At 67.9% G+C, this 54,797-nt stretch carries 58 protein-coding genes and 1 riboswitch (1 of these 59 only partly in view); of the genes, 38 read left to right on the top strand and 20 right to left on the bottom strand.

Annotated elements, in window-relative coordinates; translation table 11 throughout:
• From DIE11_RS08540 to DIE11_RS08465, 16 genes are all read left to right on the top strand, one after another.
• Positions 1–131, top strand: partial view of an acyl-CoA dehydrogenase family protein gene (locus DIE11_RS08540; RefSeq protein WP_124622836.1) — the 3' portion only. The gene continues 1,039 nt to the left of window position 1, outside the view; 131 of the gene's 1,170 nt are visible here — the last part of the coding sequence; its start codon lies off the left edge, out of view; its stop codon occupies positions 129–131.
• Between the two features lie 35 nt (positions 132–166).
• The gene (locus DIE11_RS08535; protein ID WP_124622835.1) at positions 167–1,234 is read left to right on the top strand and encodes an acyl-CoA dehydrogenase family protein; all 1,068 of its coding nucleotides are present in this window, start codon (positions 167–169) and stop codon (positions 1,232–1,234) included.
• Complete coding sequence (locus tag DIE11_RS08530; RefSeq protein WP_124622833.1) at positions 1,234–2,385, top strand: acetyl-CoA C-acetyltransferase; 1,152 nt, start codon at positions 1,234–1,236, stop codon at positions 2,383–2,385. Before DIE11_RS08535 ends, DIE11_RS08530 begins: the two co-directional genes overlap by 1 nt.
• A gap of 41 nt (positions 2,386–2,426) precedes the next feature.
• Complete coding sequence (locus DIE11_RS08525) at positions 2,427–3,305, top strand: SDR family oxidoreductase (protein ID WP_124622831.1); 879 nt, start codon at positions 2,427–2,429, stop codon at positions 3,303–3,305.
• A 3-nt stretch (positions 3,306–3,308) separates the two neighbouring features.
• The gene (locus DIE11_RS08520) at positions 3,309–4,550 is read left to right on the top strand and encodes an acyl-CoA dehydrogenase family protein (RefSeq protein WP_124622829.1); all 1,242 of its coding nucleotides are present in this window, start codon (positions 3,309–3,311) and stop codon (positions 4,548–4,550) included.
• Entirely contained in the window at positions 4,547–5,749 is a 1,203-nt protein-coding gene (locus tag DIE11_RS08515; protein WP_124622827.1) for an acyl-CoA dehydrogenase family protein, read from the top strand. Before DIE11_RS08520 ends, DIE11_RS08515 begins: the two co-directional genes overlap by 4 nt.
• On the top strand, positions 5,746–6,546 hold the full coding sequence (locus DIE11_RS08510) for an SDR family oxidoreductase (protein WP_124622825.1): 801 nt from the start codon (positions 5,746–5,748) through the stop codon (positions 6,544–6,546). The genes DIE11_RS08515 and DIE11_RS08510 overlap by 4 nt, the downstream gene beginning before the upstream one ends.
• A complete protein-coding gene (locus tag DIE11_RS08505) occupies positions 6,546–7,031 on the top strand; it encodes a MaoC family dehydratase (protein ID WP_124623160.1) in 486 nt (161 codons plus the stop codon). Before DIE11_RS08510 ends, DIE11_RS08505 begins: the two co-directional genes overlap by 1 nt.
• A gap of 23 nt (positions 7,032–7,054) precedes the next feature.
• Entirely contained in the window at positions 7,055–8,260 is a 1,206-nt protein-coding gene (locus DIE11_RS08500; protein ID WP_124622824.1) for an acetyl-CoA C-acyltransferase, read from the top strand.
• A gap of 168 nt (positions 8,261–8,428) precedes the next feature.
• The gene (locus DIE11_RS08495) at positions 8,429–9,388 is read left to right on the top strand and encodes a hypothetical protein (protein ID WP_059600529.1); all 960 of its coding nucleotides are present in this window, start codon (positions 8,429–8,431) and stop codon (positions 9,386–9,388) included.
• Positions 9,389–9,490: 102 nt separating this feature from the next.
• Positions 9,491–11,962 carry an RND family transporter gene (locus tag DIE11_RS08490; protein WP_124622822.1) on the top strand — a complete coding sequence of 824 codons (2,472 nt, stop codon included), beginning with the start codon at positions 9,491–9,493 and terminating at the stop codon, positions 11,960–11,962.
• Positions 11,963–12,030: 68 nt separating this feature from the next.
• Complete coding sequence (locus tag DIE11_RS08485; RefSeq protein ID WP_124622820.1) at positions 12,031–13,110, top strand: Rieske 2Fe-2S domain-containing protein; 1,080 nt, start codon at positions 12,031–12,033, stop codon at positions 13,108–13,110.
• 308 nt (positions 13,111–13,418) lie between these two features.
• Complete coding sequence (locus DIE11_RS08480) at positions 13,419–13,622, top strand: cold-shock protein (RefSeq protein WP_006483056.1); 204 nt, start codon at positions 13,419–13,421, stop codon at positions 13,620–13,622.
• A 462-nt stretch (positions 13,623–14,084) separates the two neighbouring features.
• Positions 14,085–14,348 carry a translation initiation factor IF-1 gene (gene infA, locus DIE11_RS08475; protein WP_059600526.1) on the top strand — a complete coding sequence of 88 codons (264 nt, stop codon included), beginning with the start codon at positions 14,085–14,087 and terminating at the stop codon, positions 14,346–14,348.
• Between the two features lie 412 nt (positions 14,349–14,760).
• Complete coding sequence (locus DIE11_RS08470; protein ID WP_124622817.1) at positions 14,761–16,008, top strand: alkaline phosphatase family protein; 1,248 nt, start codon at positions 14,761–14,763, stop codon at positions 16,006–16,008.
• Positions 16,005–16,253 (top strand): hypothetical protein, encoded by a 249-nt coding sequence (locus DIE11_RS08465; RefSeq protein ID WP_124622815.1) that lies wholly within the window; start codon positions 16,005–16,007, stop codon positions 16,251–16,253. Before DIE11_RS08470 ends, DIE11_RS08465 begins: the two co-directional genes overlap by 4 nt.
• A 98-nt stretch (positions 16,254–16,351) precedes the next feature.
• Here the strand turns inward: DIE11_RS08465 and dmpG are convergent, their stop codons facing one another.
• The 6 genes from dmpG to DIE11_RS08435 all read right to left on the bottom strand — a co-directional run bounded on the left by dmpG (position 16,352) and on the right by DIE11_RS08435 (position 23,127).
• Positions 16,352–17,383, bottom strand: a complete 1,032-nt coding sequence (gene dmpG, locus DIE11_RS08460; protein ID WP_124622813.1) for a 4-hydroxy-2-oxovalerate aldolase — start codon at positions 17,381–17,383, stop codon at positions 16,352–16,354.
• A gap of 16 nt (positions 17,384–17,399) precedes the next feature.
• Positions 17,400–18,299, bottom strand: coding sequence for an acetaldehyde dehydrogenase (acetylating) (locus tag DIE11_RS08455; protein WP_124622811.1), 900 nt, complete (start codon positions 18,297–18,299; stop codon positions 17,400–17,402).
• A gap of 13 nt (positions 18,300–18,312) precedes the next feature.
• Positions 18,313–19,095 carry a 2-oxopent-4-enoate hydratase gene (dmpE, locus tag DIE11_RS08450; protein ID WP_124622809.1) on the bottom strand — a complete coding sequence of 261 codons (783 nt, stop codon included), beginning with the start codon at positions 19,093–19,095 and terminating at the stop codon, positions 18,313–18,315.
• A gap of 112 nt (positions 19,096–19,207) precedes the next feature.
• Positions 19,208–20,590 carry a DUF1329 domain-containing protein gene (locus tag DIE11_RS08445; protein WP_124622807.1) on the bottom strand — a complete coding sequence of 461 codons (1,383 nt, stop codon included), beginning with the start codon at positions 20,588–20,590 and terminating at the stop codon, positions 19,208–19,210.
• A gap of 41 nt (positions 20,591–20,631) precedes the next feature.
• Positions 20,632–22,197, bottom strand: a complete 1,566-nt coding sequence (locus DIE11_RS08440) for a DUF1302 domain-containing protein (RefSeq protein WP_124622805.1) — start codon at positions 22,195–22,197, stop codon at positions 20,632–20,634.
• A 150-nt stretch (positions 22,198–22,347) separates the two neighbouring features.
• A complete protein-coding gene (locus DIE11_RS08435; RefSeq protein ID WP_124622803.1) occupies positions 22,348–23,127 on the bottom strand; it encodes an SDR family oxidoreductase in 780 nt (259 codons plus the stop codon).
• A 138-nt stretch (positions 23,128–23,265) separates the two neighbouring features.
• Between DIE11_RS08435 and DIE11_RS08430 the strand changes: the two genes are divergently transcribed.
• The 7 genes from DIE11_RS08430 to DIE11_RS08400 all read left to right on the top strand — a co-directional run bounded on the left by DIE11_RS08430 (position 23,266) and on the right by DIE11_RS08400 (position 27,774).
• Positions 23,266–24,111 (top strand): alpha/beta fold hydrolase, encoded by an 846-nt coding sequence (locus DIE11_RS08430; protein WP_124622801.1) that lies wholly within the window; start codon positions 23,266–23,268, stop codon positions 24,109–24,111.
• A gap of 62 nt (positions 24,112–24,173) precedes the next feature.
• Entirely contained in the window at positions 24,174–24,962 is a 789-nt protein-coding gene (locus tag DIE11_RS08425; RefSeq protein WP_124622799.1) for an SDR family NAD(P)-dependent oxidoreductase, read from the top strand.
• 38 nt (positions 24,963–25,000) lie between these two features.
• On the top strand, positions 25,001–25,750 hold the full coding sequence (locus DIE11_RS08420; protein WP_059679432.1) for an electron transfer flavoprotein subunit beta/FixA family protein: 750 nt from the start codon (positions 25,001–25,003) through the stop codon (positions 25,748–25,750).
• A gap of 16 nt (positions 25,751–25,766) precedes the next feature.
• Positions 25,767–26,729 (top strand): electron transfer flavoprotein subunit alpha/FixB family protein, encoded by a 963-nt coding sequence (locus DIE11_RS08415; protein ID WP_124622798.1) that lies wholly within the window; start codon positions 25,767–25,769, stop codon positions 26,727–26,729.
• A 3-nt stretch (positions 26,730–26,732) separates the two neighbouring features.
• On the top strand, positions 26,733–27,263 hold the full coding sequence (locus tag DIE11_RS08410; protein ID WP_124622796.1) for a transferase hexapeptide repeat family protein: 531 nt from the start codon (positions 26,733–26,735) through the stop codon (positions 27,261–27,263).
• Between the two features lie 3 nt (positions 27,264–27,266).
• A complete protein-coding gene (locus DIE11_RS08405; protein WP_124622794.1) occupies positions 27,267–27,488 on the top strand; it encodes a hypothetical protein in 222 nt (73 codons plus the stop codon).
• A gap of 37 nt (positions 27,489–27,525) precedes the next feature.
• Positions 27,526–27,774, top strand: coding sequence for a hypothetical protein (locus tag DIE11_RS08400; protein WP_059600512.1), 249 nt, complete (start codon positions 27,526–27,528; stop codon positions 27,772–27,774).
• 23 nt (positions 27,775–27,797) lie between these two features.
• Here DIE11_RS08400 and DIE11_RS08395 read toward each other — a convergent pair whose 3' ends face one another.
• Positions 27,798–28,961: an MFS transporter gene (locus tag DIE11_RS08395; RefSeq protein WP_124622792.1), complete on the bottom strand. Its 1,164-nt coding sequence runs from the start codon at positions 28,959–28,961 to the stop codon at positions 27,798–27,800.
• 343 nt (positions 28,962–29,304) lie between these two features.
• Between DIE11_RS08395 and DIE11_RS08390 the strand changes: the two genes are divergently transcribed.
• The 3 genes from DIE11_RS08390 to DIE11_RS08380 are packed head-to-tail and all read left to right on the top strand — an operon-like array spanning position 29,305 to position 31,124.
• Complete coding sequence (locus DIE11_RS08390; RefSeq protein WP_124622789.1) at positions 29,305–29,949, top strand: DUF1326 domain-containing protein; 645 nt, start codon at positions 29,305–29,307, stop codon at positions 29,947–29,949.
• Entirely contained in the window at positions 29,946–30,737 is a 792-nt protein-coding gene (locus DIE11_RS08385; protein ID WP_059600510.1) for a DUF2182 domain-containing protein, read from the top strand. The genes DIE11_RS08390 and DIE11_RS08385 overlap by 4 nt, the downstream gene beginning before the upstream one ends.
• Before the next feature lie 39 nt (positions 30,738–30,776).
• The gene (locus DIE11_RS08380; protein ID WP_124622787.1) at positions 30,777–31,124 is read left to right on the top strand and encodes a copper-binding protein; all 348 of its coding nucleotides are present in this window, start codon (positions 30,777–30,779) and stop codon (positions 31,122–31,124) included.
• Positions 31,125–31,177: 53 nt separating this feature from the next.
• Here DIE11_RS08380 and DIE11_RS08375 read toward each other — a convergent pair whose 3' ends face one another.
• Together DIE11_RS08375 and DIE11_RS08370 are read right to left on the bottom strand one after the other, a co-directional pair.
• Entirely contained in the window at positions 31,178–31,588 is a 411-nt protein-coding gene (locus tag DIE11_RS08375; RefSeq protein WP_124622785.1) for a VOC family protein, read from the bottom strand.
• A 63-nt stretch (positions 31,589–31,651) separates the two neighbouring features.
• Positions 31,652–32,113: an Lrp/AsnC family transcriptional regulator gene (locus tag DIE11_RS08370; RefSeq protein WP_059510400.1), complete on the bottom strand. Its 462-nt coding sequence runs from the start codon at positions 32,111–32,113 to the stop codon at positions 31,652–31,654.
• Positions 32,114–32,227: 114 nt separating this feature from the next.
• Here DIE11_RS08370 and DIE11_RS08365 point away from each other — a divergent pair, with 114 nt between their 5' ends.
• Positions 32,228–32,863 carry a LysE family translocator gene (locus DIE11_RS08365; RefSeq protein ID WP_124622783.1) on the top strand — a complete coding sequence of 212 codons (636 nt, stop codon included), beginning with the start codon at positions 32,228–32,230 and terminating at the stop codon, positions 32,861–32,863.
• Positions 32,864–32,897: 34 nt separating this feature from the next.
• On the opposite strand, the gene DIE11_RS08360 is transcribed toward DIE11_RS08365, so the two are convergent.
• Positions 32,898–34,826, bottom strand: coding sequence for a TonB-dependent receptor domain-containing protein (locus DIE11_RS08360; protein WP_124622781.1), 1,929 nt, complete (start codon positions 34,824–34,826; stop codon positions 32,898–32,900).
• 318 nt (positions 34,827–35,144) lie between these two features.
• A riboswitch (cobalamin riboswitch) is annotated at positions 35,145–35,338 on the bottom strand.
• A gap of 108 nt (positions 35,339–35,446) precedes the next feature.
• Positions 35,447–36,490, bottom strand: coding sequence for an AraC family transcriptional regulator (locus tag DIE11_RS08355; RefSeq protein WP_124622779.1), 1,044 nt, complete (start codon positions 36,488–36,490; stop codon positions 35,447–35,449).
• A gap of 169 nt (positions 36,491–36,659) precedes the next feature.
• Here DIE11_RS08355 and DIE11_RS08350 point away from each other — a divergent pair, with 169 nt between their 5' ends.
• From DIE11_RS08350 to DIE11_RS08330, 5 genes are read left to right on the top strand one after another with little or no spacing between them, the layout of a single operon-like run.
• Entirely contained in the window at positions 36,660–37,004 is a 345-nt protein-coding gene (locus DIE11_RS08350; protein ID WP_059679445.1) for a hypothetical protein, read from the top strand.
• Entirely contained in the window at positions 36,994–37,626 is a 633-nt protein-coding gene (locus tag DIE11_RS08345) for a Dabb family protein (protein ID WP_124622777.1), read from the top strand. The genes DIE11_RS08350 and DIE11_RS08345 overlap by 11 nt, the downstream gene beginning before the upstream one ends.
• A 54-nt stretch (positions 37,627–37,680) precedes the next feature.
• Positions 37,681–38,673: an NADP-dependent oxidoreductase gene (locus DIE11_RS08340; protein WP_124622775.1), complete on the top strand. Its 993-nt coding sequence runs from the start codon at positions 37,681–37,683 to the stop codon at positions 38,671–38,673.
• Positions 38,674–38,716: 43 nt separating this feature from the next.
• Positions 38,717–39,592, top strand: a complete 876-nt coding sequence (locus tag DIE11_RS08335; RefSeq protein ID WP_124622774.1) for an SDR family NAD(P)-dependent oxidoreductase — start codon at positions 38,717–38,719, stop codon at positions 39,590–39,592.
• 1 nt (position 39,593) lies between these two features.
• Complete coding sequence (locus DIE11_RS08330; RefSeq protein WP_124622772.1) at positions 39,594–40,418, top strand: SDR family NAD(P)-dependent oxidoreductase; 825 nt, start codon at positions 39,594–39,596, stop codon at positions 40,416–40,418.
• A 46-nt stretch (positions 40,419–40,464) separates the two neighbouring features.
• Here DIE11_RS08330 and DIE11_RS08325 read toward each other — a convergent pair whose 3' ends face one another.
• The 4 genes from DIE11_RS08325 to DIE11_RS08310 form a co-directional block, all read right to left on the bottom strand.
• Positions 40,465–40,713, bottom strand: a complete 249-nt coding sequence (locus DIE11_RS08325; RefSeq protein WP_059600498.1) for a hypothetical protein — start codon at positions 40,711–40,713, stop codon at positions 40,465–40,467.
• 130 nt (positions 40,714–40,843) lie between these two features.
• The gene (locus DIE11_RS08320) at positions 40,844–41,818 is read right to left on the bottom strand and encodes a threo-3-hydroxy-L-aspartate ammonia-lyase (protein ID WP_059679721.1); all 975 of its coding nucleotides are present in this window, start codon (positions 41,816–41,818) and stop codon (positions 40,844–40,846) included.
• Between the two features lie 57 nt (positions 41,819–41,875).
• Complete coding sequence (locus DIE11_RS08315) at positions 41,876–42,514, bottom strand: transcriptional regulator (protein ID WP_124622770.1); 639 nt, start codon at positions 42,512–42,514, stop codon at positions 41,876–41,878.
• Entirely contained in the window at positions 42,511–43,032 is a 522-nt protein-coding gene (locus DIE11_RS08310) for a YbaK/prolyl-tRNA synthetase associated domain-containing protein (protein ID WP_124622769.1), read from the bottom strand. Before DIE11_RS08310 ends, DIE11_RS08315 begins: the two co-directional genes overlap by 4 nt.
• A gap of 411 nt (positions 43,033–43,443) precedes the next feature.
• On the opposite strand from DIE11_RS08310, the gene DIE11_RS08305 reads away from it, so the two are divergent.
• Positions 43,444–45,030 (top strand): isocitrate lyase, encoded by a 1,587-nt coding sequence (locus tag DIE11_RS08305; protein WP_124622767.1) that lies wholly within the window; start codon positions 43,444–43,446, stop codon positions 45,028–45,030.
• Positions 45,031–45,083: 53 nt separating this feature from the next.
• On the opposite strand, the gene DIE11_RS08300 is transcribed toward DIE11_RS08305, so the two are convergent.
• Together DIE11_RS08300 and DIE11_RS08295 are read right to left on the bottom strand one after the other, a co-directional pair.
• Positions 45,084–45,800, bottom strand: coding sequence for an EthD domain-containing protein (locus tag DIE11_RS08300; RefSeq protein WP_124622765.1), 717 nt, complete (start codon positions 45,798–45,800; stop codon positions 45,084–45,086).
• Positions 45,801–45,850: 50 nt separating this feature from the next.
• The gene (locus DIE11_RS08295; RefSeq protein ID WP_124622763.1) at positions 45,851–46,372 is read right to left on the bottom strand and encodes a nuclear transport factor 2 family protein; all 522 of its coding nucleotides are present in this window, start codon (positions 46,370–46,372) and stop codon (positions 45,851–45,853) included.
• A 210-nt stretch (positions 46,373–46,582) separates the two neighbouring features.
• On the opposite strand from DIE11_RS08295, the gene DIE11_RS08290 reads away from it, so the two are divergent.
• The 5 genes from DIE11_RS08290 to DIE11_RS08265 all read left to right on the top strand — a co-directional run bounded on the left by DIE11_RS08290 (position 46,583) and on the right by DIE11_RS08265 (position 52,031).
• The gene (locus DIE11_RS08290) at positions 46,583–47,083 is read left to right on the top strand and encodes a nuclear transport factor 2 family protein (RefSeq protein ID WP_059600491.1); all 501 of its coding nucleotides are present in this window, start codon (positions 46,583–46,585) and stop codon (positions 47,081–47,083) included.
• Positions 47,084–47,134: 51 nt separating this feature from the next.
• The gene (locus DIE11_RS08285) at positions 47,135–48,001 is read left to right on the top strand and encodes an SDR family NAD(P)-dependent oxidoreductase (RefSeq protein WP_124622762.1); all 867 of its coding nucleotides are present in this window, start codon (positions 47,135–47,137) and stop codon (positions 47,999–48,001) included.
• Between the two features lie 9 nt (positions 48,002–48,010).
• A complete protein-coding gene (locus DIE11_RS08280) occupies positions 48,011–48,766 on the top strand; it encodes an SDR family NAD(P)-dependent oxidoreductase (protein WP_124622760.1) in 756 nt (251 codons plus the stop codon).
• A gap of 97 nt (positions 48,767–48,863) precedes the next feature.
• Positions 48,864–49,640 carry a glucose 1-dehydrogenase gene (locus tag DIE11_RS08275; protein WP_124622758.1) on the top strand — a complete coding sequence of 259 codons (777 nt, stop codon included), beginning with the start codon at positions 48,864–48,866 and terminating at the stop codon, positions 49,638–49,640.
• Between the two features lie 525 nt (positions 49,641–50,165).
• Positions 50,166–52,031, top strand: a complete 1,866-nt coding sequence (locus tag DIE11_RS08265; RefSeq protein WP_124622756.1) for a phosphoenolpyruvate carboxykinase (GTP) — start codon at positions 50,166–50,168, stop codon at positions 52,029–52,031.
• 131 nt (positions 52,032–52,162) lie between these two features.
• Here DIE11_RS08265 and DIE11_RS08260 read toward each other — a convergent pair whose 3' ends face one another.
• The 3 genes from DIE11_RS08260 to DIE11_RS08250 form a co-directional block, all read right to left on the bottom strand.
• Positions 52,163–53,068 carry an NAD(P)-dependent oxidoreductase gene (locus tag DIE11_RS08260; protein WP_124622754.1) on the bottom strand — a complete coding sequence of 302 codons (906 nt, stop codon included), beginning with the start codon at positions 53,066–53,068 and terminating at the stop codon, positions 52,163–52,165.
• A 78-nt stretch (positions 53,069–53,146) separates the two neighbouring features.
• A complete protein-coding gene (locus DIE11_RS08255; RefSeq protein WP_221622452.1) occupies positions 53,147–53,980 on the bottom strand; it encodes an SDR family NAD(P)-dependent oxidoreductase in 834 nt (277 codons plus the stop codon).
• Positions 53,981–54,020: 40 nt separating this feature from the next.
• On the bottom strand, positions 54,021–54,779 hold the full coding sequence (locus DIE11_RS08250) for an SDR family oxidoreductase (protein WP_124622749.1): 759 nt from the start codon (positions 54,777–54,779) through the stop codon (positions 54,021–54,023).
• Between the last annotated feature and the right edge of the window lie 18 nt (positions 54,780–54,797).

The following is a 54,797-nucleotide window of genomic DNA, read 5'->3' as shown; positions in this document are numbered from 1 at the left end:
CGCAGCACGCGATGCTCGGTCACTGGCTCGACGGCTTCCTGTTCGCGCAGGCCGGCCCGATCTATGCGGGCACCAACGAGATCCAGCGCAACATCGTCGCCGAACGGATGCTCGGCATGCCGCGCGCGTAAGCGCGCAGGCGCCACCCTCACTGAACGGACATCGTATGGATTTCGTATTCGATGAAGACCAGGAAGCGCTCGCGGACAGCGTGAAGCGCCTGCTGATGACCGAGATGACCCCGGAGCTGATCCGCGAGCTGTGGGCCACGCCGACGGGCCGCTCCGACGCGCTGTGGTCGCTGTTCGCGTCGCAGGGGCTGACCGCCGTGTCGGTGCCCGAGACGCACGGCGGTCTCGGCCTGACCGAAGTGGAATGGGCGTTGCTCGCCCAGACCTACGGTTATTTCGGCAGCCCGGAGCCGTTGCTCGACACCGCGCTCGTGTCGGCCGGCGTGCTCGCGCGACTGCCCGCCGCGGACTGGCGCGACGCGCTGCTGCGCGACATCGCCGAAGGGCGCGCGCGTGTCGCGCTCGTGCATCCGGTGAACCCGTATGCGGCCGACGTGCACGTCGCGCAAACGCTGCTGTGCGAGCACCGCGGCGAGCTGCACCGCGTGGATCCCGCGCAGTGCGCGTGGCGCCCGGTCGACAGCGTCGACCCGTCGCGGCGCCTGTTCACGCTCGACTGGGAGCCGTCCGCGGCCACGCGCATCGCGAGCGCCGACGAAGCCGCGCCGCTGCTCGATCGCGCGCTCGACCACGGCGCGTTTGCGGTCGCGGCGCAGCTGCTCGGCCTCACGCAGCGCGTGCTCGACGTCGCGATCGACTACAGCGCGCAGCGCAAGCAGTTCGGCAAGGCGATCGGCTCGTACCAGGCGCTCAAGCATCTGCTCGCCGACGTCGCGATTCGCTATGAGTTCGCGCGGCCGGTGGTGGCGCGGGCGGCCCAGGCGATCGCCGACGATCATCCGCAGCGCGCGGTGCTGGTGTCGCACGCGAAGCTCGCGGCGACCGCCGCCGCGCAACTGGCCGCGCGCCACACGATGCAGGTGCACGGCGCGATCGGCTATACGTGGGAGCTCGACCTGCAGATCTTCATGAAGCGGATCTGGGCGCTCTCCGGCAGCTGGGGCGACAACGCATTCCACAAGGCCCGCGTGGCCGACGCGATCGTCGGCCGCGCATTGCCGATCGGCCCCGCGCAGACCTTCGACTTCGAGGAAACCCACTGATGAAACAAGCCTATATCGTCGACGCGCTGCGCACGCCGACCGGCCGCCGCAAGGGCGGGCTCGCGCACGTGCATGCGGCGGACCTCGGCGGCTTCGTGCTGAAGACGCTCGTCGAACGCAACGCGATTCCGGCCGACGAATACGACGACGTGGTATTCGGCTGCGTCGACACGATCGGCCCGCTCGCCGGCAACATCGCGCGCACCTGCTGGCTCGCGGCCGGGCTGCCGCTGCAGGTGCCGGGCGTGACGGTCGACCGCCAGTGCGGCTCGTCGCAACAGGCCGTGCATTTTGCCGCGCAGGCCGTGATGAGCGGCGTGCAGGACGTGGTGGTCGCGGGCGGCGTGCAGACGATGACGCAGATCCCGATCTCGTCCGCGATGACGAGCGCGGCGCCACTCGGCTTCAACGACCCGTTCTCGGGCAGCACCGGCTGGCGCGCGCGCTTCGGCGACGCGCCGGTGTCGCAGTTCGTCGCGGCACAGCGGATCGCCGATCACTGGAACCTGTCGCGCGACGCGATGGAGCGCTACGCGCTGGAAAGCCACCGCCGCGCGGTGGCGGCGATCGAGGCCGGCCATTTCAAGCGGGAAATCGTGCCGCTCGAAGGCGTGATGCACGACGAAACGCCGCGACCCGACACGTCGCTGGAAAAGATGGCGACGCTCGAACCGCTGATGCCGGGCGGCTCGCTGACGGCCGCCGTCGCGAGCCAGACCTGCGATGCGGCCGCCGCGTTGCTGATCGTGTCGGAGGACGCGCTGAAGCGCTACGGGCTCACGCCGCGCGCGCGCATTCACCACCTGAGCGTGCTCGGCGACGATCCGCTGTGGATGCTCACCGCGCCGATCCCGGCGACCAAGGCCGCGTTGAAGAAGAGCGGGCTCGACTGGTCGCGGATCGACGTTGTCGAAATGAACGAGGCGTTCGCGTCGGTCGCGCAGGCGTGGCTCGCCGACACGCGCTTCCCGCACGAGAAGACCAACCCGAACGGCGGCGGCATCGCGCTCGGTCACCCGCTCGGCGCGACCGGCGCACGGCTGATGACGACACTGCTGCACGAACTGGAACGTATCGGCGGCCGTTACGGATTGCAGACGATGTGCGAAGGCGGTGGCCTCGCGAACGTCACGATCATCGAGCGCCTGTGAGCGCGGCACTTTCACGATCTCTCGATCCAGGAGGCACAAGCATGGGAATCTGTAACGGACGCACCGCCATCATCACCGGCGCCGGCGGCGGGCTCGGGCGCGAATACGCGCTCGCGTTCGCAGCCGAAGGCGCGGCGGTCGTCGTCAACGACATCCGCCACGAGGCCGCGCAAGCCGTGTGCGACGAGATCGCACGACGCGGCGGCCGCGCGCTCGCGAATGCCGACGACATCACCACGATGGATACCGCGCAGCAGATCGTCGATGCCGCGCGCGAAGCGTTCGGCGACGTGCACGTGCTGGTCAACAACGCGGGCATCTGCCGCGACAAGATGTTCACCAGCATGACCGAAACCGACTGGGATGACGTGATGCGCGTGCATCTGCGCGGCCACTTCTGCTTGTCGAACGTGCTGGCGCGCGTGTGGCGCGACGCCGCGAAGGCCGGCAATCCGGTCGACGCGCGCATCGTCAACACGAGTTCCGGCGCCGGGCTGCAAGGGTCGATCGGTCAGTCGAACTATGGCGCGGCGAAGGCCGGCATCGCGGCGCTCACGCTGATGCAGGCGGTCGAGCTGCAGCGGTACGGCGTGCGCGTGAACGCGCTCGCGCCGGCCGCGCGCACGTCGATGACCGAAGGCGTGTTCGCCGACATGATGAAGAAGCCCGAGGACGGCGGCTTCGACTACTTCGATCCGGCCAACGTCGCGCCGCTCGTCGTGTGGCTCGGCAGCCCGCTGTCGGCCGACGTGACGGGCCAGGTGTTCGAGGTCGCAGGCGGGATGATCGCGGTCGCCGAAGGCTGGCGCACCGGCCCGAGCGTCGACCGTGGCGCGCGCTGGGCGCCGGCCGAGGTCGGCCCGGCGGTCGCGCGGCTGCTCGCCGACGCGCGTCCCGCGCAGCGTGTGTACGGGAGCTGAGGCATGGATCTGGCGCTCACCGACGAACAGGCGATGATCCGCGACGCGGCGGCCGACGTGCTCGCCGAACGCAGCGCGTCCGCCGACGTGCGCCGCGCGCTCGAGCAATCGGCCGGCCGCGACGACACGCTGTGGGCCGCGCTCGCAGGCGAGCTCGGCTGGAACGCGCTGTCGCTGCCGGAGGCGGCAGGCGGGATGGGGCTCGGCGCGGTCGAACAGACCCTGTTGATGGAACAGCTCGGCCGGCGCGTCGCGTGCGTGCCGTATTTTTCGACCGCGTGCCTGGCTGCGACCGCGCTGGCGAGCTGCCCCGACTCGCCGCACGCGACCGGCTGGCTCGCGAAGATCGCCGAAGGTGCATGCAGCGCGACGCTGGCGTTGCCGTTCGAGCTTCCGGCCGGTGCCGGGCATTTGCCGGTCGTCGCGGAAGAAGCCGCGGGCGGCTATGCGCTGTCCGGCACGATCGCACAGGTGATCGACGGCGCGCGCGCCGATCTGCTGCTGATTCCCGCACGGATCGCGAACGAAGGGCAGTCGATCGGCCTGTTCGCGATCGACGTCGCGACGGCGCCCGGCCTGAGCATCACGCCGCTCGACACGCTCGACGCGACGCGGCCGATCGCGCGCATCGTCCTCGACGAAATCCGTGTGAACCGCGACGCGTTGTTCGCCGTCGGCGCCGTTGCCTCGCAGGTGCTCGAGCGCGCCGGTTGGTTCGCGGCGCTCGCGCTGGCCGCCGAGCAGCTCGGCGGCGCACAGCAATGCCTCGACCTGACGCTCGACTACACAGGCCAGCGCGTGCAGTTCGGCCGCGCGATCGCGTCGTTCCAGGCCGTCAAGCATCGCTGCGCGCAGATGATGGTGCTGATTGAATCCGCACGCTCGGCCGTGCTCGGCGCGGCGCACGCGTGGGATGCGGAAGCGGGCGGGGCGGTGCCGGGCGCGATGGTGCGCGGCGACGTCGCGGCCGCGAAAGCCGCCGCGAACGACGCGTATGCGTTCTGCGCGCAGGAAGCGATCCAGTTGCACGGCGGTGTCGGCTTCACGTGGGAATACGACCCGCATCTCTACTTCAAGCGCGCGCAGGCGTCGCTCGCGCAGTTCGGCAGCACGCCGCAACTGCTCGAATGGCTCGCATGCCACGCGATCGACGGCGACACGTCGCGGCGCGAGGCGGCACCGACATCGGCACAGGCGTCGATGGCCACGCGTGCGTCCGCCGCGCGCACGGGAGCACTCCAATGAACAGCGAAACGCGCGAACAGCAATTGCGGCACGAAGTCGCCGACTGGGTGCAGTCGCACCTGACCGGCGAATTCGCGTGCCTGAAATTTCGCGGCGGCCCGGGCGACGAGGAAGCATTTCCGGAACTGCGCAAGGCGTGGGAACGGGAACTGGCGCGCGGTGGCTGGACCGGCCTCGGCTGGCCGACCGACGCGGGCGGCCGTGGCTTCACGGTCGCCGAGCAGGTGATCTTCCACGAGGAATATGCGCGCGCCGGCGGCCCCGGCCGGATGGGCCATATCGGCGAAGGGCTGCTCGGGCCGACGCTCGTCGCGTGCGGCACCGACGACCAGCGCGCGCGCTTTCTGCCCGGCATTCTCGCCGGCACGCAGTTCTGGTGCCAAGGCTACTCGGAGCCGGGCGCGGGCTCCGATCTCGCGAACGTGCGCACGCGTGCCGAGCAGGACACCGACGGCACCTGGCGCGTGTACGGCCAGAAGGTGTGGACGTCGCTCGCGCACGATTCCGACTGGATCTTCGTGCTCGCGCGCACCGATCCGGCATCGAAGGGCAACAAGGGGCTGTCGTTCCTGCTGATGCCGCTCGACCAGCCGGGCATCGAGATCCGCCCGATCAGGCAGCTCAACGGCGGCGCCGAATTCAACGAAGTGTTTTTCGACGGTGCGCGCGCGCAAGCACGCGACCTGGTCGGCGCGCCCGGCGACGGCTGGCGGATCGCCATGACGCTGCTCGGCTTCGAGCGCGGGATGTCGACGCTCGGCCAGCAGATGCAGTTCGTTCGCGAGCTCGAATGGGTGATCGACGCCGCGCGGGAATCGGGCGCCGATCGCGACCCGGTGCTGCGCCAGCGGATCGGCCGCGCGTGGGCCGGGCTGCGCGTGATGCGCTACAACGCGCTGCGGATGCTGTCCGGCGCGGACGATGCGAACGGCGGCGCCACCGCACCGCTGCGCCGCGAGGCGCTGATCTACAAGTACTTCTGGTCGAACTGGCACCGCGACCTCGGCCAGCTCGCGATGGACGCGCTCGGGCCGCGCGCGAACGTGATCGATCCGGCCGACGAGAAGCTCACCCATCTGCAGCGCGTATTCCTGTTCTCCCGTGCGGACACGATCTACGCCGGCACCAACGAAATCCAGCTCAACATCATGGCCGAGCGCGGGCTCGGCATGCCCAGAGAACCACGAGGCACAGCATGACCGAACCCCAGATCCAGAAAGCGCCGGCCTACGTGCCGGGCCACCAGCTGCTCGCCGGCAAATCGGTGCTGATCACGGCCGCCGCCGGCGCCGGCATCGGCTTCGCGGCCGCGCGCCGCTGCGCGGAGGAAGGCTGCCGCGCGCTGTTCATCTCCGACATCCACGAGAAGCGCCTCGAACAGGCAGTGGAGACGCTGCGCGCCGAAACGGGGCTGCGGCAGGTCTACGGCCGCCTGTGCAACGTCGCGGTCGAGGACGACGTGCAGGCCCTCGTGGCGGATGCACAGGACAAGCTCGACGGCGTCGACGTACTGATCAACAACGCCGGGCTCGGCGGCGCCAAACGCATCGTCGAAATGGACGATGCCGAATGGTCGCGGGTGATCGACATTAGCCTTACCGGGACGTTCCGGATGATGCGCGCGATGCTGCCGCACATGCAGGCCCGCGGCCGCGGCGCGATCGTCAACAACGCATCGGTGCTCGGCTGGCGTGCGCAGGCGGAACAGGCGCACTACGCGGCGGCGAAGGCGGGCGTGATGGCGCTCACGCGCTGCGCGGCGCTCGAGGCGTCGCCTTACGGGGTGCGCATCAACGCGGTCGCGCCGAGCATCGCGATGCACGATTTTCTGAAGAAGTCGGCCCCGGCCGACTTGCTGAATCAACTGGCGTCGCGCGAAGCCTTCGGGCGCGCCGCCGAAGTCTGGGAGGTCGCGAACGTGATGGTGTTCCTTGCAAGCGATTACGCGTCGTACATGACGGGCGAAGTGCTGTCGGTCAGCAGCCAGCACGCATGATGGAGACGACCCTCGACCCCGTGCGCGCGACGCCCCGCGTGTTCGCGCATCCCGATGAACTCGCGGCGGCCGTCGGCTGCACGCTCGGCGCGAGCGCGTGGCTCGCGATCGACCAGATCCGCATCGACGGCTTCGCCGACGCGACGGGCGACCATCAGTGGGTGCACGTCGACCCGGTGCGGGCGAAGGACGGCCCGTTCGGCGCGTGCATCGCGCACGGCTACCTGACGCTGTCGCTCGTCAACCATTTCCTGCCGCAGATCGTGCGCATCGACGGCGCGCGGCTCGGCGTCAACTACGGCTGCGACAGGATCCGTTTCCCGGCGCCGGTGAAGGTCGACGTGCGCGTGCGGGGCGTCGGCGAACTGCTGCGCGTCGAGCCGCTCGACGGCGGCGTGCAGGCGTGGATCCGCGTGACCGTCGAGATCGAAGGCGAAGGCAAGCCCGGCTGCGTTGCCGACACGATCAGCCGTTACTACTTCTAGTTCCAGATTCAGAGAGCCAGCTCATGGAAGACGCAGTCATCGTTTCCGTCGCACGCACGCCGATCGGCAAGGCGTTTCGCGGCCTGTTCAACGACACCGAGGCGCCCGCGCTGGGCGGCCACGTCGTGCGCACCGCGCTCGAACGCGCGGGCGTCGCGCCGGCCGACGTCGATGACGTGCTGATCGGCTGCGCCGCGCAGCAGGGTACGCAGGGCTACAACATCGGCCGCCTGTCGGCCGCGGCGGCGGGGCTGCCGGCGTCGGTGCCCGGCATGGCGATCGACCGGATGTGTTCGTCGGGCCTGATGTCGATCGCGAGCGCCGCGCGCAGCATCGGCGCGGGCGACGCGCGGATCGTCGTCGCAGGCGGCGTCGAATCGATCTCGCTCACGCAGAACAAGCACAAGAACGGCTACCGCGCGCGTTCGCAGGCCGTGCTCGACCACCAGCCGGCCGCGTACATGGCGATGATGGAAACCGCCGAGATCGTGTCGCGCCGCTACGGGATCTCGCGTGCGGCGCAGGACGAATTCGCGCTGCAGAGCCATCAGCGCACCGCTGACGCGCAGGCGGCCGGCCGCTTCGACGCGGAAATCGCGCCGCTCGACGTGACGCGCGCGCTGTTCGACAAGGAAGGCCACCTGACCGGTCACGAGGCCGTGCGCGCGGCGCGCGACGAAGGCGTGCGTGCCGATACGACGGCCGAGCGGCTCGCGGGGCTCAAGCCGTCGTGGAGCGGCGGCAAGGTCGTGGAGCAGGGCGAGTTCGTGACGGCCGGCAACGCGTCGCAGCTGTCGGACGGCGCGGCGGCGGTGGTCGTGATGTCGCGCGCCGAAGCCGCGCGTCGCGGGCTCGCGCCGCTCGGCACGTTCCGCGGGCTGGCCGTGGCCGGCTGCGAGCCGGACGAGATGGGCATCGGCCCGGTGTTCGCGATCCCGAAGCTGCTGGCGCGCTTCGGGATGACCGTGCGCGACGTCGGGCTGTGGGAGCTGAACGAGGCCTTCGCGTGCCAGGCGCTGTATTGCCGCGACACGCTCGGCATTCCCGACGAGCGGCTGAACGTCGACGGCGGTGCGATCGCGCTCGGCCACCCGTTCGGGATGTCGGGCACGCGGATGACGATGCACGCGCTGCTCGAAGGCGCGCGCCGCGGCGTGCGGCATGCGGTCGTGACGATGTGCATCGGCGGCGGGATGGGTGCCGCCGCGCTGTTCGAGGTCGGCGCGTAACGGCATTCGACGCAGCCGCACCGGCTGCCGGACCGGCAGCCCGGAACGGCTGCCATCCATTCGGAACCATGCGAGGCCGCGGCAACGACCGACGGCCCGGAGACTTGCAGCGGCAGGGCGAGCGCGTCGGCGCGGGCCCGGGCCGCTTGCCAGGACAGGAGACAACCGATGAAACGTACCTTGCCAGGACTCACGATGTCGGCGCTTGTGCTCGGCGCCGCGCTGTTCGCGTTCTCGCCGCGACCGCTGCCGGCGTTCCCGGTCACCGCGATCCATGCGGACCGCTTGCAGATCAACGGGCTCGCCCGCGCCGGCACGCGCATCGTCGCGGTCGGCGAGCGCGGCGTGATTCTGCTGAGCGACGATGCGGGCCGTCGCTGGCGGCCGGCCTCGGTCACGCCCGATCAGGGCTCGACGCTCACGCAGGTGAGCTTCATCACGCCGACGCTCGGCATCGCGGTCGGCCACGACGGCCGGATCGTGCGCAGCGACGACGCGGGCGTGCACTGGCGCGAGGTCCACAGCGACCACGCGCGTTCCGATCCGCTGTTGTCCGTCTGGGGCAGCGCGAACGGCCCGCTGTTCGCGGCCGGCAGTTTCGGCCAGCTGCTGCGCTCGGACGATGCCGGACTCACGTGGCAGCCGCTGAAGACGCCGGCGGGCGACCGCCACCTGAACGCGATCGTCGGCGACAGCCACGGCAACCTGCTGATCGCGGGCGAGAGCGGCACGCTGCTGCGCTCGACCGACAACGGCGCAACCTGGGACACACTCCCGTCGCCGTACGCAGGCTCGCTGTTCGGCGCGCTGATGCTCGCGAACGGCGACTGGGTCGCGTACGGCATGCGCGGCAACGTGCTGCGCAGCACCGATCGCGGCGCGACCTGGACGCACGTCGACAGCCGCGTGCCGGTGTCGTACTTCGGCGCGACCCAGCTTGCCGACGGCGAACTCGTGCTGGTCGGCCAGGGCGGCGCGATCGTCGCGTCGCGCGACGGCGGCCTGACCTTCGACGTGCGCAAGCTCGGCGGCGTGCAGAGCCTCGCGGCCGTGCTCGACATGGGCTCCGGCGCGCTGCTGCTCGGCGGCGAGGCCGGCGTCGCGCCGCTCGCCGCGTCGCCGTCCTGATGCGCGACGGCGGCGCTTGCCGTCGCCCGCATCCGTTCGCCTCGCCGAGCCGACCCGTTTCGCCCGCATCGTCCGTCCCGTCCGTTCCGACCCGAGAAATCCATGAACGACCTGTCACGCCCCACCGAAGCCGTTCCCGCATCGCGCCTCGCCGCGTTCGTCGAGCGCTGCGCCGACACGATCATCCGGCAGCGCCGGCTGCTGATGCTGCTGTGCGTCGCGGTGACGCTCGCGCTCGGCTTGTCCGCGACGCGCCTGAAGCTCGATCCGGGCTTCAACAAGATGATCCCGATGCAGCACCCGTACATGCAGGTGTTCGAGCGCTACGCGGGCGCGTTCCCCGGCGCGAACACGATCCTCGTCAGCCTGCGCTGGAAGGGCGACGGCGACATCTACAACCAGACGTTCATGGACGCGCTGCGCCACGCGACCGACGACGTGTTCTTCATCCCCGGCGTGAACCGCTCGCGCGTGTTCTCGCTGTTCACGCCGAACGTCCACTACACGGAAGTGACCGAAGCCGGCTTTCGCGGCGACGTGGTCGTGCCCGGCCAGTTCTCGAGCGCGAACCCGGACGATCTCGCGAAGGTGCGCCGCAACGTCGCACGCTCCGGGCAGATCGGCCGGCTGGTCGGCAACGACCTGAAGTCGGCGCTGATCCGCGCGGAACTGCGCGAGACCGATCCGGCCTCCGGCAAGCGGCTCGACTACAGCGCGGTCGCGCGCCAGCTCGAGGAAATCCGTGCGCGCTACGCGAAGCAGGGCATCGACGTCAACATCATCGGCTTCGCGAAGCTGGTGGGCGACGTCGAGGCCGGGATCGCCGGCGTGATGGCGTTCTTCGCGCTGGCGTTCCTCGTGACGGCCGCGCTGCTGTTCGCCTATACGCGCTCGCTGAAAACCACCGTGCTCGCGCTCGTCGTCGCGCTGCTGCCGGTCGTCTGGCTGCTCGGCGCGCTGCCGCTGCTCGGGCTCGGCATCGACCCGATGTCGATCCTCGTGCCGTTCCTGATCTTCTCGATCGGCGTGTCGCATGCGGTGCAGATGACCAACGCGTGGAAGCAGGCGCTGGTGCGCGGCGCGTCGTCGGTCGAAGCCGCGCGCGACGCGTTTCGCAAGCTGTTCGTGCCGGGCACGGTCGCGCTGCTGACCAACGCGCTCGGCTTCATGGTGATCATGCGGATCCGGATCGACATCGTGCGCGAGCTCGGCATCACCGCGTGCCTCGGCGTGCTGCTCATGATCGTCACCAACAAGGTGTTCCTGCCGATCCTGCTGTCGTACACGCGCCTCGAGCGCGGCACGCTCGCGCGCGCCCAGCGCACGGCCGCCGCGGGCGGCAGCGGGAAGTGGTCGCGCTTCGCGGTGTTCGCGCGGCCGGCGCCGGCGCTCGGCGTGTTCGCCGTGGCGCTCGCGCTGCTCGCATACGGCACGCTCGAGTCGCGCAAGCTGGAGATCGGCGACATCGGCACCGGTGCGCCGGAGCTGCGCGCGAACTCGCGCTACAACATCGACAACGCCGCCATCACGCACCAGTACAACATCGGTGTCGACGTGCTGTCGGTGATCGTCGAGACGACCGGTTTCGACGACGCGTGCCTGCACTACCCGGTGATGAGCGCGATCGAGAAGTTCGAGATGAACATGCGCGGTGTGGCCGGCGTGCAGTCGGTCACGAGCGTGTCGTCGCAGGGCAAGGTGTTCATCGCCGCGTTCAACGAAGGCAACCCGCGCTGGGCCGCGCTGCCGCGCTCCAGCGACGGGCTCACGCAGGGCGCCAATGCGTTCGATCCCGACAACGGGATGAACACCGCGAACTGCAAGGCGATCCAGGTGCTGATCTACACGCAGAACCACGAAGGCACGACCATCGCGCACATCGTCGACGAGATCAAGCGCTTCGCGGCCGAGAACCCCACGCCGAACGTCGCGTTCCGGCTCGCGGGCGGCAACGTCGGCGTGATGGCGGCGACCAACGAGGCGGTCGGTGACGCGGAGATCGCGATGCTGCTGTCGATCTTCGGCGCGATCGCGCTGCTGTGCGCGGTCACGTTCCGCTCGTGGCGCGCGGTGCTGTGCATCATCGTGCCGCTCACGCTGGTGTCGATCCTGTGCAACGCGGTGATGGCGCGGCTCGGCATCGGGCTGAAGGTCGCGACGCTGCCGGTGATCACGCTCGGCGTCGGGGTCGGCGTCGACTACGGGATCTACCTGTACGAACGCCTGCAGCACGACATCCGCCACGGCGCGACGCTGCCGGACGCATTCGCCGACGCGATGCGCCAGCGCGGCACCGCGGCGCTGTTCACGGCCGTCACGATGTTCATCGGCGTCGGCACCTGGGCGTTCTCCGCGCTGAAATTCCAGGTCGACATGGGCGTGCTGCTCGCGTTCATGTTCCTCGTGAACCTGTTCGGCGCGGTGTTCCTGCTGCCCGCGCTGGCCGCATGGCTCGGCGTCGAGCGCGCCGAGCGCCGCGTGTCGCACGAGCCGCAGCCGGCATCGCCGCAGGCCGCGCCGACACCCGCGCTCAAGCCGACACGCACGCTCGAACCCGGCAATCCGGTGCGCTGAGCGACGCAACCCCCGTTACCCGGTGCGCGGCGGGCCGCCGCGCGTCCCACCAAGAGGAGTCAACCCACATGTCCGCACGCCCTTACAAGATCGAAGCCCAGCCGCTCGCGCAGCGCTATGCGCGCGGCTGGCACTGCCTCGGGCTCGCCCGCGACTACAAGGACGGCAAGCCGCATACGCTGAACGTCTTCGGCCGCAAGCTCGCCGCGTTCGCCGATTCGACCGGCAAGATCAACGTCGTCGACGCGTATTGCCCGCACATGGGCGCCGACCTGAGCCTCGGCAAGGTCGAAGGCGATAACCTCGTGTGCCCGTTCCACGGCTGGGCGTGGAACGGCGAAGGGCAGTGCGCGTCGATCCCGTACTGCAAGCGGATTCCGCCGAAGGCGCGCATCGGCGCGTGGCCGACCTGCGAGGAAAACAACCTGCTGTTCGTGTGGAACGACCCGGAAGGCAACGCGCCGCCGCCGGAAGTCGCGATTCCGCGCCTCGACGTGTGCTTCTCCGACGAATGGTCGGACTGGGTCGTCGACAAGATGGTGATCCAGGCGAATTGCCGCGAGCTGGTCGACAACATCTCGGACGTCGCGCACTTCGCGACCGTGCACCGCGCGCCGATCGACTATTTCGCGAACCTGTTCGAGGATCACAAGGCGACGCAGCTGATGGTCGGCCGCAGCGAGAAGCTCGGCGGCGACAGCCTGACGGCGTTGTCGACGTATTTCGGGCCGGCCGTGCACATCACGCAGATGACGGGGCAAAGCGGCGGGCAGCCGATCCATTCGGTGTTGCTGAACTGCCACGTGCCGATCGACATGAACAGCTTCGAGCTGCGCTACGGCGTGATCGTGAAGAAGGTGGCCGGCCTGAGCGACGCGCAGAACATGGAGATCGCGAACGCATACGTGAAGGAAGCGCAGCGCGCGTTCTACGAGGACGTCGACATCTGGCACAGCAAGACGCGCATCGACAACCCGCTGCTGTGCGAAGGCGACGGGCCGCTGTACCAGATGCGCGACTGGTATTCGCAGTTCTACCTGGACGCGGCCGACGTGCGGCCGTCGAGCGTCGCGCGCAAGACGTTCGAGATGAATATCCGCGACGGCGCGACGCCGCCGGCGCTGCATCACGTGTTCGAACCGCGGTGACGGGCAGTAACAGGGTGAACGGGGGCGAACGCGGCGAAAATAGGGGCTGCATCGTTTCGCCTCCAGATCGCCGCGCACCCCCGCCAGGCAAGGCGCGCGCGCTGCCGCGCGCCTGCATCGCATCGAAAGAGCTTGACGGATCGGTCTGCACCGCGTAGTGTCCGAGACCGAAGTCTTCAAGAAGTTCGATTGCTCATCATTGGCCGCACGCGGTGCGGCAGTCGTTGGTCTCTCCCTCTTTTGATTCTTTCTGTGCCTGTCACGGGCGCATGTTCATCGTTCGTATCAATCGTATTAAGGAAGTATTTGTGGATACCGGTACCGTCAAGTGGTTCAACGAAACCAAGGGCTTTGGTTTCATCTCCCCGGACAACGGCGGCGACGATCTGTTCGCCCATTTCTCGGAAATTCGCGGCACGGGCTTCAAGACCCTGGCCGAAGGCCAGAAGGTCAGCTTCGAAGTGAAGCGTGGCCCGAAGGGTCTGCAAGCGTCGAACATCACGCCGCAGTAAGCCGCGTCGGCACCGGCCGTCGAATGGCGGCCGCTGCCGGACGAATTTCGCGCGGATGCCGGCCCGAGCCGGCGTCCTGCGCGTTTCGACGCACACGACCGATGCATCGCGGAATTCACGATGCATCGGTCGTGTGCTTCTCTCATCCATCGCAGGTCCGTACGACGTGCGATCCAACGCCCTCGCGAAGCGCTCGCCGCGTCGCCAGCGGCCCATGCTGCAACCCGAGTAGACCGTCGCCATGCCGCACACGGCGCGGTCCCGACTTTGCGCGGTGCCGATTGCACCGCCGCCACCGACCGCCCGACCGCCGCATTGCGCCGGGCTCCGATTGCAAGACGGGCGCGTCGTCCGTCTGAACGAATTGATCCCCGGCATCCCGCCGGCCGCCGTCCCGTTGAGGGGCACGGCGCCGGTGAGCTCGCCGCGGCCGCGGTCATCACCTTGTCTGGAGGAATTGGTTTGGCAAAAGAAGAACTGCTGGAACTGGACGGAATCGTCGACGAAGTGCTGCCGGACAGCAAATACCGTGTCACGCTGGAAAACGGCGTCGTGGTCGGCGCGTATGCGTCGGGCCGCATGCGCAAGAACCACATCCGCATTCTCGCGGGCGATCGCGTGACGCTGGAACTGTCGATGTACGACCTGACCAAGGGCCGCATCAACTTCCGCCACAAGGACGCGAATTCGACGCGTCCGCAGCGCCCCGGGCAACCGCGTCGCTAAAGCAGTAGCGATCGGGCAGCGCAACGCCGCACCGATCGAAACCCGTCCGGCCCGTTGATGCGGCCGGGCACACCGGATGGACGGCGCGGCTCGCGCCGTTCGGCGGTCGTCAGCGGCGGGGCAGTGCCGCGGCGGCCGAGGCCGCATTCTCTCCGGTCGAATCGCCCGATTCGGCTCGCTTTTCCCGCACGCGTCGATTCGCCGCGCATCGCTTCTCCACCCACGCCGGTCGTCGGCTGAATGCCCGTGTCTTGCCGCGCGCCGTGCCCGGCTTTACGCGCAGGCCGGCGTAGCCGTACACTCGTCTGCAATTCGCGGCCCGCGCACGCTGCAGCGCCTTTCCTTTCAGTTGCTTTCAGTGCCGCCGCGATCGTGCCAGCAGGACTTTCGTCGCGCGACGCCAGGAGGCGCCATGAGTGCAGACGCAGCCCCCGCAGCTCCGTCGGTTCAGGACCGCATCCGGCACGTGTTCGTGCTGATGCTCGAGAACCGTTCGTTCGATCATCTGTTCGCGCTGTCGGGCTATCCCGACATCGTTGCCGCATCACCGGGTAACAGCAACGCGTACGGCGATGCGGTCTACCCGTTCGGCGGCGGCGCACCCGACCGGATGCCGACCGATCCGTGCCACGAATTCACCGACGTGCTCGAACAGCTTTGCGGCACGGGCGTGCCGTTCGTCAAAGGGCGACCTTATCCGAGCATCAACAATTCGGGATTCGTGTCGAACTACGCGACGTCGCATTCCGAAGGCACGCCGCCGCAGCCAGCCGATGCGGGCAAGATCATGCAGGGCGTCAATATCGCGACGCAGGCGCCGTCGCTGTACGCGCTGGCGAACGCATTCGTGCTGTGCGACGCGTGGCACGCGTCGATGCCGGGGCCGACCTGGCCGAACCGCTTCTTCCTGCACGGCGCGTCGTCGGCCGGCCTCGACCATTCGCCGACCAGGGAGGAAATGGCCGGATGGGACGCGTTCGACGGCTTCCCCTATCCGAAAGGTTCGATCTTCGCCGCGCTCGGCGACGACAACTGGCGCATCTACCAGGACCAGTCGGGCGACCCGCTCGGCCACGTGCCGCAGGTGGCATCGCTGAAGGGCGTGAGCTTCTTCGACATCGACGACCTCGCGCATTTCGAGGCCGATCTCGCGGCCGGCTATACGGCGCGCTATACGTTCATCGAGCCCGGCTACGGCGACATCGTGCACGGCACCTACCGGAACGGCAGTTCGCAGCACCCGATGGATGGCCTGGCCGGTGGCGACCAGCTCGCCGCGCGCGTGTACGACGCGATCCGCAATTCGCCGGTGTGGGAGAGCAGCCTGTTCGTGATCTGCTACGACGAGCATGGCGGCTTCTACGATTCGGTCAGGCCGGGCGCCGCGCCGCCGCCGAACGATGGCGCGGCGGCGACGTTGAACGCGAGCGGCTTCGGGTTCGACGTGTACGGCGTGCGGGTGCCGGCGATCGTGATTTCGCCGTGGGTCGCGGCCGGGCAGGTCGACCATACGCCGTACGACCATGCGTCGGTCGCCGCGACGCTCGAGCGGCTGTTCGGCCTCGCGCCGCTGACGGACCGCGACCGTCTCGCGAACGACCTGCTGGCGCTCGTCACCACGACCTGCCGCACCGACTGCCCGCAAAGGATCGGATCATGAGTACGACACCGGCCCCCGACCCGCGCGATGCGCTGCCCGTGCGCGACGGCACGAGCCTGGTCGCGTATCTGCACATCCTGAAGAAAGCGCATGCGGCGCTGGTCGGCCATGACAAGGCCCATCAGCGCTTCAGCGAGATCGTGACGCGCGGACAGGCGCGGCAGTACATCGAGGAGCTGATGCCGACGCTGCTGCAGGCGCGCGCGGCGCATCGGCGCAAGCGGCACGGCGGGAAGCATCGTTGACGATGCGTGGCCGGGGCGGGCGATCCCGACACCCGAAATGAAAACGGGGCTTGCGCCCCGTTTCCCGTTGCTTCCGGACGAATGGCTACAACGTTCGCTCAGGCCGCGACTTCCCGCGCCCGCACCATCGTCAGCGCCGCGTCCTCGATCATGTCCTCCTGCCCGCCGACGAGCCGCTGGCGGCCCAGTTCGACGAGGATGTCGCGCGCCGGAATCCCGTATTTCGCTTCCGCACGCTTCGCGAACAGCAGGAACGACGAGTAGACGCCCGCATAGCCGAGCGTCAGCGCATCGCGGTCGAGGCGGATCGGTGCGTCCATGATCGGCACGACGAGATCCTCGGCCACGTCGGAAATTGCGAACACGTCGACACCCGTCTCGATCTCCATCCGGTCGCACACCGCGACGAACACTTCCATCGGCGTGTTGCCCGCGCCGGCGCCGAGGCCAGCTGCGGCCGCATCGATCCGGTTTGCGCCCGCGGCAACGGCCGCGACCGAGTTCGCGACGCCCATCGCGAGGTTGTGATGGCCGTGGAAGCCGAGTTCCGTGTCCGGCTTCAGCGCATCGCGCACCTGGCCGATCCGCGCGGTCACGTCGTCGGGCAGCATGTGGCCGGCCGAATCGGTGATGTAGATGCAGTTCGCGCCATACGACTCCATCAGCTTCGCCTGCACGACGAGCTGCTCCGGCGACGACATGTGCGCCATCATCAGAAAGCCGACCGTATCGAGCCCGAGCGTGCGCGCGAGGCCGATGTGCTGCTCCGACACGTCCGCCTCGGTGCAGTGCGTCGCGACGCGGATCGTGCCGACGCCGAGTTCGTGCGCCATGCGCAGATGTTCGACCGTGCCGATGCCGGGCAGCAGCAACGCCGATACCTTCGCCTGCTTCAACTCCGGAATGACGGCGCTCAGGTATGCCTCGTCGGTATGCGCGGGGAAACCGTAATTGACCGACGCGCCGCCGAGCCCGTCGCCGTGCGTGACCTCGATCAGCGGCACGCCGGCCGCATCGAGCCCGCGCGCGATGTTGCGCATCTGGTCGAGCGTGATCTGGTGGCGCTTCGGGTGCATCCCGTCGCGCAGCGACATGTCGTGGACGGTGATCTTCTTGCCTGCAAGTGACATCGTGTGACTCCTCGACTCAAGCGGTGGCGGCCGCAGCGGCCAGCATCTGTTCGGCGAAACGCTCGGCCGTAGCGGCCGCGGCGGCGGTCATGATGTCGAGGTTGCCCGCGTATTTCGGCAGGTAGTCGCCGAGCCCCTCGACTTCCATGAAGACCGACACGCGATTGCCGTCGAACACCGGGCCGTTCTTCAGCGTGTAGCCGGGCACGTAGCGCTGCACTTCCTTGACCATCGCATGCACGGAGGCCGTGATCGCGTCGACGTCGGGCGGCCCGTCGGTCAGGCAGTGGATCGTGTCGCGCATGATCAGCGGCGGTTCGGCCGGGTTGATCACGATGATCGCCTTGCCCTTGCGCGCGCCGCCGACCTGTTCGATCGCGCCGGACGTCGTGCGCGTGAATTCGTCGATGTTCTTGCGCGTGCCGGGGCCGACCGAGCGCGACGATACCGTGGCGACGATCTCGCCGTACGCGACCGGCTGCACGCGCGACACCGCGTACACCATCGGGATCGTCGCCTGGCCGCCGCAGGTCACCATGTTCACGTTCATCTGCGCGCTGTCGAGGTGCGCGTCGAGGTTCACCGGCGGCACGCAATACGGCCCGATCGCGGCGGGCGTCAGGTCGATCATCTTCACGCCGAGCGCGGTGAGCTTGTCGGAGTTGTCGCGGTGCACGTAGGCGGAGGTCGCGTCGAACGCGATGCGGATGTCGTCGGCGGCGACGTGCGGCAGCAGCCCGTCGACGCCCTGGTCAGTGGTCTTCAGGCCGAATTCGCGGGCGCGCGCGAGGCCGTCGGATGCCGGGTCGACGCCGACCATCCACACGGGTTCGAGCACGGCCGAGCGGCGCAGCTTGTACAGCAGGTCGGTGCCGATGTTGCCGGGCCCGATCAGTGCGCATTTGACTTTCTTCATCAGGTTCGTTCCTTTAGATAAAGCGGACGTCGCAACTGCCGATGCCGGAAATGTGCATCGACAGCGCGTCGCCGGCTGTGACCGGAATCAGTTTCGCGAGCGAGCCGGACAGCACGAACTCGCCGGCAAGCAGCGGCACGTCGTATTCGGCGAGGGTGTTCGCGAGCCACGCGACGGCGTCGGCGGGATGGCCGAGCGCCGCGTCGCCGCGGCCTTGCGCGACGCGCTCGCCGTTCTTCTCGATCGTCATTTCGCACGCGGCGAGGTCGAGCGTGCGTGGGTCGACGCGTGCTTCGCCGAGCACGTACACGCCGCACGACGCGTTGTCGGCGACGGTGTCCTCGATGCGGATCTCCCAGTCGCGGATGCGCGAATCGACGATCTCGAAGCACGGCGCGACGGCGGCGGTCGCGGCGATCACGTCGGTGCGGTCGATGCCGGGGCCGCGCAGGTCACGCGCGAGGATGAACGCGATCTCGCCTTCGGCGCGCGGCGCGATCAGCGATTCGGTGGCAATCGCCTCGCCGGCCGCGTAGTGCATGCCGGACAGCAGGATGCCGAAATCGGGCTGGCGCACGTTCAGCATGTCCTGCACGGCCTGGCTCGTCACGCCGATCTTCTTGCCGACCACCGCTTCGCCGCGCTCGACGCGGCGTTCGATGAAGCGTTGCTGGATGCGGTAGGCGTCGTCGAGCGACAGCCGGCGCGGGCGGCTCGACAGCGGCGCGACCGGCGCGCGTGCGTGCCACGCGGCGTACAGCTCGTCGCCGAGCGTCGTATGCAGGCGGGAAGACATGAAAGGGCCCTCGAATCTCGAATGGAAAAAGGCCGCCGTCGCGGGCGGCGTCGGGCGCCGGAGCGGGGCTCCGGCGCGTGGGTCGCGGGGGCGTGCCGCGTCAGCAGGTTGCTTAGTTACCCGAACTGCGGATCGCGTCCGGCGAGAAATACGCCTCGTTGAACTGCGGGCTGTTGTCGAGCTTCGGCATCGGGCCTTCGTTCGTCAGGCGGTCGGCCATGTACGCGCCGGAGATCAGGTCGTGGTAGAACACGACGCCCGGGTAGAACACCTTCGCGTCATACGCATACAGCGTCGTCGCGACGTTGGTGCGCCACAGCTGGCCGCGCGCGTCGTAGTTGTCGGCGAGCAGCGTCATCCACGAATCCTCGTCGATGTACAGCACGCGCTTCGCATACTGGTGACGGTAGTTGCTCTTCAGCGTCGCCTGCAGCACCCACACGCGATGCAGCTCGTAGCGGATGTAGGCCGGATTCTCGTGGCCCTTGGTCAGCAGGTCTGCATACTTCACCGAGCTGTCCATCGCCTTGTAGTTGTCGTACGGCACGTAGATCTCGCGCTTGCCGACGATCTTCCAGTCGTACCGGTCGCCGGGGCCGTTGTACAGGCGGTCGTCGTCGACGGTGCGGAAGCCGCCCGGGCCCTGCGGCTGGTCATAGCCGTATTCGGGCGCCTGGCGCACGCGGCGCGTGCCGGGGTTGTACATCCACGTGCGCGACGAGTTGTCGGCGCCGGCCTTGTCCCAGTTCGTGAAGCCGACGATCAGCGAGCCGCGGTCGGACAACGGCAGCTCCGTCGCATTGCGGTAGTACGTGCGGTTGTTCAGGTCGCTCTTCACGTCGAACTTGCCGGAGTTGCGCGGCGAGTAGATGTCGTAGCGCACCTTGCCCCACGCGATGTTGCCGTCCGAGTACACGACCGCCTGGTCGTAGGTCGCTTGCTCGGCGCCGATCGCCGACGAGAAGCGCTGGTTCCACAGCAGCTCGGCGGCCGTCTTCGGGATCGGGTAGGGCACCGTCGGCGGCGCGTTCGTGAGGCCGTTTGCGTCGGATGTCATCGTCGAATCCGGCGCGTACGTGCGGATGTCCTTGTAGACGGAATCCGCGTAGCGGAAGTCGCGATGGCTCGGGTACACGTTGATCTTGAACGTGGCCGGGTAGCGCTTGAACATCGCCTTCTGGCCGTCGGTCAGGTGCTCCGCGTACTGCGCCATGTTCTCCGCGGTGATCGTCGCGACCGGCTTCTCGCTCGCGAACGGATCGGGGTAGCGGCTGCCGCGCTTGTACTGCACGTCGGGCGGCGTGCCGAGCCACTTGCCCGACCACTCCGGCACGCTGCTGTCCTTGCTCGCGGCGCGCACCGCGCCCATCGGCGTGAGTGGGCCGTCGAGCGCCTTCAGGTCGTCCGGCGTGACCTTCGGGAACGACGCCGTCGCGACGAGCGCGCACGCGGCCATCACCGACGCGCGCAGGAGGGGGAGACGAGTTCGTTTCATGACAAATCCTCTTCTTGCTGAGTGACGAGCGGCCGGGCCGCTCAGAAGTGGTAGGTCGCCGTGGCCAGCACGTAGTCCCGATCGGCAAGCGGACGCGTGACGGGGTTCGGCGAACCGAGGAACTTCGCGTAGACGAGCGCCAGCGACAGGTTGCTCAGGCGCGTGAACGTGACGCCGGCGGTCACGCGGTGGTCGCCCTGGCCCGTCAGCGAGCCGAGCGCGCCGGCCAGCGGCGAGGTACCCGCCAGGTCATGCGTGTACGTAAGCGGCACGTCGAGATCCCAGCCGTTGAACACGTTCTTGTAGCTGAGCGTCCAGGCCAGCTCGAGGGCGAGCGCGTTGCGCGAGTTCGCGAGGGTCGTCGAGCCGTCGACGGCCGAGATGCCGCCGGCGTGCACGTACGTGATTTCACCGACCAGCGACTGCGAATTCGCGAGGAAGCTCGGCCCGATCGAGTAGATGCCGGACAGGTTGAGCTGCGTGACGTTCGCGCGCGTCGCCTGCGCGCCGGTCGGCGTGTTGACGAGCACGGCCGCGCCCTGGCGGTATGACGCTTCGCCCGCGACGTTGACCGGACCGACCTGCGTCGAGAAGCTCGCGCCGGTCAGCTTGATGTTGTTGAAATAGGTCTGCCGGTACTGAAGCACGGGATAGAACGACGTGACGACGCTCGGGTTCATGTCGTTGTAATGCAGGTGATACACGCCGAGCTCGGTATCGCCGAACACGCGCAAGCGTGCGCCGATACCCCACTGGTTGCGGGCGCTCGGTTTTTCGTCGGCCCCGCGCGGAATGATCATCCCGCCCGGGCCGATGATGAACTGCGCGCCCGGGCCGACCACGTCGGAATAGCTCCAGTAGGTGCCGGGCGCGGTCAGGCGGTTCTGCTGGAACGAGAACTGGTAGTAGCCGAGCAGGCTGAAGTTCGGCGTGATCTGCCACTGCGTCGAGATCTGCGGCACGGGCAGCAGGATGTCCTTCACCTGAGCGCCGGCGACATAGGACTTGGTGGCGTCGGCCGGGCCTTGCGCGCCTGCGATGTTCGGGAAGAACAGGCTTTCGCCCCAGGCGACCACCTGGTCGCCGACCTTGACGTTCAGGCTCGTCGTGCCGATCTTGAAGGTGTTGTACGCGTAGGCGGCGAGCAGCGTCGTGTGGCCGCCGGACCAGTAGCGGGCATCGCTCGTGAAGTTGTTGTACTGGCCCGACTGGTTCACGGTACCCGGAGCGTCGTTGTAGTTCGGGCGGTGATAGGCCTGATCGTAGAACGTACTCGCGCGGACGAACACACCCCAGTCGTCGTGCTTCAGGTTCACTTCGCCGAGCAGGCTGACCTGATTCTCGATCAGCTTGTTCTTCGCGAAGTTGCGATCGCCGTCGTCGCCATTGATGTTCGCGGGCGTCAGCAGATTGCCGCTCGGCGCACGCGTGCGCATGCCGAGGCCGTAACTCAGCGTGAACGTGTAGTCCAGCGTCGTGTCGGCGCCAAGGTCGATCGTGCTGCCTGCGTGCGCGTTGGGAACGGCGCACGTGAGCAGCGCGGCGGCCAGCGTCGACAGCGTGGCGGTGGCCCGCTTGTCGGTACGGCGCGAAATCCGTTGATGCATGGTGTCTCCTCTGGGGTATCGACGACGGTCGACTGTGGTTGTCGTGAGAGGCAGAGTAGGGAGATCGCGGTAGCAGGGAATCGTCAAAATGAACTAGATGACTTCCCTAGGACTGGAAACGATCGGGGCGCGCCGGTCGCGTCGCGCGCGTCAGCGTGGTTCCGTTTGCGCGGCCGCCAGGAACGCGGGCCGTTCGCCGCCGCCGTCGAGCCGCAGGTTCGCGCCGGACGTGTACGACGCATCGGGCGACGCGAGGAACAGGCACGCCGACGCGACGTCGTCGGGCGTCGCGAGCCGTCCGGCGGGAATCGTCGCGCGGATCGCGTCGAGCGCGGCGTCGTCGCCGTAATGGCCTTCGGTCGCGGATTCCGTCTGCACGAGGCTCGGGCTGATCGCGCACACGCGCACGCGCGGCGCCCATTCGACCGCGAGCGACGTGACCGCGTTGACGAGGCCCGCCTTCGCGGCGCCGTAGGCGGCGGTGCCGGGCGAGGGCCGCGATGCGCTGACGCTCGCGATGAACAGCATCACGCCGCCGTGCGGCTGTGGCTGCATGATCGCGTTCACGCGTTGCGCGAGCTGCAGCGGCGCGATCAGGTTCAGCCGCACGATCGATTCGGTGAAGCGCGGCGATGCGTCGGCCGCGAGCACGAACGGCGAGCCGCCCGCGTTGTTGACCAGCACGTCGAGGCAGCCGGTGGCGGCGCGGATCGTCGCGAGCAGCGCGTCGACCTGCTCGATGTCGCGCAGGTCGGCCGCGACGAAGGTGGCCGTGCGGCCGCCGGACGAAGGCGGCGTGTCGGGTGCGCTGCGCCCGCATACGAACACGCGCGCGCCCGCCGCGAGAAACCGCTCGGCGATGCGCCGCCCGATGCCTTTGGTGCCGCCCGTCACGAGCACCGTCTTGCCGCTGTAGTCGAATCCGTTCATCGTCTGCCTCCGTTTCGGTGGCCCGATGATAGGAACAAGCGCGCGCGGTTTCGTAGTCTGAAAGGATGATGCCGGCCGGCGCCGGCGGCGCAATCATCGTGGCAGGCATCCATCGATCGACGAAGGAGACAACCCGCGATGACGACCCCCACGACGCCGCCGACCGGCATCTTCACCGACGTACCGGGCGGCCTGCGCCTGCATCATTTCGAGGCGGGCGAAGGCCGCCCGGTGGTGTTCATCCACGGCAGCGGCCCGGGCGCCAGCGGTTTCAGCAACTTCAAGCACAACTACCCCGCGTTCGCGGAAGCCGGCCATCGCGCGATCGTCGTCGACCTGCCGGGCTACGGGCAGTCGTCGAAGCCGTCCGACGTCGCCTACACGCTCGATTTCTTCGTCGGTGCGCTGCATGCGCAGCTGTCCGCGCTCGGCATCGGGCCGGCCGTGCTGCTCGGTAACTCGCTGGGCGGTGCGATCGCGCTGAAATACGCGCTCGATTATCCCGACGAAGTCGACGGGCTGATCATGATGGCCCCGGGGGGCGTCGAGGATCGCGACACCTATTTCCGGATGGAAGGAATCCAGAGGATGGTGAAGCTGTTCACCAATCGCCAGATGAATGACGACACCATGCGCGAGCTGCTGACGCTGCTGGTGCACGACCCGGCGATCGTCACCGACGGGCTCGTCGCCGAGCGGATGAAGGTGTGCGTCGAGCAGCCGACCGAAGTGCTGTCGACGATGAGCGTGCCGAACCTGACGGGTGCGCTCGGCGACCTGCGCTGCCCGGTGCTCGGCTTCTGGGGCACGGACGATCGCTTCAATCCGGTCGGTGGCGCGCTGACGTTCCTCGAACGCTGCCGCGACGCGCGCTTCGTGCTGCTGAACCGCTGCGGCCACTGGGTCATGGTCGAGCACGCGGCGTATTTCAACCGCGAATGCCTCGATTTCCTGGCGGCGCCTGGCGCGGCCGCGGCGCGATAATGCCGGATGCCCTTGATGACCGGCTCGTTCGAGGCCGGTTCGCCTGACTACACGGAGACACAATGAACCTCATCGAAGACCTGTTCGACCTGCGCGGCAAGGTGGCCGCGATCACCGGCGGCGCGCGCGGCATCGGCGCGGAAACGGCACGCACGCTGGCCGCGGCCGGCGCGAGCGTCGCGATCCTCGACGTGCTGTCGCAACCGGCGGAAGCGCTGGTCGAGGAGATCCGCGCGCAGGGTGGCCAGGCCGCGTTCTGGTCGCTCGACGTGACGCACGAGGCCGACGTGGCGCGCGTGTTCGGCGAGATCGTCGCGCGCTTCGGGCGCCTCGACGTGCTCGTGAACAACGCGGGCATCGAAGGGCACAACGTGCCGACGCACGAGCTCACGCTCGCACAATGGCAGCGCGTGCAGGACGTGAACGTCAACGGCGTGTTCCTGTGCACGCGTGCCGCGATTCCGCACATCGAGGCGGCCGGCGGCGGCTCGATCGTGAACCTGTCGTCGATGTACGGGATCGTCGGCGGCCCCGACGTGCCGGCGTATCACGCGTCGAAGGCGGCGGTGCGAATGATGGCGAAGGTCGACGCGATGCTGTATGCGGCGAAGAACATCCGCGCGAACTCGGTGCATCCGGGCTATATCCGCACGCCGATGCTCGAGGAGGCGTTCCGCCAGATGGGGCAGAACCCCGACGACGTGTTTGGTTATCTGCAGACGCACGTGCCGATGGCGAAGATCGGCAGCCCGCGCGACATCGCGGCCGGCATCCTGTATCTCGTGTCGCCGGCGGGCCGCTACGTGACGGGTGCGGAGCTGGTGATCGACGGCGGATACACCGCGCGCTGACGCGCCGCGGCGGTCGAAACGAAACAGGAGACAGGCAGTTGAAAGCGCTCGTGGCAGTGAAGCGCGTGGTCGACGCGAACGTGAAGGTCGGCGTGAAGTCCGACCGCACCGGCGTCGACATCGCGAACGTGAAGATGTCGATGAACCCGTTCGACGAAATCGCGGTGGAAGAAGCCGTGCGATTGAAGGAGGCCGGCGTCGTGACGGAGGTGGTGGCGGTGTCGGTCGGTGTCGCCCAGGCACAGGAAACGCTGCGCACGGCGCTGGCGATCGGCGCGGATCGCGCGATCCTCGTCGAATCGAACGACAGCGTCGAGCCGCTGGCGGTGGCGAAGATCCTGAAGGCGCTGGTCGACAAGGAACAGCCGCAACTGGTGATCCTCGGCAAGCAGGCGATCGACGACGATTCGAACCAGACGGGTCAGATGCTGGCCGCGCTGGCGGGCCTGCCGCAAGCGACGTTCGCGTCGAAGGTCACGATCGCCGATGGCCGCGCCACGGTTGCGCGTGAAGTCGACGGCGGCGCGGAAACGCTGTCGCTTCAACTGCCGGCCGTCGTCACGACCGACCTGCGCCTGAACGAGCCGCGCTACGTGACGCTGCCGAACATCATGAAGGCGAAGAAGAAGCCGCTGGAAACGGTGAAGCCGGAAGACCTGGGCGTGGACGTCACGCCGCGTCTGAAGACGCTGAAGGTGGCCGAGCCGCCGAAGCGCGCGGCCGGCGTGAAGGTGCCGGACGTGAAGACGCTGGTCGAGAAGCTGAAGACCGAAGCCAAGGTGCTGTAAGAGGGAGCGGACGAACATGACGATTCTGGTAATTGCCGAGCACGATGCGGTATCGGCAGGCGGGGCTTCGCCGATCAAGGCCGCGACGTTGAATGCGGTGGCGGCGGCTGCCGAGGTTGGCAAATTCGTCGGCGGCGACGTTCACGTGCTGGTCGCGGGACACGCCGCGCAAGCAGCGGCAGACGCAGCGGCGAAGATCGCAGGCGTGTCGAAGGTGTTGCTGGCCGACGCGCCGCAGCTTGCGGACGGGCTCGCAGAGAACATCGAAGCGACCGTGCTGACCATCGCGGAGCACTACTCGCACATCCTCGCGCCGGCAACCGCCTACGGCAAGAACGTCGCACCGCGCATCGCCGCGAAACTGGACGTCGCGCAGATCTCGGACATCACGGCGGTCGTTTCGGCCGACACGTTCGAGCGTCCGATCTACGCGGGCAACGCGATCGAGACGGTGCAGTCGAGTGATTCGGTCAAGGTGATCACGGTGCGTGCGACGGGTTTCGATCCGGTTGCAGCCGTTGGCGGCAGCGCAGCGATCGAGAAGATCGAAGCGGCGGCCGATGCAGGCAAATCGCAGTTCGTGAGCCGTGAAGTGACGAAGCTGGATCGTCCGGAGCTGACGTCGGCGAGCATCATCGTGTCGGGCGGCCGTGGTCTGGGCAGCGGTGAAAACTACACCACGGTGCTGGAGCCGCTGGCCGACAAGCTGAACGCCGCACTCGGCGCATCGCGCGCGGCAGTCGACGCCGGCTACGTGCCGAACGACTATCAGGTCGGCCAGACCGGCAAGATCGTCGCGCCGCAGCTGTACATCGCGGTCGGCATCTCGGGTGCGATCCAGCACCTGGCCGGCATGAAGGATTCGAAGGTGATCGTCGCGATCAACAAGGATCCGGAAGCGCCGATCTTCAGCGTGGCCGATTACGGCCTCGTCGGCGACCTGTTCACGCTCGTTCCCGAAGCGGCCGCGGTGCTCTGAGCGATGCCGCTGTTCGAATTCAACGGCATGCGGCCCCGCGTCGATCCGACTGCGTACGTTCATCCGAGCGCAGTCGTGATCGGCGACGTGACGATCGACGCGGGCTGCTACATCGGCCCGCATGCGAGCCTGCGCGGCGACTTCGGCGCGATCGTCGTCGAGGCAGGCAGCAACGTGCAGGACGGCTGCGTGCTGCACGTCGGCATCGGCGAGACGTGCCGGCTCGGCGTGAACAGCCACGTCGGGCATGGCGCGATCGTGCACGGCGCGACGCTCGAACCGGACACGATGGTCGGGATGAACGCGGTCGTGATGGACGGCGCGACGATCGGCGCGACGACGATCGTTGCGGCCTGCGCGTTCGTGAAGGCCGGCTACGACGTGCCGCGCGGCGTGCTGCTCGCTGGCGTGCCGGGGCGCGTGGTGCGGCGACTGAGCGCCGCGGAGATCGACGCGAAGGCGAATGGCACGCGGGTCTATCAGCAGCTCGCGGTCGATTGCCTGACGACGCTCAGGCAGATCGACGGCGCGTAAGCGATGTGCGTCATCGATCCGGCGGCGATGATTGCCGACGAGAAAGCCGTCGTCGGGCGGCGTGAATGCTGCAAACCCGCGTGCGTCGAGCACCGAACGCAGCCGTGCCGACAGCGCGGCGCCATCGATTTTCTCGGGGTTTGTGCGGATAGCGGTTGGCCGTCGTGCATGCCGGTCGTGACGTTCGCGCGGGATCGATTGCCTGATGCGGCGTCGTTGTCTTAAGATCGGCGTCAGACCATCCCACCGCCTCCGGCGCCGAATGAAAACGACCTTACGCCTGCGCGTCGCCATCATCGCTTCGGCTTTCGCCGTCTATCACGTATTCATGCACGTCCAGTGGGTCGCCAGCGGTTGCATCGCGTTCCTCGGCAGCCGGCATTGCAGCTTCGAGAACAGTGCCAATTTCGAAGGAATGATGGACCTCGACCTGCTGCTGACCTGCGCGTGGGTCGCGGGCGCGATGATGGGGTGGTTCGCCATCGCACGTGCGCCGAGGAAGCCCGGCTGACCGAGCGGGCGTCCCGCAGCCGCCTATCGAGTGCGCACCGGCGCGGGCCGGTCGTGAAGGAACGCGAGCGACAGCGCCGCGAGACCGCAGCTCGCGATGAGCATCAGCAACGCGCCCTTGCCGGCGTGCACCATCACCCAGCCGCCGACCGACGGAAAGCCGAACGTACCAATGAAATACGACGCGACGAACCACGTCAGCACGCCGTGCCGTTGCGTATCCGCGCAATCGTCGAGCGCCTGCGCCTGGATGACCGGATACATGAGCCCGTAGCCGGCGCCGAGCAGCACGGCCGCGACGGACTGTAGCGATGCATGCTCGGCGGCGCCGAACATGGCGAGCGCACCGAGCATCATCATCATGAGCAACCCCTTGGTCGCGGTTTCGGGGCGCGCCATCCTAACCCATTTCCCGAGCAGCCAGCGCGCACTCAGCACCGTCATCGTGTAAAGGCTGAAGAATGTGCCGGCACGCGCCTGCGTGCCTTGCATGAGCGACATCTGGAACGTCATCAGGCCGGAGAACACGCAGGTGCCGAGTGCGATCATCGCGATCGGCGCGGCCGCGCGCGTGCGCGAGATGGCCCGGAGTTCGCGCACCCAGCGGCCACCGGACGCAGCGGCGGGCGGGCGCGGACACAGGCGACCGAACGCCTCGAACACCAGCGACGCGATCGCGCACAGCGCGCCGACCGCATAAAGCGTGTCGTCGATCGACCAGTGGAGCAGGCGCATCGCATACGCCGAGAACGCCGGGGACATGCCGATCCCCGTCATCTGGAAGGTCGCCGAACGGAAGAACCACACGTTTCGGGCGGCGCCGCTCGTGCGCTCGGCAAGCGACATCGGCGCGGCCAGATGAAACGCGCCCCAGCCGAAGCCGACCAGGAAGCCGGACGGCAAATCGGCCGTCGGCGCGCGCCCGACGAGTGCGAAGCCGACGATGCCGGCGCCGATGCACAGAGACGACAGCGCGGCGATCCGCGCGGCGCCGATCTGCCGCGAGAACCAGCCGACCACCGCCAGACCGGCGAAGGTGCCGACGGTCGCGGCGGCCAGTGCGGCTCCGGTATCGAGATCGCTGCCGCCAATCGCGCGAAAGCGCATCGACAGCAGGAAGGTTGCGCCGTAGCCGCCCGCGGTGAGCAGGGTGCCGACGAGAAAGAGCAACGCAGTTTGAACGCGCATGACAGCCATCCGGGGCGGCAGAGACGGTCAGGAAATCGTCGATTGCGAGACAGTATGGACCAGGACCGATGCGGGATGCCCGCATTTGCGATGACGGGATCGTGCCGTCGGTTTATGCCGGACATGGCTTGAACATGGTGCGCAGGACGCGCCGTTTCGTGCGGTGCGGCCCGCGTCGCAGGCGCCGCACGACTACGATGAATTCGTCGGATCAGCGTCGTTGCACGGCGCCGCTCACGGCGTTTTCTTCGCTCGTTCGCGCGTCTCGCGCGGCCTTTGCTTTCCCCTGTGCGCTGCACTAGATTCGAAGCATTACTTGCCACCGAACGCACGAGGTGAAACCATGACGCCATGGGAAATTCAGGGAACCGAACTGATGAACTGCAATTGTTCATACGGTTGCCCCTGCCAGTTCAATTCGTTGCCGACGCACGGCAACTGCGAAGCGATGGGTGCGATTTCGATCGACAGCGGCCACTACGGCGACGTCGTGCTCGATGGCGTCCGGATCGCGGTCGTGTTCCAGTGGCCGGGGCCGATTCACGAGGGCCACGGACGGTGCCAGCCGATCGTCGACGAGCGCGCGAGTCCCGAGCAGCGCGAGGCCGTGCTGAAGATCATGACCGGTCAGGACACCGATCCGTTCGCGACGATGTTCTCCGTGTTCGCGTCAACGCTCGAGCACGCATACGATCCGATCTTCGCGAAGATCGATTTCGACGTCGATGTCGATGCGCGGCGCGGCCGGATCGGCGTCGAGGGCGTGTTCGACATCGTCGGCGAACCGATCCGCAATCCGGTGACGGGCGCGGAGCATCGCGCGCGGATCGACCTGCCGCACGGCTTCGAATACGAGCTGGCCGAGATCGGTTCGGGCACCGGCCGGTCGCGTGGCCACATCGAGCTGAATCTCGAGCGGAGCTACGCGCAGTTCGCGCGGCTGCACCTGAACAACCACGGGCTGATCCGGCATCGCGTCGCGGCATGATCCCCGTCGGCGATTTTCTCGGGCGCGAGCGCGTCGTCACGCTGCTCGGCATGACCGCGCTCGTCGGCGCGTGCTGGGTCTACCTGTGGACGGGCGCGGGTACCGGCATGTCGGCGCTGGACATGACTGCGGTGGCGTTGTTCCCGCATCGGCTGGCCGACGACATGGGGACCATGGATCCGTCGCTTGCGACCGTGGTCCTGATGTGGTGGGTGATGATGATCGCGATGATGACGCCCAGTGCGGCGCCGCTCGTACTGTTGTACCGGCGGGTGCTGCGGCATCACGGTGCGCAAGGAGCCGGGGCGGCTTTGACGTCGGCGTTCCTGCTGGCGGGCTATCTGGCCGCGTGGTTCGCGTTTTCGGTCGCCGCGGCCGTGCTGCAGACGCTGTTGCAGCCCGCCGGCCTGATCTCCGGAATGATGCTGTGGTCGAAGAGCGCCGTATTGTCCGCGATCGTCCTCGCGCTGGCCGGCGCCTATCAATTCTCGCCGCTGAAACAGGCGTGCCTACGGCAATGTCGGTCGCCGGTCCGGTTTCTCACGACGTACGGGCGCCCGGGACTCACGGGCAGCTTCCTGCTCGGCGTGCGGCACGGCGCGTATTGCGTGGGCTGCTGCTGGTTGCTGATGGCGCTGCTGTTCGTCGGCGGCGTGATGAACGTCGTGTGGATCGTCGCGTTGTCGCTGTTCGTGCTCGTAGAAAAAGTGCTGCCGGGCGGCGAGCGCGTTGGCCGCGCACTGGGCGTCGTGCTGATCGCGTGGGCGGTTGCGACGTTGCTGGTGTAGCGGGCGCGTTCGTCATTGGCGGAACAACGGAGTGTCCCGATGAAAATCCGATACCTCGCCATCACCGTCCTCGGCGCGATGGCCGTCGTTCCGACGCCGGTGCGTGCGGGCGGCAGCATGCCCGACATGAACATGGGCGACATGAAGATGTCGGCGCCGGATTCGGCGTTGACCGATGCCGAAGTGAAACGGATCGATGCCGCGCACGGCATGGTGACACTGAAGCACGGCGCCCTCGAGAACGTCGGGATGGCGCCGATGACGATGGCGTTCAAGGCCGGGGACCCGGCGATGATCGAGTCGCTGCACGTGGGCGACAAGATCAAGGTCCGGGTCGAGCGCGTGCGGGGCACGCTGACGATCGTGAAGCTCGTGCAACGGCAGTAACGGTCGCGCAAGCGACCGCTTGCCTGGCGACCGTCACGGGCCGGTCGCCGGCGCTAACCCGGTCCGTCACCGGAATCGCCGCCGGCTTCGGCAAAATTCAACTCGACGCCATTGCCGGCCGGGTCGGTGAAAAACAGCTGCAGCTGGCGCGTGAGCGGCACATACGTGCGTGAGTACCTGACCTGCGCGTCGGCCAGGCGCCGTTCCATGTCGGCGGCGTTCTCGCACGAAAACGCCATATGATCGAACGTGTTGACGACGTGCGGCGGCCGGACCTCGCCCGGCTGCGCTTCGGACAGGTGGAGGATCGCCTGCGCCCCCGCGTAGAGCCAGTAGCCGTTGCTCTGGAACGGCGGTCGGTAGCCTGGCTGGAGGCCCACGACGTTCACATAGAAGTCGCGCAGCGTATCGAGCGTGGCACGATCCGCGCGCAGGTTGTAATGATTGAGTCCGATGACTGACATGGCAGGTTGTCCGGTTCGAGCAAGGTGCGCACCGCACAGCATCGCGCAACGCGGGGTGTCGTGTCACCCCCGAATGCCTTTGACCGCCGCTGCCGGGCGCGCGAGCCCGCGCGCCGGCAGTGGCGTCGACATCACGATCGACGTGCGCGTTTCGCCGTAGAGGTTGATGCGCTCGATCAGTTGCTCGAGGTGCGCCATGCTGACGGCGACGAACCGCATCACGTAGGAATCCGCGCCGGTCACGTGATGGCACTCGACCACTTCGGGAATCGTCTCCAGCAGCTTCAGGAATTTCGCCTTCGCCGGCTGCGGCACCGTGATGCCGATCAGCGCGCTCACCGGGTAGCCGGCCGCGGCCGGATTGACCCGCGCCGTGTAGCCGTCGATCACGCCCGCCGACTCGAGGCGCTTCACGCGTTCCGTGACCGCCGGCACCGACAGGTGAACCTGGCGCGCCAGTTCCGTGTAGCTGATGCGGCCGTTGGCCTGCAGCAGCGCGAGTATCTTCCAGTCGAGTTCATCCATCGCGGCGGAGTTTTTAAGGTGAAAGACTCATTTTTCCTTAAAAACCGCCTTCAGCGGCGACCGGACTTTCCCTACGATGCGGTTCATGTCATTGCATGTCGCGAGGAGCCGGCCATGCTGTTCATCAAGTCCGTCGTGATGGGGTTGTCGATCGCGGTGCCGGTCGGCCCGATCGGCATGCTCTGCATTCAGCGCAGTCTGAGCCGCGGCTTTCACGCGGGGTTCGCGACGGGCATCGGCGCCGCGTGCGCCGACGCGATCTACGGGCTGCTCGGGGCGCTGGGCGTCGCCGGCATCGTCACTGCGTTTCCGATGCTGACCGTCACGCTGAAAATCGTCGGCGGCGCGTTCCTCGTGTGGCTGGCCTGGTCCATCGCGCGGCAGGCGCCGGCCGCGTCTGCGGTGCACGACGTGCCGCGCGCGACCGTGCTTCGCGATTTCCTGACGACCTTCGGCCTCACGCTGTCGAACCCGATGACGATCCTGTCGTTCGTCGGGATCTTCGCGGCGCTCGGCCCGCTGGCGGGCACGCATGAAGGCGCGATGGGGCCGCCCGTGACCTTGATGGTCGCGGGCGTGTTCCTCGGATCCGCGACGTGGTGGCTGTGCCTGAGCAGCGCGACCGCCGCGTTGCGCACGAAGATGCCGCTGACGTTCATGCGCGGGCTGTCGCGCGTATCCGCAGCCGTGATCGCGGTGTTCGGCGCGATCCAGTTGATCGCGGGCATGCACGGCGTCGTCTGGTCATGACGCGAATCGCGGCATCGACACCCCGCGCGCGCGGTCAGAACGTGTAGCTGACCTTGCCGAACGCGGTGCGGCCGAGCGTGTTGTAGCCGTACGCGGTCATGTACTGACGGTCGAACAGGTTCGACAGCGTCGCCGACACCGTCAGGTGCGAATTGATCCTGTACGACGCGCGCAGGTTCACGGTCAGGTACGACGGCAGATACGTCGTGTTGGCCGGGTCGTCGAACGTCGTGCCGCCGTAGTTCAGCGACGCGCCCGTGCTCAGTGCATGCAGGTGCAATTCGTCCCACGTGTGGTCGACGTTGACGCTGACCGTCTGGCGCGGCCGGCGGTTGAGCCAGCTGTCGTTGGTTTCGTCCTGGGGATTCAGGAAACCGATCGCGATGCTCACTGGCGTATGGCGGCCGATCGTGCCCTTGTACGACAGGTCGATGCCGCGGATATGCGAGCGACCGATGTTCATCGGCGAGCGCGTCGCGGGGTTGTACGCGATCAGATTGTTGATGCGCGTGTCGTAGATCGCGGCGCTGAACGTGCCGTACGCCGTGTTCGCGTCGAGCGCGGCCTCGACCGAATCGCTGCGTTCCGGGTTCAGGTCCGGATTGCCGTAGCCCGGGTAGTACAGGTCGTTGAACGAGGGAAGGCGGAACGCGTTGCCGTAGGACACGCGGGCCGTATAGACCTGCGTGATGGCCCACGACAGCGCGGCATTGCCGGTGTTGACGGCCTTCCCGGCGATGATCTCGTGCCGCCCCGCGACGAACATCGTCACGCTGCCGAGCGTCGCCGACTGATGCAGCGAGAACGCGGAGTCGTTGCGCGTGGGCACGCCGTCGGGCACGTCGACCGGCAGGAATGCCTGTTCGCGCGTGAAGTCGTACGCGAGCTTCGTCTCGCCCGACAGCGGCAGGCCGAACAGTCGGAAGCCATGCTCCTGGTGGGTCAGCGACGTCGACGAACTGATGCGCTGCGAATTGATCTGGTCGGTCGGGATCGTCGGGTCGCTCGCATACAGGAACTGGCGGTCGTTCGCATAACCGAACGACTGGTCGAACTGGGTGTCGGGTGTGATGTCGAGATGGAACGCGATGCCGGTCGTCAGCTGATGATCGAGCTCGCGATTCGCAAAGCCGGCGTTGTCATAGGACAGGTCGGAGCGGTGATACAGCGCGAACGTCGAGATCGACCAGTTGTCGCGCGCGTAGCCGAGTCGCGCATCGAGGTCCTGCGCATGATACGGATTGCGGCCGGCCTCGTGGCCGTACGCGAACGGTCGCGTCGCGTCGATGCCGGCCGTGTTGTAGTCGTGCAGGCCGAGCGTGTAGGTGAGGCCGCCGAGCGCGGCGAGCGGCCCCGTCGACGGCACGGTGCCCGACGTGCGCAACTGCGTGTCGAAGGTCTTGTTCGAGCCGCCGCCGAACGACACGGTCGTCTGGTTCGGCTGGCCGGCGGCGCGGCGCGTGAACAGTTGCACGACGCCGCCCATCGCATTCGCGCCGAACGATGCGGCGGCCGGCCCCGAGATCACCTCGACGCGTTCGAACGCCTCGGTCGGCAGGTCGGCCCACGGCGCGATGCCGGTCGTCGGCGAGCCGATCCGGATGCCGTCGATGAACACCGCGACCTGGTTGGCGGACGAGCCGCGGATGCTCACGGACGCGGACGAGCCGGGGCCGCCGTTTTGCGAGACGGTCACGCCCGGCAGCGTCGCGAGCGCCTGCGTGATGCTCGGGTCGCTCGGCGACAGCCGATCGAGATCGGCGCGCGTGAGCACCTGCGTCGTCGCATAGCGCTGGTCGAACGATTCGGGCAGGTGCCGTGTGTCGGTCACGCTGATCGTCGGCAGGTCGGCGGCTTCGGCGGGTTGGGGCGGCTGCGGGAGCGCCGCGTCGCCTGCGGCATGGGCGATCGGGGCGAACAGCGCCGTGGCGGCGGACGTGGCGAGAAGGTGGCGAAGATTCATGAGGCAATGAACGTGATCGTGTTGCAGGTACGGCGAGCGTGAGCGGGTGGCGGTGCGTACCGCCCGGGTTCGTGTTGGTCTATCGCGAGACCGGGGAGCGTGGGCGGTCGTCGCGAGGATCGGGCGACACGGCACGGCGCACGCGTGCGCACACGCCGCGCCCATGGCTGGCTGGCGCGACGGCACGACGCTTCCGGCGAGGAAGCGGAGGCGGAAAGACTGGACATCTGAAGGGTCCTGAGGTCGGGCCGTCCATGCAACGGGGCGACCGCCAAAGGTGGTGCCTGGCGCTCCGGGACACCCCGCCCGGCGCGGCTGCTTGGACCTCGGGTCGATGGCAGGTCTCCTGGCTCGCGGGTCGCTATTCGCACCGGCCTTCCCGGTTTCCCAGTGGCGTGGGGTAGTGCGGATTCGCCGCTCACAGTTGCGGGGGCAGCCGCAGATTCGAGGCGCTGCCTCTTCTGCGTTCCCTTTTCATCCCGTCTCCGGGAACCATCAGCGCGCAAGCGTAATGGCGAGCGCTCCGGCGCGTCAATTGGCGAAGCGCGCAGGGATGCGAAAAAACGTCAGTGATCGCCGGATTTTTTCCAAATCCATTCTTGCGAGACACGCCGGCCGCTTTACATCTGATGAAATGGGGCGCTGGCCGCGCGGCAATCGCGCCGGAACCGGCTCGGCGCGACACCCGTCCATCGCACGAACGCACGCCGGAATGCTTCCTCGCCGCCGAACCCGAGATGCGCGGCGATTCGCGCGACCGGCCAGTCCGACTCGCGCAGGCAGCGCCGTGCGACGTCGGCGAGACACTGCTCGTGCAACGCGTGATAGCCGCTGCCTTCGGCAGCCAGCCGCCGTCGCAACGTCGCCTCGCTGACGCCGAGCCATCTCGCCAGTTCGGCGAGCGTGGGCAGCGCCTGCTCGCGCGCGAGCGCCGCGTCGAGAAAACCGCGTACCTGCTGCGCCCATGACACGACGGCCGGCGCCGCATCGATCAGACGAAACGGAAAATCGACGAGGAACGTGGCCAGTTCGCCCGGCTGGCGGATCACGCGGGCATCGAGCTGCGCGGCGTCGAATGCGAAGCCATAGGTTTTGCGGCCGACGTCGACCGGCGCATTGAACAGCCCGAGCAGCGGCATCGCGTCGTCGCGGCGCTGATGGCCGAGCCAGACTTCGTCCGGCCGCAGCGGCTGCCCGATGAGCCAGCCGAACAGTTGCAGATAGCAGAACAGGCCCGTCAGGTCGACGAGGCACGCGGCCGGGCTGCGCGTGCGGCGCAGCGAATCCATCCGGAACGTCGCGCGCGCGTCACGCACCGCGAGCGACAGCGCACCGGCGCGCGGCGTCAGCATCTCGCAGAACTCGGCCGCGCAGCGGATCGCGTCGGCGAGCGTCGTGCAACTGAGCAGGCAGCGGCACATCAGGTCGACTTCCTGCTTGCGCATCGGCGGATGGCCGTTGCCGCGCGCGACTTGCGCCTCGAGCCGCTCGATGGCGTCGCGGTACAGCGCGACGAAGCCGCCTGGCGTCGTCGACGCGACGTCAGCGGCCGACGTCGCCGGTCGTTCCACTGGCGGTGCGCCGCTGCGCGTCAACTCGTCCCGCAGGCGGTCGCCGAGGCCCGGCAGCATGCGACCGCGTGCCGGCAATGCGCGTTGTTTCATATCTCTGCCGATCTGAGCGTTGCGACAGGGGCGGGTGAGCGGGCCGGTAGGGGTTCGCCGGCCGTCGCCACGCAAGAATGTTATCCACGCCGGCCGCTTCCGGCCTCGCCGGAACGGCGTAGGCGGCCGGCATCGCATTGCGCCACGAACGAACCGAGACGACCCGCGAATGATCCAGATCGTAGACGAAATCACCCTCGCACCCGAACGCATTCCCGACGTGCTGGCGCTGCTCCGCGACCGTTATTTGCCGGGCCACGCGGCGCGCGGACTGACGGCGGCCGGCCGCTGGGTGTCGCCGCCCGTCGCGGTGCCGGGGCAGCCGAGCACGCTGTGGCTGACGTGGCAGGTTGCCGATGCGCCGGCGTACTACCGGATGCGCGCGCTGACCGACGGTGACGTCGTTGCGTTCTGGACAGCCATCGATGCGCTGTGCGACGCCCGCCGCCGCCATGTGATGACGGACGCCGATGCACCGCTGCCTGCACTGACGGAGGTCGACCATGCGGCATGACACGGCGCAGATATTCGTTTCGGCGACCGACGATGCCAGCGCGGTCGAGCGTGCATTGCGCGACGCCGCGCATGCGCTGCCCGGCGCGACCCGCGTTGCGCTGGCACGCAATCTGGAAGGCTGCTGGAACGCTGGCGACTACACGCTCGACGTGCTGCGCGACGAACGGGCGACCGACCACGCGCCGGGCTTCACCGCGCTGGCCCGCATACCGGGCGTCGTGCGGATCGACGGCGCCGCATGCCGGGCGATCGGCGGCGGTCTGCGCGAGCCGGCGCTGCGCGACGGCGTATGGCGCACGCTGATGTTGCGCGTGCGGCCGGAGGCCGACGAAGCCCAGGTACGCGACCTCGAGCGCGAGTTGCTGCGCATGCCCGCGTTCATGCCCGGCATCCGCAACTGGCGGCTGAGCAGGATCGTGACGCCGGGTGCGTGGACCCACGTCTGGCAACAGGAATTCGCGCACGTCGGCGATCTGCTCGGCGAGTACCTGCTGCATCCGTATCACTGGGGCTGGGTCGACCGCCGCTTCGACGCCGAAAGCCCCGACTGGACGGTCGATGCGATCGCGCACGCGTTCTGTCCGCTCGCGTCGAGCCTGCTGGCCGACACGGCGGCGTGACGCGCGGCGCACGCGACCCGCCGCCATGCAAACGACAACCCTGGAGACACCACCATGCGAGCCTTGCTGATCGACCGCATCGGTCATTCCGACGCGCTGCGAATGGCCGACGTTCCGGCACCGAGGCCGGGCCCCGGCGACGTGCTGATTCGCGTCGCGTACGCGGGTGTCAATCCCGCCGACTGGAAATGCCGCGAAGGCTATCTCGGCGCGTTCATGCGGATCACGTTTCCGTTCGTGATCGGCTTCGACGCGGCCGGTGTGGTCGAGGCGGTCGGCGATGGCGTGGAAGGATTCGCGCCCGGGATGCGCGTGTTCGCGCAGACCGACGTCGGCGCGGGGCGCTGGGGCGCGTATGCGGAATACGTCGCGGTGCGGCACGACTCGGTCGTGCGCCTGCCCGACACGGTCGGCTTCGCGGAAGCGGCGGCCACGCCGACCCCCGCGCTGGCGGCGTGGGCGGGCCTGTTCGACGACGGCGGGCTGCGTGATGGGCAGACCGTGCTGGTGCACGGCGGCGCGGGCGCGGTCGGCACGTTCGCGATCCAGCTTGCCGCGCAGGCGGGCGCGCGCGTCGCGGCGACGTGCTCGGCCCGCAACCGCGCGAGCGTCGAGGCGCTCGGCGCGGCGGCGAGCATCGACTATCGCGCACAGGACATCGCCGCGGCCGTGCGGGCGTGGGCGCCCGGCGGCGTCGATCTGGTGCTCGACGCGGTCGGCGGCGCCACACTGGCCGATGCACTCGACCTGCTGGCACCGGGCGGCACGCTCGTCAACATCATGACGCTCGCGGCCGGCGACGCGGAGCGATTGGCCGCGACGGGCGCCGAAGCCGCGAAGCGCGGCCTGCGCACCGCGATGACGTACAGCCGGATGCCGAGCGGCGCCACGCTGGCAGCGATCGCGGAACGGCTCGGCCGTGGCGCGCTACGCGTGCCGCGCTTCGAGCGCTTTCCGCTCGAACAGGCGGCGCGCGCACTCGATCTCGTTCAAACGGGCGACGCGAAAACCAAGTTCGTGTTGCACGTTGCGGATATCGCGGGCTGACGCAGAACGGCCCGCACATGACACCCCTTTTACCGGAGACATCATGACCGACACCCGAACCGCGACGCTTGCGGGCAAATGCGCGCTCGTGACCGGCGCGAGCCGCGGCATCGGCCGCGCGATCGCGCAGCGCCTCGCGTCGGAAGGCGCGACCGTCGTCGTGACGGCGCGCAGCCTCACGCAATCCGCGACGACCGCCGGCACGCTCGCCGAAACGGTCGCGCTGATCGAGCAGGCGGGCGGCCGCGCGATCGCAGTGGCGGCCGACCTGTCGAACCCGGCCGAGCGCGACGCGCTCGTCGGGCGCGCGGCGAAGGCGGCCGGCGGCCTCGACATCCTCGTGAACAACGCGGGCGTGGCCGACTACGCACGCGTCGACGCGATGCCGATGGCGATGTTCGACACGACGATCGAGCACTATCTGCGCATTCCGTTCGCGCTGAGCCAGGCAGCGATTCCGCTGATGCGCGCGCGTGGCGCCGGCTGGATCGTGAACGTCGGCTCGGTCACGGCGCTCGCGCCGCTGCGGCCGTTCGACGATTTCTCGCGCGCGGGCGGCGCGACCGTCTATGCGGCGGTCAAGGCCGCGCTGTCGCGCTTCACGCAAGGACTCGCGGCCGAGCTCGAAGCCGACGGCATCGCGGTGAACCTGGTCGCGCCGAGCACCGCGATCCGCACGCCGGGCGCGGCCCGCTACATCCCTGAAGGCTATCCGACCGAGGACGTCGCGTATCTCGCGGAAACCGCGCTCGCGCTGTGCAGCCTGCCGGCAAGCGAGCGCACGGGCCTCGTCACGCACAGCCTGCATTTCCCGCTGTCGCAGGGGCTCGCGGTGCGCTCGCTCGACGGCCGCACGCCGTTGCCGCCACCCGTGATTCCCGCATACGCGCATCCGAGCATCGACCCGACAGGACATTGACATGACGACTTCGATTCGCTTCGACGGCGGTACCGCCGTGATCACCGGCGCGGCCAGCGGTATCGGCAGCGGGCTCGCGCGCCACGCCGCCGGGCTCGGCATGCGCGTGGTGCTGGCCGATCTCGACCGGGGGAAGCTCGACGCGTTCGCCGCGACGCTCGACACCGACGTGCTGTGCGTGCCGACGGACGTCAGCCGCCCTGAAGCCGTCGATGCGCTGGCCGACGCCGCATGGCAGCGCTTCGGCGGCGTCGACCTGCTGTTCAACAACGCAGGCGTGATGGCGACCGGCTTCAGCTGGGAAATCACGCCGGAACGGTTCGAGCGCAGTTTCGCGATCAACGTGCACGGCGTGATGAACGGGATCCGCAGCTTCGTGCCGCGCATGCTCGAGCGCAACATGCCCGCGCGCATCGTCAATACGGCGTCGGTCGGCGGCTTCCTGCCGAGCCCGTTGATGTCGCCTTACTCGGCGACGAAATTCGCGGTGGTCGCGCTGACCGAATCGCTGCACGGCGAGCTCAAGATGCTCGGCGCGCCGGTCGGCGTGTCGCTGCTCGCGCCGGGCCCGGTGCAGACGGGCATTTTCAACGACCCGTTCGGCGCCGCGCACGACCGGCCCGAGGTGCAGGGCTTCGTCGACACGATGCGCGCGATGCTGAACGCGCACGGGCTCACGCCCGACGCATTTGCGGCGCGGGCGTTCGACGGCATTCGCGACGGGCGTTACTGGCTGATTCCGCAGCCGGAGACGATCGACGGCGCGCTGCAGCGGCGCACCGCGGACATCCTCGCCGCGCGCGATCCGTCGCTGCCGTCGTTGTGAAGTCATGGCGCGGGCCGGCCGACCGACGCGGCCGGCTCACGCCGGGTTACATATGCGTGCCGGCGTGCGTGCGGCCGCTGGGTTCGCCACCGCGGTCGGGCGGCGTATTGTTCTGATCGATCTTCGCGAGCACGAAGCCGGCGTGCGGCAGCGCGGCGGGCGATCGGTGGGCGGCCTGCGCGACCGGGTCGTGCGGCGAAGTGGCGGAAAAACCGGATGACGTCGCGCCCGGTTGCGCGAACGCCGTGAGGGATGCTGCCGCGAGGGCGGCGGCGACGATCGCGTGCGTGTTCATGGCGACTCCTTCTTCACGACTGACTGCGGGACAACGCATTCAGTGTAGGGCGCGAAACTTAACGCGACGTGAAGGAGTGGCGGCGCGCGGATGACGGGATGTTCATGCAGTCATCCGCGCGCCGCGACGCTCACGCGGATGCGGCGACCAGCGCGCAGAAGTTCTCGAGATCGACGTTGCCGCCGCTGATCACGATGCCGACGCGCTTGCCTTTCAGTTCGTCCTTCATCCGGCGCGCGGCCGCGAGCGACAGGCAGCCGGTCGGCTCGACGACAATCTTCATACGGGTCGCGAAGAAGCGCATGCAGTCGACCAGTTCCGCGTCGGTCGCGGTCAGGATGTCGTCGACGTCGCGCCGCAGGATCGGGAACGTCAGGTTGCCGAGGTGCTGCGTCTGCGCGCCGTCGGCGATCGTGCGCGGCGTGTCGATATGGACGATCGACCCGGACCGGAACGATTGCTGTCCGTCGTTGCCCGCTTCCGGCTCGACGCCGTACAGCTTCGCGTGCGGCGACAGCGCGCGCGTCGCGAGCGCCGTGCCCGACAGCAGGCCGCCGCCACCGAGCGGCGTGAACACCGCGTCGAGCGGCCCGACCTCGTCGAACAATTCCTTCGCCGCCGTGCCCTGGCCCGCGATCACGTCTGCGTGGTCGTACGGCGGCACCAGCGTGAGCCCGTGCTGCTCCGCGAGCGCGCGACCGATCTGCTCGCGGTCCTCGGTATAGCGATCGTAGGTCACGACGTTGCCGCCGTAGCCGCGCGTCGCGGCCATCTTCGCGGCCGGCGCGTCCTGCGGCATCACGATCGTCGCCGGGATGCCGAGGATGCGCGCCGACAGCGCGATCGCCTGTGCATGGTTGCCGGACGAGAACGCGACGACGCCGTTGCGTCGCTGCGTCGCGTCGAAGCGCGACAGCGCGTTGAACGCGCCGCGGAACTTGAACGCGCCCATGCGCTGCAGGTTCTCGCACTTGAAGAACACCTGCGCGCCGAGCGCTTCGTCGATCGTTCGCGACGTCATCACGGGCGTGCGGTGCGCGCGGCCGTCGAGCCGTGCCGCGGCGGCCGCGACGTCGTCGTAGGTGGGGAGGGTCGGAGTGTTCATGAGTCGCTCGTCGGAAGAGTCGGTCAACAGGTCAGCGGGGCGCATCCGCCTCACGCATCATTTCGCATCGTTGTATACGGTGGCGCGCGACACGCCGAGATGCTGCGACACGATTTCCATCGCGCGGCGCACCTCGAGGAAGCCGTCGGCCTTCAGCGTCTGCATCAGCTCGCGGCGCTGGTCGGTCTTCAGTTCGCGCGGCGTGGTCGCGAGGCGCGTCGCGAACGCGTCGATGCGCTGCCGGATCGCGTCCGCGCCGGCCGGGTCGAGCGTTTCGGCGACCGGCGCGCCTTCGGTGCTGCAGAACTGGTTCAGCATCCCCTGGAAACCGCGGAACAGTGTGACGTCCGCGTTCAGGCACAGCGCGGCCACATAGCGGCCGTTCGAATCCTTGATGCCGATCGACGTGCTTTTCGCCGTGCGGCCGTCGGCGAAGCGGTTCGCGTAGTTCGCGAGCACCTGCGGGAAGTCGTCGTCGTCGATGCGGGCGAGCCCGAGTTCGGTCGCCGGATCGCCGATCGCGCGGCCCGACAGGTTGTTATGGATCGCGAGGATCGCGTGCTTCGGCGTGCGCAGGTCGTGCACGACGACTTCGGTGAACGGCGCGAACATCGCGCCGAGCCCTTCGGCGATGCGCAGCACCTGCTCGATCAGCGACGCCTGTTCCAACTGCGGCCTGGAGCGGGGCGTGGTCATGGTTTGGCCTCGAGCGCGGGCGCGTCGGTCGTTTCCGGCCGCGTGATGTCGGCCAGCAGCGGGCGGGCGATCCGCACGTAGTCGGACGCGTCGAGCACGACCGAGCGGTCGAGGCGGCCCGCGTTGAACGCGATTTCGTCGTTGAGTTCGATCAGTGCGGGGTCGACGACGAGCGTCACGTTCGCGTCGAACACGAACGGCGGCACGGCGCCCATCACGCAGCGCGTGACCGTGGCGGCAAGTTCGGGCGGCGCGAGTGTCGCCTTGCGGCGGCCGACCGCGTCGGCGACCTTGCGGAAATCGATCTTCAGATGGCCGGGGATGACCGCGAGCGCGGTGACGTCGCCGCCGTCCTTGAACGTGCAGAGCATCGCCTTCGCGCCCTGTTCGGGACGCGTGCCGCGAATCGCGGCGATCACGTCGGATTTGCCTTCGGCCGGGTGATCCAGCACGCGGAACCGCGCGCCGGAGGTGTTCAGCAGCTCGCACAGCGCGTCAAAAACGGGATAGTCGCTCATGTCGATCCGGGCAGGAGGGCGCATCACGGTACGCGGGGGACGGCGTGCCTCGGTTTGCCGTCGATGAATTGTCCAAGTATAGACGTTTTGTCATGTGCATGGCAAAGCCCCGAAACAGGGATCGCCATGTTTGTCCTCCCACCAACTGCCGAAAGGCCGTTTCATATCGCGGAATGCGCGCGGAATTCCCGCCGCGCCGCCGTCCCGCCGCTTGAAAACCGGTTTTGCATCGCAAAATGCACCGCTTATCTCATTGAAAAACAAGCAAAATTTATATCTTATGTCTTATATAAGACCTCGCCGAAAGCGCATCGGGCGGCGTTACTATTGAGTCCATGCAGTTCGCTTCGTCATACGGAGCGGGCAAGCTGAACCCTTTACTCAAATGCGCTTCGTTCCCAGGAGATTGACATGTCCCAATATCAAGACGACATCAAGGCAGTGGCTGGCTTGAAGGAAAACCACGGCAGCGCGTGGAATGCCATCAATCCCGAGTATGCCGCCCGCATGCGTGCCCAGAACAAGTTCAAGACGGGCCTCGACATCGCGAAGTACACCGCGAAGATCATGCGCGCCGACATGGCCGCGTACGATGCCGATCCGTCCAAGTACACGCAGTCGCTGGGTTGCTGGCACGGCTTCATCGGCCAGCAGAAGATGATCTCGATCAAGAAGCACTTCAACAGCACCGAACGCCGCTACCTGTACCTGTCGGGCTGGATGGTCGCCGCGCTGCGCTCGGAGTTCGGCCCGCTGCCGGACCAGTCGATGCACGAAAAGACGTCGGTCAGCGCGCTGATCCGCGAGCTGTACACGTTCCTGCGCCAGGCCGACGCACGTGAACTCGGCGGCCTGTTCCGCGAGCTGGATGCTGCCAAGGACGCCGCTGCCAAGGCCGCCATCCAGGAAAAGATCGACAACCACGTGACGCACGTCGTGCCGATCATCGCCGACATCGACGCCGGTTTCGGCAACGCCGAAGCAACGTACCTGCTGGCCAAGCAGTTCATCGAAGCGGGCGCGTGCTGCATCCAGATCGAAAACCAGGTGTCCGACGAGAAGCAGTGCGGCCACCAGGACGGCAAGGTCACCGTGCCGCACGAGGACTTCCTCGCGAAGATCCGCGCGATCCGCTACGCGTTCCTGGAACTGGGCGTGGACGACGGCATCATCGTCGCCCGTACCGACTCGCTCGGCGCCGGCCTGACCAAGCAGATCGCCGTGACCAACGAGCCGGGCGACCTGGGCGACAAGTACAACGCGTTCCTCGACTGCGAGGAGCTGTCGGCCGACCAGCTGGGCAACGGTGACGTCGTCATCAAGCGCGACGGCAAGCTGCTGCGTCCGAAGCGCCTGCCGAGCAACCTGTTCCAGTTCCGCGCCGGCACGGGCGAAGCGCGTTGCGTGCTCGACTGCATCACGTCGCTGCAGAACGGCGCCGACCTGCTGTGGATCGAAACCGAAAAACCGCACATCGCGCAGATCGGCGGCATGGTCAGCGAAATCCGCAAGGTCATCCCGAACGCGAAGCTGGTGTACAACAACAGCCCGTCGTTCAACTGGACGCTGAACTTCCGTCAGCAGGCGTACGACGCGATGAAGGCAGAGGGCAAGGACGTGTCGGCATACGACCGTGCGCAGTTGATGAGCGTCGAGTACGACGAGACCGAACTGGCCAAGCTCGCCGACGAGAAGATCCGTACGTTCCAGGCCGATGCATCGCGTGAAGCAGGCATCTTCCACCACCTGATCACGCTGCCGACGTACCACACGGCCGCGCTGTCGACCGACAACCTCGCGAAGGAATACTTCGGCGAACAGGGGATGCTCGGTTACGTGGCGGGCGTGCAGCGCAAGGAAATCCGTCAGGGCATCGCGTGCGTCAAGCACCAGAACATGTCCGGCTCGGATATCGGCGACGACCACAAGGAATACTTCAGCGGCGACGCAGCGCTGAAGGCAGCGGGCAAGGACAACACGATGAACCAGTTCTCGTAATCGTCATACCCGCGGCACGACGCCAACCCGTTCATGACGGGTTGGCGTTTTTTTTATCCGCGCACGGCCTTCACGACGTATTGGCTCGTCGGCACCACGTCGATCTTGTCGAAATCGATGAAGCGTCCGCAGCTGTCCATCATCTCCCCGACGTTGCGCTGGAATTTCTCCTCGTCGCCGACTGCATCGAAGAACGCGTACGGATCGGTCATCGCGGCGGCCGGGAAGCATTCCTCGACGATCGCGTCGTAGCCGGGCGCCGCATGCGTGAGCGCGCGCACGACCACGTTCTGCACGTACAGGAAGTTGTCCTGCGTGTCGATCGCGACGCGCGTGTGATGGCCGTGCCATACGTCGAGCCATGCTTCATGCGTGAGGCGCGGCGGGCGCTTCAGGAACGCGAGCTGCGAGAAGCCGCTCGTGCGCTCGCCGGGCCGCGCCGGAAAGCGCATGTTCGGAATCGGCTGCGATTCCGTGACGAGATACGCGGCCATGTGCGGGACGATCGCGCGCACCGCGTCGTCGAACGGCTGGCGGAACATCGGGTTCGCGCTGTCGATCCACACCGCGACGATGCCGTCGATGCCCGGGTGCGTGTTGGTCTGCTTCAGGCCGGCGGCCGGCGCGACATCGGCGTCGGCAACGTTGATCTGCACGCCGGGCGCGCCTAGCGACAGCAGCTTGTCGGCGAGCTGCGCGCGCACGCTGCGGCTCCATTGTTCGGGCGCGGCCTGCGCATCGCGCCACAATACATAAATGACTTTCTCCATTGCTCCGGCTCCAAAGGGGATGACGAGGTCGGCGGCGCTGCCGCCGGGTTTCAGGAAGCGTTGACGGCCGGATCGGTCGCGCCGGACGCGTCGTGCGCGCCCGGTGCGAAGCGGTTGGCGGTCAGCGTGAACGACGGCGGAATCGGCGACGTGACGGTTTCGAACAGGCGCTCGTGACGCGTCGCGTGAATACGCCACACGCCGTCGTGCTTCACGTACTGGTCGTCATAGAACGCGGTGCCGTGCATCAGGTAGTTATCCTCTAGATTGATCGCATGATCCTCGAGAAACCACACGCCGCACGCATGATCGGCGGACACCAGCGTGAGCTCGGGGTGGTGGCCGTGATGCATCGTCAGGAAGGTCGCCTTGCCGAGCAGTTCGCGCAGGCTGGACACGAATGCGTCGCGGCCGTCGTACGCATAGCGGCCGCCGTACAGGCGCGCCTCGCAGTCCTCGGTCAGGCATTGCGCGAGCAGCGACCAGTCGTGCGTATCGACCGCGCGGAAATACCGGTACTTCAGCTGGCGGATCTGCTCGTACTCGTGGAGCGTGCGGGTCGTCTCGTCCATCGCCGTGTCTCGTGGTGGTGTCATCGGATGGTAGGAATGAAGCCGCCTGCGTCACATCGTCTGTTCGGACGAACGCCGCGGGAGCTGCGTTCAAGTTCGCCGATACGCGACATCGGGGTTCATCCAAACAGGTGATGGCCGGCCTCCCGTGCGCCTGTAACGTGGCGTCGACGCGGCTTCGATCCGCGCACACGAGACCAAGGAGACGGCATGACCCCGATCGAACGAATGGAAGCGCGCGTGCGCAGGCTGGAGGACGCCGACGCGATCCGCCGCCTGAAGGCGCGCTACTTCACGTGCTGCGACCGGAAGGATCCGCAGGGGATGCGCGACTGCTTCGCGCCCGGCGCCGTGCACATCGACTACGGCCGAATCGGCACGTTCGACCACCGCGATGCGCTCGTCGACGTGTTCGAGCGGCTCGGCTGCCATCCGCACATCGTCGAGATGCACCACGGCGTGAATCCCGACATCACCGTGCTCGACGACACGCATGCGCGCGGCACGTGGGGCCTGCATTACCAGATGCTCGACACCAACGCGCGCACGCTCACGCAGCTCGGCGCGACCTACGACGACGAATACCGGAAGGTCGACGGCGAATGGAAGATCGCGGCCACCCGCTGCGTCGTCACGTCGACGTTGTCCGCCCGCTACGACGGCGATGCGCCGGGCGTGCTGTTCGCCGGCGCGCAGCCGCCTGCTGCGTGACGACGCGCACGACCCACTCAGGTTGAAAACATTCCCCAGGAGACATCGAACATGGCACAGAACAACGAGGCGCCCGTCGCCGTCGTGACGGGCGCGTCGCGCGGTGCCGGCAAGGGCATCGCGCGCGCGCTCGGCGCGGCCGGTATGACGGTCTATGTGACGGGGCGCTCGCAGAACGAAGGCGACGCGCCGCTGCCCGGCACGATCCACGAAACCGCGCGCGAAATCGACGCGCTCGGCGGCCGCGGGATCGCCGTCGCGTGCGACCACGCGGACGACGCACAGGTAAAGGCGCTGTTCGAGCGCGTCGAACGCGACAGCGGGCGACTCGACATCCTCGTCAACAACGCGACCTATCTGCACGACCAGCTGATCCTGCCAGGCCCGTTTTGGGAGAAGTCGCTCGACCTCGTGAACATCCTCGACGTCGGGCTGCGCTCGGCGTACGTCGCGAGCTGGCACGCCGCGCCGCTGATGGCGAGGCGCCGCAGCGGGCTGATCGCGTTCACGTCGTCGTTCGGCGCGAGCTGCTACATGCACGGCGCTGCGTACGGCGCGCAGAAGTCCGGCGTCGACAAGTTCGCGAAGGACATGGCCGTCGACCTGAAACCGTTCGACGTCGCGGCCGTGTCGATCTGGATGGGGCCGCTGCGAACCGAACGCACGACGCGCGTGTGGGACGAGCATCCGGACCTCTACAAGGAATTCTCGCTCGTCGCCGAAAGCCCGGAATTCACCGGCCGCGTGATTCATGCGATCCACGCCGATCCGCAGCGCATGGCGTTGTCGGGGCAGGTGCTGGTCGGCGCGGAAGCCGCGCTGCAATATGGCATCGCGGATCTCGACGGCAAGCAGCCGCCGTCGTATCGCGAACTGCTTGGCGGGCCCGTGCAGGCTCATCCGGCGATCGTCGCTTAAGGAGCGCACATGGGCATCCTCGAAGGCAAGGTCGCGCTCGTGACGGGCGCGGGGCAGGGCGTCGGGCAAGGCATTGCGCACGCGCTCGCGGGCGAAGGCGCACAGGTGGCCGTGGTCGGCCGCACGCGCGACAAGCTGGTCGCGACTTGCGATGCGATCCGCGCGCGCGGCGGTATCGCGGAGCCGTTCGTGTGCGACGTGATGGACGCCGCGCAGATCGCGCGGTGCGTCGATGCGGTCGTCGAGCGGTTTCGCGGCGTGCAGATCCTGATCAACAACGCGCAGGTCGTGCCGCTCGGCCGCCTGCTCGACGTGACCGACACGGATTTTCTCGCGGGCCTCGAGTCGGGGCCGATCGCGACGCTGCGAATGATGCGCGCGTGCCATCCGCATCTGAAGGGGGATGGCGTGATCGTCAATTTCGCGTCGTCGGCCGCGGTGCGCTGGGACGCGTCGGGCTATGGGGCCTACGCGGCGACCAAGGAAGCGATTCGCGCGCTCACGCGTGCTGCCGCATGCGAATGGGGCGCCGACGGCATTCGCGTGAACGCGGTTGCGCCGCATGCACTGTCGCCGGGGCTGAAGGGCTGGATCGACGCGAACCCGGACGAAGCGGCGGCGTTCTTCCGCACGATCCCGCTCGGCCGCGTGGGCGACTGCGAGCAGGACATCGGGCGCGCGATCGTGTTTCTCGCGAGCCGCGACGCCGCGTACCTGACGGGCGCCACGCTGCCGCTCGACGGCGGGCAGGCGTATTGGGGCTGACGGCGAACGCGACGCACATCAAGGGCCGGCACCGATGCACGTGGCAGCGCGTCGCGGCCGGCAAACCGGAATCGGAAAGCATCGAGGAGAAAACGACATGGGTCGACTGGAAGGGAAGGTGGCGATCGTCACGGGCGGCGCGCGCGGGATGGGCGCCGCGACATGCAGGCTGTTCGTCGCGGAGGGGGCGCGCGTCGTGATCGGCGACGTGCTCGACGCGGAAGGCGAGGCGCTGGCGCGCGAACTCGGCGACGCGGCACGCTTCATGCGGCTCGACGTGAGCGACGAACAGAACTGGGCGCGCGTCGCCGATGCGACCGTGGAGCAGTTCGGCCGCATCGACGTGCTCGTGAACAACGCGGCCGTACTGATGTTCGGTGCGATCACCGAATTGTCGAAACGTGATTTCGAGCGCGCGGTATCGGTCAATCTCGTCGGCACGTTCGTCGGCATCCGCACGATCGCGCCGCGCATGATCGCGCAGAAGAGCGGATCGATCGTCAACATCTCGTCGGTGGACGGGCTGCGCGGCGTCAACGCGCTGGCCGCCTACGTATCGAGCAAATGGGGCGTGCGCGGGTTGACGAAGGTGGCGGCGCTCGAACTCGGCCACCAGGGCGTGCGCGTGAATTCGATTCATCCCGGTGGCGTCAACACCGCGATGTCGAACCCGGCCGGCGCGCCGCTCGACGAGATCAACAAGCACTACACGCACGTGCCGCTGCAGCGCGTCGGCTTGCCTGACGAAATCGCGCGTGCGACGCTGTTTCTCGCGAGCGACGAAGCGTCGTACTGCAACGGCGCCGAACTGTCCGTCGACGGCGGGATGGCGGCAGGCGCGTATTACCCCGGATTGCCGGGCGCGCCGTTTTGAGCGGTAGCGCACACAACGCATGCGCGATGGATGTTTGTGTACGCAACCTAATTCAGGGTTTGCCTGAGTAGCGAAAACGCGAATCTGCGCCGCGACATGTTCGCGTGCATCGCATGCGAGCATGTCGCGCGATTTTTCCGTTTTCGCGAAACCCTTGCAGGACGGATGTTCCAGCCGTTTCGTCCCCAAAGCTCACGCGTCGGCGCAGTAAAAAGGACATGCCGGCAAGCGGCATGCCGGCGCGTCGTCACAGTTGTTTCTTGTTGCAACGCAACGCCCGCCCAATAACGGCGATGGTATGCTGGCCGGCATGGAGTTGTACGGCAGGTTGCTTGCATGGCGAAACTCGCGTTCGCACGCTCATACGAGACATCACATTCTCTCGCCCGCATCGCGGCATCGACACGCGCTCCGCTCGCGTGTGCCGCCTTGCGCGTCGCTGCATCCTGCGCTCCGACCGCATTCCCCATCTCGCGGGCTCGTCCCGCATCCCCCATCCCCGCCCAATAGTCTGGAGACATTCCCATGTCGCAAAACAACCTGGCCGAAGCGACGCACGGCCCGCTGATCGCTCCCCCGGCATTCGTCAAGCATCGCAAACTGATCGACTGGGTGTCGCGTATCGCGGCGCTCACGGAGCCCGATCGCGTCGTCTGGTGCGACGGCTCGCAGGAAGAAAACGACGCGCTGTGCCAGGCGATGGTCGACCAGGGCACGCTCAAGCGCCTGAACCCGGCGAAGCGCCCGAACTCGTATCTCGCGCAGTCCGATCCGTCCGACGTCGCGCGCGTCGAGGACCGCACCTTCATCTGCACCGAATCGCCCGACGACGTCGGCCCGACCAACAACTGGATCGCGCCGGAAGAAATGCGCGAGACGCTGAACGGTCTGTTCCGCGGGTCGATGCGCGGCCGCACGCTGTACGTCGTGCCGTTCTCGATGGGCCCGCTCGGCTCGCCGATCGCGCACGTCGGCGTCGAGTTGTCCGACAGCCCGTACGTGGCCGTGAACATGCGGATCATGACGCGCATGGGCCGCGACGTCTATGACGTGCTCGGCGAGGACGGCGAATTCGTGCCGTGCGTGCACAGCGTCGGCCATCCGCTCGAAGCGGGCCAGAAGGACGTGCCGTGGCCGTGCAACCCGGTCAAGTACATCGTGCATTTCCCCGACACACGGGAGATCTGGAGCTTCGGCTCGGGCTACGGCGGCAACGCGCTGCTCGGCAAGAAGTGTTTTGCGCTGCGCATCGCGTCGACGATGGGCCGCGACCAGGGCTGGCTCGCCGAACACATGCTGATCCTCGGCGTGACGTCGCCGGCCGGCAAGAAGTATCACGTCGCGGCGGCGTTCCCGTCCGCGTGCGGCAAGACCAACTTCGCGATGCTGATCCCGCCGCGGGGTTTCGACGGCTGGAAGGTCACGACGATCGGCGACGACATCGCATGGCTGAAGCCGGGCCGCGACGGGCGCCTGTATGCGATCAACCCGGAAGCCGGCTTCTTCGGCGTCGCGCCGGGCACGGGCGTGAAAACCAACCCGAACGCGATCTCGACGCTGAAGGAAAACGTGATCTTCACGAACGTCGCGCTGACGGAAGACGGCGACGTGTGGTGGGAAGGCCTGACCGACACGCCGCCCGCGAAGCTGACCGACTGGCAGGGCAACCCGTGGACGCCGGAGATCGGAAAGGAAACCGGCCGCAAGGCCGCACACCCGAACTCGCGCTTCACGGCGCCGGCATCGCAATGCCCGTCGATCGACGCGGACTGGGAAGACCCGGCCGGCGTGCCGATCGACGCGTTCATCTTCGGCGGCCGTCGCTCGACGACCGTGCCGCTCGTGACCGAGGCGCGCGACTGGATCGAAGGCGTGTACATGGCCGCGACGATGGGCTCGGAGACGACCGCCGCGGCAGCTGGCCAGCAGGGCGTCGTGCGCCGCGACCCGTTCGCGATGCTGCCGTTCTGCGGCTACAACATGAGCGATTATTTCGCGCACTGGCTGAAGATCGGCAAGCAGATCGAAGGCGCCGGCGCGACGCTGCCGAAGATCTACTGCGTGAACTGGTTCCGCAAGGATGCGAACGGCAAGTTCGTGTGGCCGGGCTTCGGCGAGAACATGCGCGTGCTGAAGTGGATGCTCGATCGCCTCGAGGGCAACGGCGGCGGCGGCGAACATGCGTTCGGCGTGTCGCCGGCCTATGACGACCTGCACTGGAACGGGCTCGACTTCACGCGCGAGCAGTTCGAGGCGGTGACGTCGATGAACGCCGACGAATGGCGCGAGGAACTGAAGCTGCATGCCGCGCTGTTCGACACGCTGAAGCTGCGTTTGCCCACCGAGCTGACCGACACGATGAAGAAGATCGAACAGCGCATCGGCGGCTGACGATCCGAATCGGTGTAACGAAGTAACGACGTGGTGGCATGAACGTCCCGCCGCCGGCATGCATCGCCGGCGGCGGGACGTTTTTGTTGCTGCTTCGTTTCAGCGTGGCGCGTGTTGCGCGGGCAGTGCGCTCACGCGCCGCATTGCGCGACCACTTCGTTCACCGCGCGCTGCACGTCGCCGCGCCGGTAGCGCAGCAGCGCGATATCGGCCGGATCGGGTTCGTACGACACGACGTTGCCGCGCCCCGTGTAGATCGCCATATCGGGCAGCAGCGGATGCTCCTGGTCGAGCGACGGCACCGGCTGCGGATTGCCCGCCGCGCGGAAGAAGGCCGCGAAATAGTCGGCGAAGCTCAGGTTCTCGTCGCCGACGAGATAGGCCTTGCCGGATGCGCCGCGTTGCAGCGCGCCCCAGATCGCTTCCGACAGCGACTGCGTCGAGATGAAGTTGCTGCCGCCGGCCGGCCCGTACACCGGCAGGCCGGCGAGCTTGCCCTGCGCATAGCCCGTGTACGCGGCGAACATCTCGTTGCGCAGCCCCGGCACCGACCCGACGACGAACGGCGCATTGACGCTGCACACCGCGAACGACGGCGACGCGAGCGCGCGCACGCGTTCGTCCGCGAGATGGCGCGAGCGCACGTACGGCACCGTGTCGACGAGTGCCGGCGCGACCTGCGGATAGAAGCTGCCGACCAGCACCGCGCGCTTCACGCCCGCGTCGCGCGCGAGCGCGAAGAAGCGCGGTACCGCGTCGACGTTCGCGCGTTCCCAGTGCGCGGCTTCGTCGGTGCCGGGCGGCAGGTGGCGAATGTCGTTGCCTGCCGCGAACACGACCGCGTCGAACGGCGCGAGATCGTCACGCGTGAAGTTGCCGGCCACGTAGTCGCGCAACAGCACGTCGAATTGCGCGAGCGCGCTGCCAGGCGCGGGCGGCTTGCGGGCGGCGAGCGTCACGTCGTTGCCTTGCGCGCGCAGATGCAGCGCGGCGTGGCCGCCGATGAGGCCGGTGCCGCCGATGATCAGGATGTTCATGGTGTCTCCGAGGGCGGCGCAGGCGCGCCGCATGAATTGAACCGACGATTGAACGGATGAAGCCGCACGGAAGTGCGCTCAGAAGTTGAAGCCGTTGCCCGTGACGACCGGCAGGTTGGTCCAGAAACCGTTCGGGTCGCGGTACCAGCCGGCCGCCGCGAGCGCGCCGCCGTCCACGTGCAGCGTCGTGCCGGTGACCCACGCGGCGAGCGGGCTCGCGAGGAACAGCGCGGCGCCCGCGATGTCGCCGGCGGCACCGAAGCGCCCGAGCGGAATCCAGCGCGGGATGTGCGCGCGATGCTCGGCCGCGACCATCGCGCTCACGGGCACCTGCGGCGTCTCGGTGGTCTCTGGCGCGATCTGGTTCACGCGAATGCCGGCCGGCCCGAGTTCGAGCGCGAGGCTTTTCGTGAAACCGGTCAGTGCGGTCTTGAACGACGCATAGACCGTGCAGTTCGGAATCGCGCGGAAGCCCTCGATCGACGACACGCCGACGATGCTGCTGCCCGCGCCGCGCTTGCGCAGCAACGGCAGCATCGCCTGCGTGACGACGAACACCTGGCGCAGGTTCACGTCGAACAGCCGCGCGATGTCGTCGTCGGTATGATCGTCGAACGGTTTCGCGATCTGCAGGAAATCGCCGACGTTGTTGACGAGCACGTCGAGGCCGCCGAAGCGTGCGTCGATCGTCTGCGCGAATGCGTCGACCTCGTCGCGGCGCGTGACGTCCACGACGCCGACGAGCGCGTCGACGCCCGCGGCTTCGAGCGCCTGGCGCACGTCCTGCGCGCGAGCGGGGTCGAGCTCGGCCACCGCGACGCGCGCACCCGCCGCGCCGAATCCTTCCGCGCACGCGCGGCCGATGCCCGCGCCGCCGCCGGTGATCAGTACTGTCTTGCCGGTAAATGAAATCACCACAACACTCCTTCGAACGAAAAAGCCACGAGCCGCATCACAGCGACGAAACGAGTTGCGCGTTGTCGATCCGCAGCTCCGCGCCGTTCACGAAACGCGATTCGTCGGAGGCAAGGAACAGCACGAGATTCGCGACGTCCCGCGGATCGCACATGCGTGCCATCGGATCGCTGCCGATGCCGAGTGCGGTTGGATCGAGATCGGGCATCAGCGCCTGCGTCATCGGCGTCCAGATCCCGTCCGGATGGATCGAGTTGCAGCGGATCCGGTAGCCGCTGCGCTTGCAGTGCACGGCGACGCTGCGCGCGAGCGCCGTCACCGCGCCTTTCGACCCGGTGTACGCGCACATCATCGGCAGCCCGCCGAGCGCGGCGACCGACGACATCATCACGATCGAGCCCGGCGTGTCGTTGCCTTTCATCGCGCCGATCGCGTACTTGCAGCCGAGGAAATAGCCGTCTGCGTTGACACGCAGCACGCGCCGCCAGGTGTCGAGGCTCGTGTCCTCGATCGAGCCGACCGGGCAGATCGCCGCGTTGTTGACGAGTACGTCGAGGCGGCCGAAGCGGTCGAGCGTCGACGCGATCGCGTGCCGCCAGCCGTCCTCGTCTGCGATGTCCTGGCGCACGAACAGCGCGGTGTCGCCGATTTCGCGCGCGAGCGCGCGGCCCGCATCCTCGTCGATGTCGGTGAGCACGACGCGCGCGCCCTCGGCGGCCAGCAGCAGCGCATCGGCGCGGCCGACGCCACTTGCCGCGCCGGTGATCAGCGCGACCTTGTTTGCGACTCGATTCATGTTGGGTTCGATTTCCTG

Source organism: Burkholderia sp. Bp9012, assembly GCF_003853825.1.
GTDB lineage: Bacteria > Pseudomonadota > Gammaproteobacteria > Burkholderiales > Burkholderiaceae > Burkholderia > Burkholderia diffusa.
Note: the sequence above shows the minus strand (reverse complement) of the source record. Positions and strands in the feature narration are given on the sequence as shown.

Excerpts from the sequence above, each read along its gene's own strand:
- DIE11_RS08505 (WP_124623160.1), top strand. The coding sequence starts at position 6,546 with ATGGAGACGACCCTCGACCCCGTGCGCGCGACGCCCCGCGTGTTCGCG.
- DIE11_RS08355 (WP_124622779.1), bottom strand. The coding sequence starts at position 36,490 with ATGAAACAACGCGCATTGCCGGCACGCGGTCGCATGCTGCCGGGCCTC.
- DIE11_RS08525 (WP_124622831.1), top strand. The coding sequence starts at position 2,427 with ATGGGAATCTGTAACGGACGCACCGCCATCATCACCGGCGCCGGCGGC.
- DIE11_RS08290 (WP_059600491.1), top strand. The coding sequence starts at position 46,583 with ATGACCCCGATCGAACGAATGGAAGCGCGCGTGCGCAGGCTGGAGGAC.
- DIE11_RS08330 (WP_124622772.1), top strand. The coding sequence starts at position 39,594 with ATGACGACTTCGATTCGCTTCGACGGCGGTACCGCCGTGATCACCGGC.
- DIE11_RS08380 (WP_124622787.1), top strand. The coding sequence starts at position 30,777 with ATGAAAATCCGATACCTCGCCATCACCGTCCTCGGCGCGATGGCCGTC.
- DIE11_RS08385 (WP_059600510.1), top strand. The coding sequence starts at position 29,946 with ATGATCCCCGTCGGCGATTTTCTCGGGCGCGAGCGCGTCGTCACGCTG.
- DIE11_RS08410 (WP_124622796.1), top strand. The coding sequence starts at position 26,733 with ATGCCGCTGTTCGAATTCAACGGCATGCGGCCCCGCGTCGATCCGACT.
- DIE11_RS08345 (WP_124622777.1), top strand. The coding sequence starts at position 36,994 with ATGCGGCATGACACGGCGCAGATATTCGTTTCGGCGACCGACGATGCC.
- DIE11_RS08470 (WP_124622817.1), top strand. The coding sequence starts at position 14,761 with ATGAGTGCAGACGCAGCCCCCGCAGCTCCGTCGGTTCAGGACCGCATC.
- DIE11_RS08305 (WP_124622767.1), top strand. The coding sequence starts at position 43,444 with ATGTCCCAATATCAAGACGACATCAAGGCAGTGGCTGGCTTGAAGGAA.
- DIE11_RS08320 (WP_059679721.1), bottom strand. The coding sequence starts at position 41,818 with ATGAACACTCCGACCCTCCCCACCTACGACGACGTCGCGGCCGCCGCG.
- DIE11_RS08500 (WP_124622824.1), top strand. The coding sequence starts at position 7,055 with ATGGAAGACGCAGTCATCGTTTCCGTCGCACGCACGCCGATCGGCAAG.
- DIE11_RS08415 (WP_124622798.1), top strand. The coding sequence starts at position 25,767 with ATGACGATTCTGGTAATTGCCGAGCACGATGCGGTATCGGCAGGCGGG.
- DIE11_RS08495 (WP_059600529.1), top strand. The coding sequence starts at position 8,429 with ATGAAACGTACCTTGCCAGGACTCACGATGTCGGCGCTTGTGCTCGGC.
- DIE11_RS08310 (WP_124622769.1), bottom strand. The coding sequence starts at position 43,032 with ATGAGCGACTATCCCGTTTTTGACGCGCTGTGCGAGCTGCTGAACACC.
- DIE11_RS08510 (WP_124622825.1), top strand. The coding sequence starts at position 5,746 with ATGACCGAACCCCAGATCCAGAAAGCGCCGGCCTACGTGCCGGGCCAC.
- DIE11_RS08325 (WP_059600498.1), bottom strand. The coding sequence starts at position 40,713 with ATGAACACGCACGCGATCGTCGCCGCCGCCCTCGCGGCAGCATCCCTC.
- DIE11_RS08515 (WP_124622827.1), top strand. The coding sequence starts at position 4,547 with ATGAACAGCGAAACGCGCGAACAGCAATTGCGGCACGAAGTCGCCGAC.
- DIE11_RS08340 (WP_124622775.1), top strand. The coding sequence starts at position 37,681 with ATGCGAGCCTTGCTGATCGACCGCATCGGTCATTCCGACGCGCTGCGA.
- DIE11_RS08430 (WP_124622801.1), top strand. The coding sequence starts at position 23,266 with ATGACGACCCCCACGACGCCGCCGACCGGCATCTTCACCGACGTACCG.
- DIE11_RS08300 (WP_124622765.1), bottom strand. The coding sequence starts at position 45,800 with ATGGAGAAAGTCATTTATGTATTGTGGCGCGATGCGCAGGCCGCGCCC.
- DIE11_RS08390 (WP_124622789.1), top strand. The coding sequence starts at position 29,305 with ATGACGCCATGGGAAATTCAGGGAACCGAACTGATGAACTGCAATTGT.
- DIE11_RS08455 (WP_124622811.1), bottom strand. The coding sequence starts at position 18,299 with ATGAAGAAAGTCAAATGCGCACTGATCGGGCCCGGCAACATCGGCACC.
- DIE11_RS08335 (WP_124622774.1), top strand. The coding sequence starts at position 38,717 with ATGACCGACACCCGAACCGCGACGCTTGCGGGCAAATGCGCGCTCGTG.
- DIE11_RS08315 (WP_124622770.1), bottom strand. The coding sequence starts at position 42,514 with ATGACCACGCCCCGCTCCAGGCCGCAGTTGGAACAGGCGTCGCTGATC.
- DIE11_RS08360 (WP_124622781.1), bottom strand. The coding sequence starts at position 34,826 with ATGAATCTTCGCCACCTTCTCGCCACGTCCGCCGCCACGGCGCTGTTC.
- DIE11_RS08435 (WP_124622803.1), bottom strand. The coding sequence starts at position 23,127 with ATGAACGGATTCGACTACAGCGGCAAGACGGTGCTCGTGACGGGCGGC.
- DIE11_RS08350 (WP_059679445.1), top strand. The coding sequence starts at position 36,660 with ATGATCCAGATCGTAGACGAAATCACCCTCGCACCCGAACGCATTCCC.
- DIE11_RS08285 (WP_124622762.1), top strand. The coding sequence starts at position 47,135 with ATGGCACAGAACAACGAGGCGCCCGTCGCCGTCGTGACGGGCGCGTCG.
- DIE11_RS08485 (WP_124622820.1), top strand. The coding sequence starts at position 12,031 with ATGTCCGCACGCCCTTACAAGATCGAAGCCCAGCCGCTCGCGCAGCGC.
- DIE11_RS08375 (WP_124622785.1), bottom strand. The coding sequence starts at position 31,588 with ATGTCAGTCATCGGACTCAATCATTACAACCTGCGCGCGGATCGTGCC.
- DIE11_RS08275 (WP_124622758.1), top strand. The coding sequence starts at position 48,864 with ATGGGTCGACTGGAAGGGAAGGTGGCGATCGTCACGGGCGGCGCGCGC.
- DIE11_RS08465 (WP_124622815.1), top strand. The coding sequence starts at position 16,005 with ATGAGTACGACACCGGCCCCCGACCCGCGCGATGCGCTGCCCGTGCGC.
- dmpE (WP_124622809.1), bottom strand. The coding sequence starts at position 19,095 with ATGTCTTCCCGCCTGCATACGACGCTCGGCGACGAGCTGTACGCCGCG.
- DIE11_RS08535 (WP_124622835.1), top strand. The coding sequence starts at position 167 with ATGGATTTCGTATTCGATGAAGACCAGGAAGCGCTCGCGGACAGCGTG.
- DIE11_RS08265 (WP_124622756.1), top strand. The coding sequence starts at position 50,166 with ATGTCGCAAAACAACCTGGCCGAAGCGACGCACGGCCCGCTGATCGCT.
- DIE11_RS08260 (WP_124622754.1), bottom strand. The coding sequence starts at position 53,068 with ATGAACATCCTGATCATCGGCGGCACCGGCCTCATCGGCGGCCACGCC.
- DIE11_RS08425 (WP_124622799.1), top strand. The coding sequence starts at position 24,174 with ATGAACCTCATCGAAGACCTGTTCGACCTGCGCGGCAAGGTGGCCGCG.
- DIE11_RS08370 (WP_059510400.1), bottom strand. The coding sequence starts at position 32,113 with ATGGATGAACTCGACTGGAAGATACTCGCGCTGCTGCAGGCCAACGGC.
- DIE11_RS08530 (WP_124622833.1), top strand. The coding sequence starts at position 1,234 with ATGAAACAAGCCTATATCGTCGACGCGCTGCGCACGCCGACCGGCCGC.
- DIE11_RS08395 (WP_124622792.1), bottom strand. The coding sequence starts at position 28,961 with ATGCGCGTTCAAACTGCGTTGCTCTTTCTCGTCGGCACCCTGCTCACC.
- DIE11_RS08280 (WP_124622760.1), top strand. The coding sequence starts at position 48,011 with ATGGGCATCCTCGAAGGCAAGGTCGCGCTCGTGACGGGCGCGGGGCAG.
- DIE11_RS08250 (WP_124622749.1), bottom strand. The coding sequence starts at position 54,779 with ATGAATCGAGTCGCAAACAAGGTCGCGCTGATCACCGGCGCGGCAAGT.
- DIE11_RS08440 (WP_124622805.1), bottom strand. The coding sequence starts at position 22,197 with ATGCATCAACGGATTTCGCGCCGTACCGACAAGCGGGCCACCGCCACG.
- DIE11_RS08295 (WP_124622763.1), bottom strand. The coding sequence starts at position 46,372 with ATGGACGAGACGACCCGCACGCTCCACGAGTACGAGCAGATCCGCCAG.
- DIE11_RS08520 (WP_124622829.1), top strand. The coding sequence starts at position 3,309 with ATGGATCTGGCGCTCACCGACGAACAGGCGATGATCCGCGACGCGGCG.
- DIE11_RS08400 (WP_059600512.1), top strand. The coding sequence starts at position 27,526 with ATGAAAACGACCTTACGCCTGCGCGTCGCCATCATCGCTTCGGCTTTC.
- dmpG (WP_124622813.1), bottom strand. The coding sequence starts at position 17,383 with ATGTCACTTGCAGGCAAGAAGATCACCGTCCACGACATGTCGCTGCGC.
- DIE11_RS08365 (WP_124622783.1), top strand. The coding sequence starts at position 32,228 with ATGCTGTTCATCAAGTCCGTCGTGATGGGGTTGTCGATCGCGGTGCCG.
- DIE11_RS08445 (WP_124622807.1), bottom strand. The coding sequence starts at position 20,590 with ATGAAACGAACTCGTCTCCCCCTCCTGCGCGCGTCGGTGATGGCCGCG.
- DIE11_RS08405 (WP_124622794.1), top strand. The coding sequence starts at position 27,267 with ATGTGCGTCATCGATCCGGCGGCGATGATTGCCGACGAGAAAGCCGTC.
- DIE11_RS08490 (WP_124622822.1), top strand. The coding sequence starts at position 9,491 with ATGAACGACCTGTCACGCCCCACCGAAGCCGTTCCCGCATCGCGCCTC.